We start from the raw sequence: 57671 nt of genomic DNA, 5'->3' as shown, positions 1-57671 counted from the left end.
GTCGCACTTGCATACGCGCAACTCCTGCAAAATTCGGATTCCGTCCAGGGTCGCGCAGCTCTTGAGAACATTCGTAGCGCATCTCAAGCGAAGCCGTTTGCGAGCTTTGCTCAAGCAGTTCTGGGTAGTGTGTCGAGAAACCAGGGATTGCCTGCTGAGATTACTTTCGCAGCTCCGCTCGAGAAAGCACCCAATCGCCGAAGTTGGCTTGGAGTGCTCGCTATAACGCCGCGCGCTATTAATCCTCCGCTGGACATTGAAATTGAGCTACCTGGTGATGGCGCAATAAGTTTTGCAGGCGGTCGGCGTAAGATCCGGATTGAAGGTCCATTCTTTGAAGCGCGTGAGGAGCGCGTCGAACTGGTGATCGACGTTCCCGACATCCGTTCTACGATTATCCGGGCGACGTGCGACTTCCTGACGCTGGAGGAAAAGCGCGTCGTCGCTGAGCTGGAGCTTGCGCTGGAAGTAGCCGGGCTTGAGTCATTCGACAGTGTAAGCGCCGAGCAGGTCGACGCAGCGTTCGCGGGTTTCCCTCAATTTCAGATGCGGGGTCATGACTACGTCCCGCGAGATGATGACGAAAGGCGCATCGAGACGACCCTCTTCGGTCGCGATCGAGCCGGAAGCGTCTGGTTATCAAGCCCGCGACGATCGGGCAAGACGACGATGCTGTTTCGAATTCTCGATGAGTATTCGCATAAAGTCGGCCGTGATAACGGCATTGTGTTCCTGTCTCTCGACAAGGGCTTCCAGTCGGTCAAAGACTTCAATTATTGGGTATGGACCAGAGTTCAATCCAATGACGAGAACGAGGAGCTGCGAAGCCTTATTAGCGATTTCGCTCGGATCGGCGAGCGACTTCCGTTCGACGCTGGTACCGATGTTTTTCTCACAGCGCTGTCAAAGGAAATTATCAGCCGGGCTAGCAGCCTAAGCCGCGTGTTTTATCTATTTGACGAGGTAGACAAGCTCGCGGAAATGCATCTTGCAGAGGGACAAGCGAAGGATGTCGCCATTGAACTCTCATGGCAGTTCAGGCACATCATTGCATCGCAGACGGCTATCGGCATGGTCTTTTGTGGTTCGAATCCGGCACGGACAATTTTTGTCCGCAATGCGGATGCCGCCTTGTACAACAGTATTGCAAATTTCGAGCTCACTCCCTTTGGAATGAATAACGATCTGGAGAAGCGCAGGACGCGGGAGATTGTCGAGCCAGGCGTTCTTCGCGGACGATACAAGTTTCCAGAGAAGACTCTCGCCTTTCTGGTCAAGATCACTGCTGGCATTCCGTACTATATGAAATTAGTCGCCGGAGCCACTTACGCGACTGCGCAACAGACTTACCTTATGCAGTCTGACGTTATCAACGGGCTGAAAGCGCTGTTGGAAAAGTCGACGGGTGTTACCGCGCTTGACAGTCTGGACGACCCCGGCGAAGACGAGCTCCGGGTCCTGTTTTCGCGGAAGGACCGTGACCAGCTACTGGTTCGTGCGGTTCTGTATGCCGCTGCGGATATCAAAAGTCCGGTGTCCGCCGGTCCTTTGATGGTCGGTGATTTGAGATCGGAGCGTTCACCGCTCGTCAGTCGCTATAACCTCTCGCGGGCTGAAATCGCAGCTGGTGTGGAAAGCGCTATTCAGCTTGGCTACTTGAAAAGACTAAAGGACCTGGCGGCCGTCGAATTCAGGATCCCGATGTTAGGTGAGTCAATTCGGGTCCGATCCGGCGCACTTTGGGCGATGATTAATGACAAGCTTGAGCAACTGAACGCGCAATGAACGATATCACCATACCTGCCTCCTCAACGGCGATCGCCCGCCGGATTGTTCAGTCGTGGAGAACCGGAAAGAGCAATTACGTGCTTGTCACTCCTCCGCTGACAGACGCCACCTGCATCATTGATCGGCTTGTCGACGAGCAGTTTTACGAACAGTGTGAATTGGCGCCCGAAGTCCCGGCTGTGGCGAGGTTTCGTGCGGGCCGCATAGACAACGCAAATACTTTTATTTCAGGTGTCGTCGCGCAATGGGACCCGATGGGAGTTGTTCAGCGCGAGGGCAGCGATATCGGTGCGAACTTGCGCAAAGTCGTCCAGTTTTTAAAGCGCTCGGGTCGCACACCAGTATTAGTCATCGAAGCATTTCACCAGGCCGTCCGTACGCTGACGTGGGATGTCGGAACAGCCTTACGCACACTCGAGCATTCTCTTCAGTTGAAGACTGTCGTGGAGTTGCCCGTCAAGCTGAGTACGTTGCGCATGCGATGGGCTGTGCAGAGAGGCGAGCCGACGTTCCTTGCGTCTGATTTTGGACAGGGGCATAGCACGCTTGTGTTGGGAACTTACGAGCCGAGCGAAGTAGCCGCGCTGGTTGCAGAGTATGGATTGACCGATTGGCGCGCGAAGATGGTTACCGAGCTGTGTGGGGGACTGCCTGATCTGACCGGTTGGCTTGCTCGCGAAGCTCAATATTACGACTCGCCAGCGTCGCTTCGCCGGTATGTTGAGCGCGGCGCACCGGACATCTGCGATCGGTTCCTTAAGTGGCTCGACGCACCGGCTGAGGCTGCCTTTACGAGAACGTTGGCAAGGATGCACGAGGGTGGCCCGATGAATAAGGTGTTCGCCACGATCGACAAGCACGAGTGGGCCGACTTTATGCTCGATGAGACCGGCTCGCTCAGATCCAGCATTCTCGGCCTAGCTGCAGTTCAAAAACTTGCTCAACGGGAGAGCGGCGCGAGCGGTTTTGCGAATGAAGCTCGCGGTGTGGGAACGATCACGACGATCTCACCGCTCATCTTTCCGGAGGGCGAGGCACGTCGCCCAATTGCTTTGATGGCCAATGCAAAGCCGGAGACGATCGTCGTGGCCGCGACGTGCTGGGGCGTTCGGTATGGCGGCATCAACTCTTTCAATCTCGAATTCTGCCGTGCGCTTGCCGCACAGGGGAAGAGCAAGCGAAGAGTCATCTGTTTAGTCCCGAGAGATGAGGACATCCTTGAGGAGATGGATGGCGTTGAAGTCATCGCCATACGACGGGATGGCAACGAAGGCTTCTTCCAGTTTGATACGCAACTCGCGCTTAGCGCGCTTAAGGATATCAGTACGGTTCGCTTCGTCGTCGGGCACGACCTTAAGTCGGGTACGTTTGCACAGAGCCTTGCTTCCGCCCTCGAAGTGAAGTCGATAGCGTTCTGTCATATGGCCTATGCCGCTTATTATTCGATGACCAAATCATCGGAGGACGGAGCTAAGAAGGTGGAAGATCAGCGCAAGCTATTTTCGAAGGCAGACGCGATTTTCGCCGTCGGACCGAAGCTCGTGAAGCACGTGAAGGCGCTTATGCGTACGATACCGTCGAAAGCTAATACATTCGAGTATTTGCCAGATCTGCTTTCAATGGCACCAGTGACCTCACCGAGGCCTATTGCATGTATCACGTATATCGGCCGGCTTGGAAGCGGTGCCGAACTGGTCAAGCAGGGTACGCTGGCGGTGACGGCGATTGGTGCGGCGCTAAAGAGGACGAAGTTGCATGATCCGTTGGTACAGGTCATCGGTGGCTCTGACGCGGAGAACGAGACTGATTACAAGGAGTTGGTGAACAGGGAGGCCAATCGACTCGTAAATACGCAGTTCCTCGCGTTCAATAACTCGCGTGAGAAAGCACTGGGCTACATCATGGATAGCAGCTTGGTGGTCATGCCGTCCGTGCATGACGGCTTTGGGCTCGTGGGTTGGGAGGCAATTTCACTCGGTATCCCGTTGATCATCTCAACCAATACTGGCTTGTATGAACACCTAAAGCAGCTCGGCCTTCACAGCTATGTCGGGGCGGTCGATATTCGTGGGAGTATGGCGAAGCCCAACGAAGCAGACGTCAACGCACTGTCAGATAAGATTTTCGCAAAATTATCGGATCCGGCTCAAGCGCATGCGGATGCGGCAATGCTTCTTGCACGGCTTCGAGAGTCCGATCAGATGACAATGGAGCGCTTCGATAGAAATACCGAGCACGTCTTTAAATCTTCTGCTGACGCGAGCTTGTCGGCGTAGGTCGACGCCAGAGGCTTCGTTAGAGCGAGCTTTGCAGGAGTGGCCGCGTGGGCTCGCCAGTCGACGGGCGCGCCAGTGCTGCGCCGGCCCAATGGTCACAGCGAAAGCGGCTACGTGGCGGAACCGTGACGTGTGATGCCGTGGGATTAGGGCGCGGGAATGCTGTAGGCCCTCTCCTCCCCGAACTGGTAGGCGTGCGGAGTCACGGCGCGCGCTACAGTCCACCTAGACTGGCCCAGCGCCCCTCAGTCTCCAAACCTGCTGCCCCCTGCGGGCATCTTTTTTTTCGCGACGTCAATCAGGAATCAGGTAAGGCACTTCCGCCAAAGGCATGCACGGGCTGCTTACGCCGACCACGACTGCCAATTTGACCGACCGAATGGCCGTTGTACCCCTGATTGTGTTGAAAAAGGTCGCCCGTGGTTCGGAATGTTCGGTATCCTGGAAGACATCGATCGACGGGAGTGATTCGTCATGATGGGGCAACTGGGCAGCGGACAGGACAAGCTTTTTTACTCGTTCAACCTTGATAGTCACGTCCCTCGCGAACACCTGTTGAGAGGCATCGATCACTTCCTTAATCTGCGCGATCTACGCCAGCATCTCGCGCCGTTCTACAGTCCGATGGGTCGGCCGCCGATTGATCCGGAGCTCATGATCCGCATGTTGATCGTCGGCTACTGCTTTGGCATCCGGTCCGAACGCAGACTATGTGAAGAGGCGCATCTGAATCTGGCGTATCGATGGTTCTGCCGCCTGGGCCTGGAGGACGCCGTACCCGAATACTTGACATTCTCGAAAAGCCGCCACGGCCGCTTTCGCGACAGCGATGTGTTGCGCCATTTGTTCGAGTCGGTCAGTCTTGTGTCGATGCATGAGCGAGGGGCTCGTAAAGAGCGAAGGCTTCGCGATTGACGCAAGCATCATCAGAGCCGACGCGAGCTCTGCACGCGGTCTTCCGGGTTCTGGGCCCATCGACTGGGGTTGCGTCAAGGGACAAAGCCGTGCAGTGCGCGAATATCTGGAAGCATTGGAAGAAGTGAATCCAGCGGGCACCGAAGCGGCGGAGATGGCAGAGACATCGACCTCTCCAAAGAGGATACCTCTGACGGATCCCGCCGCGAGCTGGACAGCCGCCAAGGGTGGCTTGCCGTTCTTCGCCCACTCGACCAATTATCTGATTGACCTGCATGCAGGGATCATCGTTGACGTCGAGGCGACGCCCGCGAACCGTTCGCACGAAGTGGAATCAACCAGGACGATGATTGACCGCGTTGAGCGGCGGCATGATCTCAAACCTCGACGTCTTGCAGGCGACACCGCGTATGGCTCTGCAGCGATGCTTGCCTGGATGATCGAAGAGAAGGAAATTGCACCACATGTTCCTGGGATAAGACGACGCGCAAGGACAATACATTGTCCAGCAGCGAGAGTTCCACTGGGATGAACTGGCCAATGAATATCGCTGTCCCACCGGACATGCACTGCGCAGTGATCGGCGCAAATTCAGGAATCCGCGCTCACGCGTCACGAAGGCTGACACGATCATCTATCGGGCAAGCCAGCTCGACTGCGAGAGTTGTTCGATGAAGGACCGTTGCTGTCCGAATACACCTTTCCGCAAGATCGCCCGCAGCATCCATGAAGCTGCGCGCGACGAAACGAGGCGTATTGCGAAGACGCCTGAATACAAGCGATCTTGCCGTGAGCGAAAGAAGGTGGAAATGCTCTTTGCCCATCTCAAACGCATCCTGAAACTGGACCGTTTGCGACTACGAGGTCCAAGCGGTGCTCATGATGAGTTCCTGATGGCAGCGACTGCGCAAAACCTGCGAAGAATGGCCAAGCGGTTCACGTCAGGATGCAAGCAGATGGACCAGGCAGTTGCATGACAAGAAATGAGGATCGTTGCCACGCCCAAGTTCACCGCTTCGCCGATCGTCACAACTCGATAACGTCGTGCCAACTCCAACGCCCTGATCCAAAACAAGACTTTTTCAACCGTATCCCTCTTAAAGCTGCCTTCGAAGTCAGGCCGGATCGAAAGACCGCTCCGGGTCGCGAGTACTCATTTGTCGGTCGCGATCTCGGCATGCGCGTAGGAAACACCGAACGACGGAAGAAGAACCTGAAGCTGCCCGATGGGGGGCCACACCTCAACGTCGGCAATGGCCGAATTCCAGTCTCGCAATGCGAGTCAACGAACGTCCGTAGTGCGTTGGAAGCGGTCCTAAATGTCGCGCTGGGTCGACGGGCCGCAGTGGGTAGATCAGCGGCATCCACGGAAATCCGCGATGAACCGAAAAAAAATGCGCCCGGTCCCGGAAGGGATCAGGCGCTTTGAATGGGAGCGAAAAGGAGGCAGACCTTTAGGACCGCGGGGCGACAGCGTTGATGTAGAGGTAACCGGCGTCAGCCCCGATCCGGAGATCGAAGCCTTCGTCGATCACGCGGTCAAAGACCGCATCATTGCGATCGAGATGCTCGACAAAATCATCGCCGCCGAATTCTGCCCGGGCGCGCTCCCACCAGTCGTCGAATTGCACCGTATTGGGATTGCATTCGACGGCCCACGCGATGATGCTGCGTCGGCCGTTTTCCATTTTGCCTTTCTCCGAGAGCATGTAGACGCCGTGATCCTTGACCAGCACGATTCGACATTGCTGCGTGCGGGCTTCGCAGATGACGGGGCGCAGATCCGCTGCAACGAAGTGGATCATGATGAATTTCTCCATGAGGGGATGGGTTAGGAGATGAGGTTCCGGCTATTCCTGACTCACCAGTTGCCGCGCGAGCGCAACTTCGATGCTCTCTCCGCCCTGATTGAGGATGTCGAGACCGGACTCGGGCATGTGGCCGGAGGTGGACTGCGAGACGGCAATCTTCTGTCCCATCAGCTTCAGACACCGCATCTGCGTTGTGCCCTCGTAAGCGAGAAATCGCACGGTGACGTCATGCGTCTGACCGATACGCCAGCTTCGGCGTGCAGCCTGTTGAAGCGTGTAGGTGTTAAAGCCCGACTGAAGAAATGCAATCGTCGGGAATTCAAGAAGATCGAGGCCGGTTTTGACCAACTCGGGGTTTGTGATGATGACTTCGGCGCCACGCTCCAGCTGGTCGGCGACCCAGTCCTCACGCTTTTCCGCAGGCACGCTCGCACGAAGCACGGATGCCCTGACACCGACCGCATCGAGAAGATTCTTCAGTCGCACCGACGTGTCGCGCGTGCCGGTATAGGTCGTATAGACCAGCATGCGCCTGCGGTTCAGCAGTTCGCCCCGCACGAGTCGCAGCAGCGCTTCTTCCTTGGGACCGGGTTGATCGTCGCGCAGCAATGCAGGCACGCTGGCCAGGATCCGCTTCGTGCGAGGGTGACGCACGATTTCAGGACGGAAACAACATTCCGGCCACGCGAGCAGCGCATTGAGCACCACGCCCAGCAGACTCTTGTCGCCGCAGCGTAACGCGGTGCGCAATTCTGATGTCAGTGTCGATTCGAGCGTGCGATAGGCTGCCGCCATTTCTTCAGTCAACGCGACCGGCAGCAGGGATTCGTCGTAGGGAGGGAGGACGTTCTGGCCGATCTGCGAGAGCTTCAGGAAGGCTGTATACGGCACAACGTACCGCATGATGCCCTTGGGGCCGAAGCCCGGACCTTTCACCGTCGAAACGCTCTTTCGGTCGCCTTTCGCCGTCCGGTGCGAGCCTTCGTCGACCTGCTTGTGAATGTCGATGAGCACGCCATGCTCGCGCATGAACGCCATTGTGGCGGCCGCCATTGAGCCGTTGCTGTTGTAGTTAAACCCGTCGTCGATCAACATGGTCGGGTTCAGGCGATAGAGCAGGTGATAGAGGTCGTCGGCGTAGCCGCCCATCAACGTCCCCGTGAGCAGCAACGTTTTCGACGCCTTCCGAGCGAGTACGCCCATTGCCTGGCCCTGGGCGGAGTTTTCGTTCTTGTATTCGTGCCCTTCATCGGCGATGAGCAAACCGAAGTAGCCCTGTGGCAGATACCGTTTAACGAACTCTGAGGCTTGGTAACCGCCTTGTCCGAACGATATTTCCGTGTGAGCGAGCGCGCGCTCCATGCGCTTCGCCTGCCGGTCCGAGAACACGAGTTCGCCGCTGTCGTCCATCAGGTTGATGAACTCGAACACGTTGTCCTGCAGCATGTCCGCGAGCATCGATTCGCCGAAGCGGGAGAGCAGGCGTTCGGCGGTTTTCTCGCCGACGGTCGGCATCTGTAGCAGCGCTCCCTTCACGAGCTCGCGCATCGACCGCGTGCCTTGGCCTTTCGGTGCCAAGGCCCACAGGCGTTCGCCGCAACTGCACGCGCGACGCTTCTCGTTGAGCGCCGGCCGAGCCTGGGTAGGTGTCAGCGGATTGCCGTCTTCGTCGCACACGAACTCGCCGCAGGCAGGGCAGCAGGCAAACACGCGGGTGATTGCGTCAGTCTCCATATCGAGCGTTGCGACGCGGCGCGCGAAGGCAGGCTTCCAGTCGAATCCCATGCGCATGCGCACGCGGCCGAGAATGAAAAACTCGGGTACCGTTGGCCTCGAACGCATGATACGGAGCTGTAGTAGCTTGCGCAGTGTGTCCGGGCCATTGAGGATCCAGACGCGTGCACCCGGCACCGTCGTTCTGATTTCGCGGCGCCACTTGTAGACGAGATGCGGCGGTGCGATGACGAGCGTGCGCGGATAGCCGCAATGGTGGAGAAGGACGGCAACGCCGATGCCCATCAGCGTCTTACCGGTACCCATTTCGGCATTGATGACACCGCCCGGTGCGTGTTGCGTCAACAGTGTCGTGATCGCGTGAATGACTTCCCGTTGCGCCGGGAACGGTTGTCGCGACAGTTCGTCGAGCAGTGCGTCCCATCGTGAGGGGCGTTGCCCATCGTAGATCGACGGGTTTTGTTGGCGGACGGCATCGAGCAGTCCGGCGCCAAAGTTCGAGATGAAGTCCGGCAGGGCGATCACGTCGCCGGCGTTGTCGTCGGCTGTGATGTCGTCATGTTCGGCATCGCCGTCGACGACGGCGGATTGCAAATCTTCCATGATGCGTCTCCAGAAGATGCGGGCCACGTGCCCCCGGGACGGGGCGCAGGTCCCGCAGATTAGGAAAATAAAGAGAGGGCCGCCAGCGCATCCAGGGGCGGCAAGACCGGCGGAGGGGTTAGTCGATTGCGAGCGCGCCGCTGCGGACCAAGCTGGAAATCGCCTCGGTGAAGGAGCCAGGGAGTGCGATCCGGAAAGCGTGGATGCGTCCGACGGGTGAGTAAGGTGTCTCGTCGAGCCTGCTGACCATTTGCGCTCCGAGGCTGGCGAGGACCAGGGAGCGCCAGTGCGGCAGCAGCGGTATCGGACTGAGCTGTTCAATAAGCGACCACACGCGTGCTTCCAGCGACGCTTCGTCGTGCGTGTGGGTTTCTCGGTCAACCAGCAGCCATGCCGAGCCGGTGGCTTTTGACGGTGTCAGCAGCGACTCGTCGTAGATCCACGTATGCACGAGGTTGCCGAAGAGGTTGTCTTTCGGCAGACGACCGCTGTATTTGTCCAGCCGCCGCGGATCGCCGATAGGTACGGTGACGATCGGCTGGCTGCTGTCGGGGTCAAGCAGGGTGATCTGACGGATGCCGCCCTCCTGGACGCCCAGATGTAGCGAGGCGTAAAGCTGCTGAACGGCGCCATCGCGACCGAAGACGGACACGAAGGCGAGCTCGCCATCGGGTGCACGCACGCAGGCATCGATGAAGATGTCCTGCAGTTCCTTGATGGGATATGGCATGGGGTGCTCCAGCGTGAATGCCCGGCGCACCCATCGGGCGCTGACCCGGGTGGGTTAAGGAAGATTCCGGGGCGTCCGCAAGGGAGCCGCCGCCGCGCAGACGAAGGCGCCGGAAAGAAGCGGCTGGGGTACCGCTGAAGGTGTCGCGTCACGGGCGACGACGGGTCTGCTACCGGCCGACCAGCGGGAAAACGTGCACCGCGAAGCGCTTTCCTTGAGCGTCCTGGTGAACGGTCGGGGAAAGCGCCATGGAGACAGGGCGCACAGAGGTGTAGAAGGAACGGCCGCGGTCAGCAGCCAGTCAGCGTTCCGAGCAAGGCGCGAAGTTCACGGACCTTTCCGGCCGTGAGGGTCATCGACACCAAGGCTTCGGGATGCCAGGTCTCGATCGCAGCTGCTTGAGGCAATCGTTCGTCGACGAGTCGTGCGAACGCGAGGAGTTGGTGTGCGGCTGCGTGCAGTCGCACAGCACGGACCGAGACGTCGGCGGCCGGCCATGCCGTGACGCCCGTCGCATCGAAACTGAGGACCTGTCCGTCGAGTTCCTCATAGTCGTCGTAGAGCAGCGGCATGTTCGGCGCGTCATCCCACAACGTACCGGCGTCGAATGCCGCACGCGCGATGGCGCGGGCCGCCTCCGCGCTGGCGGCCCGGATGCCGACGACGACCCGGTGCGCGTGGTCGAGGCTATAGCCGACCAGGTAAGCAGGCAGTGGCTGGTTCGTGGGGCTTGTATCAGTCATGATTCGGGTGTCCTTGCAGGGCGGAACCTGCCCCCTGCGGGGCAAGGCCCCGCGGGGTTGAAGACGTGACCCGCGCTAGCGGATCGTGACAACGCGGCCGAGATTCGGGCCGGGCGTGAAGTCAATGCCCGCGATCGTGGGAACGAACCGGTCGCGCATCAGGATCGTGGTCCGGATCTCGCCCTTGTCCGTTTCCTCGATCTGGACTTCCTGCTCTTTCTGCTTGACGGTGTCGCCGCGGATGAGCAGGCGTGTGCCGTCAACGCCGGTAACCACACCGGTAATCTGGCCGGCGGCAAGTGCGAGAGCGAGGTGCCAGTCGGACAGGTCGCGCAGGGGACGGCGAGGCGTGACCGCCTTTGCTGCGAACATCGCAGCAAACTGCGGCCAGAGCGTGGCGTGCTGCAGGCGTTGCAGTTCGTGCTCGAGCTGCGGCGCATCGATCCGTGTGGACATGAAGGCCTGTTCACCGGCGGCCGATGGAATGCAATACGGTCGTGCGGTCCAGTGCTCGGGCAGTCCCGGTGGCAGTTCACCGTCGCTGATACGTGCGAGGCGTGCGGCCAGTGAGGTGTCGACACCATCTGCGCGACGCTTGACGCCGAAGAGGACGAGCTGTTTGAACGTCTGGTCGGGCGCGAGAAACACTTCGACGTGTGTGAAGTTTCGAGCGATCATCGTGGCGAACTCGCGGTCCATCACGTAGTACGGCACGATCAGCACGAGCACGCCACCGAACGCGAGCCAGGGAACCGCCTTCAGATAGAAGAGCTTCTCCAGACGGTCCGGCTGACGCTCGCCAGTCTGAGCCTTGTCCGATACGACGTCGCCATACGGCGGGTTCAGGAACAGCAGCCCCATGCTGCGGGCGGTGATGAACATGTCGTGGATGTCGGTGTGTGCCACGGTCTCCAGGACATCCTTCGCGTGCCATGCACGCTGGCGGTCATACTCGACGCCAAATGCGCGGATCGCATTAGGGGTTGCGGACTGCCTTCCTAGTGCGTCCTTTAGCTCGTATAGCGCGGCGCCTTCGCCGCAACATGGATCGAGCAACCGTACAGGGCGGTCTGGATCGGCCAGCGCGAGTGCCGGGATGATCCGTCCGAGCGTGACGGCATCCGTCGGGAAGTAGCCGTTTTTCACGAAATTTCGGGCGAGGCGGGGAAAGATCAGGGCCATGTCAATCTCCAACGAATCGTGGCGTGCCGTTCGCCGGAAGGCCCGGCACGCCGCAAGTGGAAGGAATCAGGCTTTGAGCCAGGTCTGGCTGGAGGCCTGGAAGGCGTAACCGAATGCGCGAAGCTGGTCGCGTTGCTGACGGAACACGCCGCGGTCAACGGTTGGGTCGAGCTTCACTGGCTGGCTGGCGACAATCGCATCGGCCAGCTCGGTTCCGAACAGGTCGGGCAGATACAGCTCGCCAGAATCGCCTTCGGTTTGTGCGGGGGACGGCCCTTGGTCAGCATGCGCGGGGGCTGCGGCACTGGGTATGCGTTCCTCGTCGGCCGGATCCGGCTCGGTCGAGGACGGTGCCTGACCGGTCTCGCTGAATGGCTCATCGTTGTCGAGCTGCACATCGGCGAGCCTCGCGCGGATCTCGACGGTGACCTTGCCGTACCACACGTAGCTGTGCGGATAGATCTTGTCGATCAGGAACGTACCGGTATAGGCGCCGGGCTCGAACTGCTCGAGCACCTTGTCCTTGACCTTGAATTCGCCGACAGACGTGGTTAGTTCGCCGACCTGGAACGGGCCGTTGCTGCCCTTGATGGTGCGCACGTCGAGCGTGCCGGAAAGAGAGATCACGATGCCTCCAGAAGGTGAGGCGGGACGCACCCTCTCGGGCATGGCGTCCCGCGGGGTGGGTTGAAGAGATACGGATCGATTCTGTCTGCCAGCGTGACGGGCAGGTAACCGATGAGCGTGCCGGAAGAGGCTGTAGCTTTCACATGAAGCGGCGACGCACGGATCCGCATCGAACGGATCGAGAGCAATGGGTCTTCACCGAAGCGCCACCGGTGCGGCGCTTCAGAAATGACCCGGCAACCGGGCCACACGCCTATGCGGCATTGACGAACCTAGCTAATGGGTTGCCGGGCAGGTTCGCTGGAGCGTCGTTGCTGGACGATGTGATGAAACAGCCGGGGCGGAAAGCGGAACAGCTGACCGCCACTTTCGACGATCCACGTGCGATGCTGCCGGCTGACGACGACGGCCTCGGTGATCGACAGCCCTTTGAGCGTTAGCATGTCGCCGGGCCTCAACACACGCGAGCGCGCCGCATGCCACACGCGGACCTTTTCGCGCCATGGAGGTGAAGCGGGCGGGACCATCTCGAGATACGCGAGCGGGCACGAGTAATAGAACGGCTCCATTTCCTCGCACAGGTCCTTGTAGCCCCAGCCGGCGCAGCCTTTGTCCCAGGCGAGCAGGTCGCAGCCGATGTAACGCAGCGGCGTGTTGCCGGGGCGTTCAATTTCCCAAACCGTCCAGAGCACGTTGCACTGCTACAGTGGCGCAAGCAGCGACGTGCACAGTCATCGTGCTCCTCATTGCGTGTGAGGCATGCAATCAGTTGCGCACGCGTCTGTCCATGACTAAAGAGCCATCCCATGGTGTACCTCGCACAAGTGATTCGAGGCATTGCTCCCAAAGTCGGTGTGATGCCCCGCGCGGAATGCACCGTTGATCTGGTGCAGTTGGAAGAATGAGGTGATGCGGTGCAAGTCTCTGGTCACACGCGCCGTTGTGAGCGAAGGTCGCGACCGATGACGGTACGCACCGAGCTGATAACGAAGACTGTCCAGTCGGCGAAATACCGTCCGTCGAAAACGATCGCTCCCGCGTTCAGCATGAGCTGGATCGGCATCGTGATCCTGCCGCCAGGCGTCTGCCCGTCGCGTCCGGCCACGTGCTCCATGTCGGGGAAGAACCGATAACCCTCGAACGGATCGAGGAATTCGAGCTTGAGGTCGCGGGTCTCGACGGTGTGGCAATAACGCAGCCGGCCGATCAGCGGTCCATCAAACCCTGTAACGAGCGGGGACCCAAGCGGATCGTCGCGTCCGTTGAAGAGCCCGAGGTAGAGGCCGTCGGGAAGATCGACGCTCTGCACCGTATAGCGCGGCAATGTGCGCCCGTCGCGGCACTGAAAAGCCTGCTGCGACGGATCGCCGTCATCATCGGGCTGGTCGGCGGCATGAAGCTGTGATGCCGGTCCCTGCTGGAAGCAGTTCCCGCGTGCCAGTGACCAGTGCCGCATACTCGTATCGGACTTGCTGATGGCAGGGCGGGAAGGGGTGATGGGAGTGCGGATTGACATCGTTGTCTCCGGAAATGTGGCGGAGACGCGCCCTGCGGGCTGCGTTCCGCAAGGCTTGAAGGGGGGCTGGGCGTCATTCCGTCCGCCCGTCAATCGATTGCCGCAAAGATCTGGCGCGCGTCAGGGTGTGACGGGACGAAGGCGAGCAGCCTGTGATAGAGCTCCGTAAAATGCGCGTCTTCTGTCGACCACGCCATGGCGTTCAGTGCGAAGAGGCTGGCAACAATACCGGCGGCGTCACTGCTCATTTCGCCATCGTATCCGTTGCCGTCGCAGGTGATGGGCAGCGGGCCATCCAGACGAGGCGTCATGTAGAACGCGCCGTTGGACAGCTCGACGTAGTCCCAGAATCCGCCGTGGTAGGTCGGGCACAACGACGACATTGCGGCGTAAACAGCGAATTCGGCGCGGATCATATGCTTGCCGAAGTATCGCGGCAGGATTTCCATACGACGGTCCTCGGGCACGAGGGTGGCCACGATGCCGTGCGTTTCAGTGGTCTCGTTCATGACATCCTCCGGAAAAGGAGCGGAGGATGGCTGCCCGGGCGGGGAAGCGCATTCCCCGCGAGGGTTGAACAAAGGAACTACTTGAGAGCGGGGAAGCGAGCTATTCCGGACCCGGCATCATGGCGACGCGGGTACAGCCGTGCAGACAATGGCACCGGAAGAGGGCTGTGAAGGTGTCGCCTGACGCGGCGACAGACGGACCTGCAACTGGCAGGTCGGCAGTGAACACGTTATGCCTCATTGGCCCTCATTGGCGCCGACTGGCAGTGAGGGCCAATGAGGCATAACGCCTGGCAGTTAACCCCTGCCAGGCGCGTGTCTGGGCCGGAACGATCGGTCCGGCGCAAACGGCACGGCGTAGTGGGGCCACCGTGGACCCGTTCGACGATCTGCGGGACGGTACCGGCTTTCCGGAGCGGGCTCGGGGAGTTCCGCCCTGGAAAACCGGCCGTCCGGTCATGCGCGAGAGGAAGCCCCCGCACGAGGCGGGGACCGAGGGGCGCCGGTCATTCGGCGTTGGCGGACGGGCGACGGGCGCTCCCGTTCGCATGACGGCGCAGCGGCGGATAGCGGTTGCTGCGCGCGTTGGTGCGTTCGGCCGCTGCCGCATCGTTGCTTGACGCTCCGATGTCGCGGCTGTTGGCCGGTCCCTCAGCAGAAGGCGTATCGCGGCGATCGCGATCGCGATCGCTCGTCGACGGTTCATGCCCGTTGATGGTCTCCGCGGGAGTGTCGGCGCCTGCTTCAGCGTCGTCGTCTTCGCGGTCGCTTTCGTCACGGTAAACTTCCTGGCCGTCGACCTTGATCCAGAAAAGCTTGAGCAGACGCCCCTTGAGGACAGCGCCGGTCTCGCCCGCGCGGTTGCCGGTACGCTCGAAGGTACGGATGTAATGATCGCCCGCGCGGAAGGAGACGAGGACTTTGACGTCCGGATCATTGACGTCGTTCATCACGGCGCGCACAGCTTCCTTCGCCTTCTCGCCCGAGACGATCAGGTCCAGCGGAAGATACACGACACCATTCTCGACGTTCGGATCGCCGTGAAACGCGGAGATGGCGCAGGCGAGGAAGGGCTTGGCCTTGCTGCGGCCATTGCCTCTGGCCGTAACATCGCGGACACGGGACAGATACCCGAGGCCGCACAGATGAAGGTCGAAATACTTGCGGGGTTCGACAGATTGATTCATGACGATTCTCCAGAACGAAAAGGGGGAATCGCCACGGCCCGTGTCGGGGAATGACAATTCCCCAGACGGGCAAGAAAGGAAAGCTTCCGGTCAAAAGACCTGCGGTGGTCCAGACACTGGGACGAAGCGAACCGCGAAAGGTGTCGCACGAGCGACGGTACTGCGAAGGATGCTGGATGGGCTCCAGCGGGCAACTTCAATCGCGAATCATAGTCGGCGATACCGAAAAATCAAGACGATTTGCTCGATCATTTTGTTCGCTGTTCAAATGAATTTGACGGGATTGAACTTGATCTCCCGATGCGTCACGATGTCTCACAAGCGAAGACTCGGCAGGTCGACGGACAGGCCGGCGCTCTGATTGCGGAAAGTGGGTGGGATTGCACAGCAGGCCAGTCACGCAATGTCACGTGAGCTCATCAAAATCCAGCATGGAAGCGGGAGAAACGCCGAGTGTGGCGGCCAGCACGCAGATGTTATAGAGGGCAATGTTGCGCTGCCCCCTTTCGATGCCACCAACGTACGACCGGGCTAGCCCACTTTCGAGCGCAAGGCGCTCCTGTGACCAGCCGCGCGCCTTGCGAAGCTCGACTAGGCGTTTCCCAAACAGGGCAAGGGGGTCGTACTGCATCGACATCTCGATCGGAAAGATATCGAAGCGTACGTATTTGACCTGTTTGAGGCCACGCTCTATCATGACACGCACTATGAGTGACATTCCTGCATATCGGCCACGATAGTTTTGATATTCGACGTGGGTACGGCTCGCGATGCCGCGGCCGGTGTACCTGCCCGATTGATCCTCTTCTTGTACAGGGAGCGCAGTGAGCCAACCCGTCTCGGATCTCGCACAGTTGCTGGCGTCCATGCAGCCAGAGCTGAATGAAGGCGCCTATGTTTTTTCGTCCGTGCTGGCAGACCGGGATGTGTCGCAGCTCGCTCCCCTGGCGACGTTTCGTGAGCGCGAGGGGCTGACCATCATCATCGATGAACCGACGGCGCTGCGCGAAGGGTTACCTGTTCTTTTCCGGGCAGCCTGGATCACGCTGAACGTCCATTCCGACCTGGAGGCTGTGGGACTCACAGCTGCAGTGGCTGAAGCGCTGACCAGGGCCTGCATCAGTTGCAACGTCGTTGCTGCCGCATTTCACGATCATATTTTTGTGCCCGTGGAGCGCGCGCGGGATGCGCTTGCTCAGTTGACGGACCTCCAGGCGCGGGCAGGACAGGGCGTGCCGGGTTAGCCGAACACCGGTCGGGAATGCTTCCTGCCCGGGTCGGTCAAGTCCGGCTTCCTCGCTGCACCGCCGCGACAAATTCCTGGCGAAACGCGTCAAAGAGCTGATTGATCCGTTCAGCCGTATCGCCGCCGAAAATCCGTGCGCGGCTCGCCATCATGTGCGTCAGTATCAGGGGCGACGGATCGTCCGGCGCAATGACCGCGAGGATCTGATCGCGCACTTCCGGCGTGACGATACCCGCCATGTCGCGGCCGAGGAGGGCCGCGCCGCCGATATCGGGATCGTGCTCGTGCCGTTCGATCAGGTCGAAGGCGTCGTCGGCATACAGCCTCTCGAGATTTCCTGCCTCGCCGTACCATGCCAGCAGGAAAAGCAGATCGGTTGCGTCCTTGCGATCGACCGCGTGACGATCTTTCCAGGCAATGATCTTGAGCATTGCCTGCGCCGGAAGGGAAGCGACAGGCACCACGAGATCGGCATCCATGCGTACCGGCACAGCGACCTGCAGCGCCTGCTCGAAGCCGGCGACGTTCATGCGCATGACCTGATCGGGCGGCCACGCGATTTCGCCGCCATCGTCTGCGATGCCCCCGAACGGTACGATATCGAGCCAGGTTCTGGCGCCGGTCTCAGGGGCCTGGTAGTGCAGCCGGTGGGTTGCACTGCCTCGCTGCTCGAAGTGGCCTGATGTGAGCAGCGCCGTTCTCAGTGTTTCATGGCCGGCCCAGCTTTCGATGGAAATGCCGATGTCAACGTCTGCAGTGGCCCGTGTCGGTTCGATATCGTAGACGTGCGTCAGCACGACGTCGCGTGCGCTCGCCCCACCGACAAACCACTCGATGCTCTTTTCGGAAGCAGCGGCAGCTACTTCACGCAAAAGGGCTACCATTTCGGGTGGAAAAGGGCGATGGGGGCGAGGCTCAAGCGGGGAGATATTGTTCACGCACTAACCGGGCCGTTTCGAGATTGCGCGAGTCGCCACTCGCTACGAGATCAGCGTAGACGAGCAGGGGCGGCGCGATGTTCTGCGGAAGTCCAGCCGCAGGCTGGAGCTGGATCGGGGACCTCAGGAATTCAATGTTGCCGTCGCGATCAGGCCGCAGGCGAGCCTTCGCGATCCACTCCCTCGGGACCTCGCTGGCACAGTATACGGTGAATGTGGCTGGTTTCAGGTATTGCGTGAGGATGGCTGCTGCCGGCTCGCCACCAAACTGGCACCGGCCGGGAAGCTCGGGAACGCTTTTCCACCAGTCGGGGATGTCGGTGCGGAAGTGGCCGAGCTGAAGCGATCCACGCAACAGTGTCGGGTACAACGTGGTCCATTCATCGATGAGCCGGCCTGCGTCGGCGAACTGCATGCCGTGCCCGTCGGGCTGCTCGATGAGGTCGCGCCGGGCCAGCATGCCGTGAATGGCATTCTGGACCGTTCCATGGCTGACGCCGGCAACCTGTGCGATATCGCGGTAGGTTGTTTCCAGCAGCGAAGGGACCGCGAGCAGGGCGAGTGCGACGCGCAGTGTCGATCTGGTCCAGGTGCGGCCGCGTGCCTGCGGGCTGCTCTCCGGGCGTGGGCGTCCAGACACGAGAATGATGCTATCCCCTAGAAGAAGACTGGCGTTGCCGGCCAGGTCGAGCGCATCAACCTGCATGTCGCGGCACGCGTTAATCATGTTAGGGGATAGGTGCGATGTCACGAGCAGGAGCCGGTCACCGTCGCCCGCCGCGGCCTGCGCGCGGACAGCGGCCAAGGTGCCGTAGCGGTCGATCGTCCGTTTGACATGCGCGAGGCGTTTGTAGCGGCGGGTGCCTAGATGGAACTCCAGTACTGCGTCCGCGCCGGACCGGGGTGGCGCCTTGCGCAAGTGGACAGGAACGCCGGTCGCATCGCCGAACGCGGTGGCGGCAGCTTCCAGCAGAGGAAGCAGATCGTGGTCGGCCGGATGCATGGCAAGGTCGCGGTTGTCCAAGTTTATTCATTGTACACGTTCCGTGGACGCATGACATTTTGGATGCGACCGGCCTTGTCCGAAAAATAGGGTTGTCCACGTGACGTGGACGGTCATCATTTTTGGACAAGAGACTATTTCTACTGGGATGGCTCGTCGCGAGGATGGACGCTGCCGGCAGGGGCGCCTTTTACCGCCTGGGTTAGGGTAACCGCCGTTTGCTCGGATGGTCGGGCCAGCCGGAAGTGTGGTTGAACGTCGCCGATCGGACCCACTTCGGTCCTTCGACCCGGCCCAACGCTAACGACGGCTTCCAAGGTAGAACGGCCGTCCGCCCGTAAGCGTACATCGGTGAGTCCTCTGCCAGCGTCGGGGACGATAGGAAACTCCATTGACGTTCGTTCGGGAATGTCCAGCTTACCGCGCCGCGAATTGGCGCTTGCGGATGAAACGGGACCTCTATAACGAGGCAGCGCCCGACGGACACAATAGTTGTTGGTTTATGAAGGAGTTCCACGACGACGTGCTTCAGCCAAATCTGGCAACAACCTGTCACGAGCCCCTCAATGCAGGACGAGGCCGGCTCGACTGATAAGGCGTGAGAATGCTCGATCGAGCTTCGATTTCATTTACCATTAGTCCGACCATCGGCCGGGTCGTTTCTTTCGGATTGACGGAAAACCTGAACTACATTCACAAACATGTCCACTTCCAGCCCCGATCCCTCCCTCGCGCACGGTGGCGGCAATGCCACTGCGGCAGGCGTCTCTTTCCAGGCCGGTGTCGCAAGTTATTTCGGCGCGGCCCTGCTCGGGGAAAAACCGATTGATCGCCTCTCCGATCTGGCACGGACCGTTCCCTTTTCCATCCGCGTCGAGACCGAGGCACCCGTCGACGACATCCTGGTTGAAACCACTGCGGGTGGCTTTATCTTCATCCAAGCGAAAACGTCCATCGACTTGGCAAGCGGTCTGGCAAGCCCGTTCGGAAAAACCGTCGACCAGTTCGTTCGCCAGTGGATGGCATGCGAGTCGGGAACCGCCAACCGACGTTGGGACCGCCCACTTTCGCGCGACACCGACCGGCTTGTACTAGCGGTAGGACCGCAGTCGTCTGGCATTGTCACGCACGATCTTGCGCTCGCCTTGCGTGCCTGGCGCGCGGGAGGCAGTGCGCCGCTGCCCGCGAATCAACAACAGGCATTCGATCGCTTCAAAGACTTGCTCAGCCTCGCGTGGCAGCAGATTTCCGGGGTGCGCCCGGATGAGAGCCGGCTCGCGGCGCTCACAGCCCTTGTTGACGTGCTGGTCTTTGATTTCAGCGGCGCGGATCGCACGCTCGTTATCGAGTCCATGCGTGACGTCGTTCAGACGGCCGACGACGCAGCAGCATCGTTCTCGGCGCTTCAGGCGTGTTTTACGCGGCTCATGTCCAACCGGCTTGGTGTGGATGCCACTGGGCTGAGAGATCGTATTTCTGGTTCGATACGTCTCGACTCGCCACCCAGCTATCGTGCCGATGTTGTTCAGCTCCAGAAGTATAGTGATGAGACGCGCACTCACCTCGAGCATTTCGAGGAGACCAGCATCAGCGGTAATAGCATCAGGATTGCGCGGAATTGCACGGAATCCGTTCTCAGAGCGGCCACGGAATCGATTCTGCTAGTGGGCGATCCGGGGGCTGGCAAAAGCGCCGTCATCAGTGCTGCTGCGGCACGCTTGAGGAGTGAAGGCAAGCAAGTGATCGAGCTGGCAGTGGACCGGCTGCCGGTTGAGTCTGCCGAAGGGTTACAGCAGCAGCTTGGTTTGGCTCATCGGGTTCTGGACGTGCTCGAGAACTGGCCCAGCAGCGAGCCGGCGTTTCTATTTATCGACGCATTGGACGCAACTCGCGGCGGACGAAGCGAAGGCGTTTTTCGCTGGCTGATTGCTGAAGTCCTGAAAATGCCAAGCAGGCGCTGGTGCGTCGTGGCCTCGATTCGAAGTTTCGACCTGCGCATGGGGCAGCAGCTGGCGGAACTGTTTTCCGGAAGGCCGCCCGATAGTAACTATGCCGACAGGGCATTCGGCGCGGTGAAGCACATTCATATCCCTCCATGGGAGAACGGTGAGCTGGAGGAACTGCTCCAGCGCGCCGGGCCGATCGCAGATGCCGTTCGCGCAGGCGGCGCTCGACTGTTCGATCTCGCCCGCACACCCTTCAACACGCGGCTGCTCGCTGATCTTTTGAGTGGGGGGCTAAGCCCCGATACCTTTAGCGCGGTGAGCACTCAATCCCAGCTTCTCGATCTGTACTGGGCGCATCGCGTCAGGAGACATGGGCTGCCTGCAGAGGTGTGCCTGCGGCACGTCATTGAGCAAATGGTGGAGCGCAGGTCGCTCCAGGTCGATCGCTTGCAGGTGGCGTCAAACAGCGCCGTAGCGCTTGAAAGCCTTCTTCACGAAAGCGTGGTCATGGCCGTGTCGGGCGAGCGGTATATCGCATTTCGGCATCACATCCTGTTCGACTTTGCGGCGAGCCGGGTATATCTCGACCTCCTGCACCCTCAAAATTTGGCGAGCGTGCTGGGTGGGGAGCGAGCCCTTGGACTCATGCTTGGGCCCGCACTCATCTTCGCGCTAAACGATCTCTGGCTGAATTCGAATGCTACCCGGGATGAGTTCTGGCGCGCCATTCTGGCCTGTGTTGGCAGGCCTGATATGGATCCGGTTGTCCGGAGCATCGCGGCACGTGTCGCCTGCGCACTGCCTGAAAATCGCGAGGATGTTTGTGGTTTGCTCGAGTCGCTTGGCGGGACGGTGGAAGAAAGGGAGCAGGCCAAGATCGCGCTGACGCACGTGATCGGGTCACTCGCGGTCCATGCCGAAGATGCAGCCGACATTGCCCTTGACCCGTGGAGCTATCTCGCCGCTGAACTTGGCGGCATTGTCGAGCGGGTCGCCTGGCCGCTTCGCACGCTGCTTTTCCTCTTGACCGGGCGAAACCTGACGCCGGACCAGCGGGCACAGCTCGGCTCGGCATCCCGGGCCTTGCTGCGCCATGGCCTATCCAGTGTCGAGGAACTTGTGACAGCGGCCATCGGGTTCGTTGGCGATACTTATGGGAGCGATCCGGCCGCTTCGCGACAATTGCTCGGTTCCCTGTTTTTACCCGGCCGCTTTGACGCCCATGGCGATGACGACATCCCCTGGCTTACTCGCAAACTTGACGCCATCCTGGCAGTCGATCCGGAGTTTGTCCTTGAAATCTACGAAAAGACGTTCTCGCGCGGCATCGTCGATGACAGTAAGACGTCGATCGGGCAAAGCAAAATCCTTCCGCTGACAACCAATCGCCGGCAGGCTTTTCAGATGGCCTACTGGAGTCTTAAAGAGTTTTTCATCAAATTCCTTCATGCCGATCCTGGCTTGGGAACAAAGGCCTATGTTAAAGCGCTGCACGGCTACGTCCTTCGCGAGCATCCGCTGCGCGACACGCAGCCCAGACACGTGACTGGCCTATCCGGCAGAACCTGCGCACTGCAGGAGGACTGGAGTCATATCTGGGCGTCGAATCCCGATGATCAGCATGCCGACAATGCCATCCAGATCGCACAAAAGTTCTCACGCTGGTTATGTGATGCCAGTTCGGAGGCAGCGACTGCTGCGACCGAGGTGATCGTCGCGGAAAACGAGATGGCGATTGTCTGGGCTCGCCTGTTCATGGTGGCCGCCGAACGTAGCGACGTTCTTGGAACCATCCTCTGGCCGATTGCCACGAGCTATCCCTTCCTTCGGGCAAGCGATACACGCAAGGACGTCATTGATTTCATTGCTGCCATGTATCCCAGTCTGTCTCTGGAGGACCGCGCCTCGTTCGAGGCAAGGACCCTGGCGTACGACTTCGCAGATGCCAGCGAGCCGGGAGCCGCCCGTGAATACGTTCTGAAGCGGCTGTTCGCAACGATTGGCTCGAGTCGTCTGCAGACCTTGGAAGCGAAAGCGTTCGCGACCGTCTCCGATCCCGAACAAACCCTCGACTACGAAAACCGGCGCCCCGCGAGATACGAAGTCGGTTTTTCTGCGCTCGACGAGTTTTGGTGGCTGCGAGAGCAGGGGGTTGATCCGACCGCGCCCGGGAATGCTGAGCTTCTTGAGCGCGCCACCACCTTCAAGAAGGAGTTGAGCGAGCAAAACCGGACGCAGGCTTTTCCGACGCCCGGCGAAAGCGTGGCCAGATTGACGGGCTTTCTCTCTGAGGTCGATGGGCGACCGGACGCTCACCCGCTGGTGAAGTCCTATGTGACGGGCGTGGTGGCAGATGGCCTTGAAGTGATCGTATCGATGTTCGAAAGCGAACTCGCAGGCGATGCGCGGCTTGTTGACATTCTTGCCGCAATGACCGTGAGGTTCGCCCGCCATGTTTCTCCAGAAATAGCCCCTAACACTGAAGAGAGCTTCGAGAATTCCGCCGCGTGGGGTTCGCCCGCACCCCGAGTCTCGGCAGGTGTTGCCGCCATGAGCTTAGCCGGTGTTGGGGAGTTTGCCGTCCATCAACTGCGTCACGTCATCGAACAGTTGCTGAAGGATCCGCATCCCGCCGTTCGAATGGCTGTCGCCACCCGGATCAATACGCTCTGGTTCACAGATCGCACTTTGATGTGGCAACTGGCTGATCGTGTTGTGGACGAGGAGAACAATGGAAGCGTCCTGTCGTTTTTCGCGAACACCGTTCTTGCGCGGCTGCTTCATAGCGATCCCGAGAGAATTGAAGCACTGGTGATCAGGCTTGGTAATAAACCGTGCGGCGAAGTGGCGCGACAGAAATTGCGTGTTGAGATCGGCGGTCTGATCGCGATTCTCTGGATCTCGCATCAGCGGCCGTCTGCAAAGGCAATCATTGAGGCATGGCTGCAACGCGTTGTCGAAAGCGATGAAGAACTGGACCACGCGATCACTACACTGCGGGGAGGGCTGATCCTCGGCTACGAAAGCGGGAACGGTGCAGACATCCAGGTTCGGCACCGGTCGATTGAACTGGCTAACTGGGTATCCGCAACAACGGCGGCGAACCTGACGGCCTTTTTTGCGAATCCCACCAGTGGCACGCCGGAGCAGGCAAGGGCAACGGTATCCGCCAAGCTTTTGAGCCACCTCCTCAACCAGATCTATTTCTCGTCGGGCGCCTTCCGTAATGGCGGGTCCGCCAACGGCGAAGATGGGGGGCTTGTCGCCCTCGAAAGTAGGCGTGAGTTTCTAACGGAGATCACACCGGTCCTCCAACGCGTGACTGACGTCGGAGGTCCGGAAACGATCTACTACCTCATCGAACTGCTCGACTTCATGATGGACGCCGATCCGGAGGCGGTCTTCGACATGGTCGCGCGGGCGCTGCTCGGTGCGGGCCATAAGCAGGGGTATCAGTTTGAATCGTTGGGAGCTGACCAGGTTGTGAAGCTGATTGGACGTTTTCTCGCTGACCATCGCGTACTCTTCGATCAGCCGTCCCGCAGGCAGACACTCGTGAAATGCCTGGACGTGTTCATCGAGGTAGGCTGGCCGTCAGCGCGCAGACTACTTTACCGCTTGCCGGAGCTGCTGCAATGACTCCCGATAAGCTCGCGGAGTTCAAACGCGCAATTCAAGTGCTGGTCGCCGAGGCTCAACGGAACGAGGCGCCAGATTACCCAGCGGGATTCGCTGGCGAGATGAGCGCTCCGACGCTTGAGCACAATGTCAGGAAGGTCTTCCTCAACCGGCTGCTGATCGCGCTAGGGTGGAACCTTGAAACCACTGTCGCGGAAGAGGCACGCGTCAAGGGGGACACGACGCTTTTCTTGGACTATCTGGGTGTGCATCTGGACACAAGGATTCCACTCCTGATTTTTGAGGCCAAGTCATGGGAGAAGCCTTTCGTTTCCGCGTCGTCGGCCCTCGGCGGGCGGCAATCTCCGGAAGATCTGATCGCCCTAGCCCTGAACTATATAAAGTCGGGGAATGGTGCTACGCCGGTGACGGGCGAGTGGATCGAGTGGCTTTCAAAGCTCCGGGACTACGTTCGCACTCTGAGGGACCAGAGCAACCACGTGGTGAGCCGCGTTGCCATCAGCTCCGGTCAATGGCTCGTCATTTTCACGGAACCCGCCGCAGCATTTCTGGATGCGGCGGATGTGAATTCCGCGAATATCTTGGTTTTTCAGACGGATAGTTTCGTTCGCGAGTCCGTCCATATCTTTGGACAGCTCTCGTATGGCCAACTGGTTACCGACATTCCGTCCCCGTTGCGCGCGACTCAGCTAAGCGGCTACATCTCGGCGAACGCGGTTAGAAGGGTGTTCCGGGCTTTGTGGACTCGGTGGGAAGCGTCGGGCTCCGCAGGTGTGCTCGATACGTTTCCTCAACTGATCGTGTATCCGGCGGCGATCCTCGAAAGATCCGACGGCGCTCTCCTGCAGGTGGCGGAAGGGCGTTCCGCACGCCAGTTTGTCCCGGCCGACGCAACCACGCTGAAGGGGCACCTCGATGCGGTTAGGCAGAGTTCAGACAGCTTGCTGGAAGCCATCTTTGAACAATTGGAGAGGCGGTTCGAAGTTTCAGACCTGGCGGCCTTTCCAGGCTTTCCTGTTACTCCGCTGCGTGGCTCACGGGTCGGACTTGTCCCAGAGCCGCTACAACGACGCGTACAGTTTGTCAGACCGTGGCCAGACAGGGCGGATGAGTTTTTGCTCGTAACCGGCGCTTCCTCTCATTTCCTGCTGGAGGGGCCGACGGTTGATCCTTGTATGGGGCACAATTGGGCGTCGTGTCAGGAGGCCGGGGTAGAAGTAGGCCGCGCGCCCGTCATTTTTTCGAGCGTGGACCCTAAGGCCTTCTACATATCAGGCGCAAATCATCACTGTGCGCATCGTGGCATTCATGATAGGCGGCAGGGTAGCTGTTACGTTGCCGCGTTTGAGTCATTTCTATGTTGCCGAGCGTGCATTTTTCAGCAGATCTGTTGGCCAGATGGGGCAGGGCCTGCGTTGCCCTGCGGCTTATCCAATTAAACACATTCCGAGGATCAGCAAAGCTCCAGAAAGCGCGGTGACTGAATATTTCATCGATTGCAAATGCCGTCAGTGACGTTAGGCGACAGCATCATGTCCCGCTGTGTGATGAATGTGATGCGTTGACCGGGCTCCAGCTTCAGGGTCGGCTGAATGTTCATGTTGCGCTGGAGAATGGTCTGGGTCGTTTGCGACAGGGACTGTGCTGCCGCTTCCGACAGATCGGTCGACGCGCCTCCGTTGATGTTGATCGTGGTGCCGCTCTGTTGACTCTGGTTGTGGCCGATCCAGGCGGCGACGCCGGCGATCAGGAAGGTCGACCCGAAAATTTTGAAGAAGTGGTTGTTGACCTCGGCGGTGACGCCCGCTTCGCCGTCGGGATCGTTGCCCGTGAGCCCGTCGAGACGCATGGTCGCGTGCCGGAAGATCATCCGGGTGGCAGCCATGAGCATCAGATCCTGTCCGATCGCGACATCGTTGTTTGTCCGACCGAGAATCCGCGTGCCCTTCGGGATCAGCTTGCAGCTTCCGTCGATGCTGTCATAAATGTCGCGGTCAACCATCGCGCGGAAGGTACCGGGCATGTCGCTTTTCGCGCCCTGCAGGATCACCGTGGGAATCGGTGTGCCGCCCATCACCATGTACGGCGAATCGATGGGGACCGGAACCAGCGGCTTCGCATCGTCAGTCGCGTCGCCCTGCTGTCTGACCCAGTCGGCGTTGCGCCGGTCGGTGGCGCTCGATACATTGGCGGGCGAGAGACCTGACAAGGTCGTCTCCGAGGAACCACCACCCGGTGATGGGCTGCCTGGCGCTGCCTGCAAGCCGGAAAGGTGCGCCAGGCTGCCCGCGATGTGGTCGGGCGACAGCCCATTCTCTGCGGACGGGTAGCCGTTGCCTCCACCCGTATCCTCGTAAGCGACGAGCGACTGGCTCTGCATGGCGTCGATCTGCCGTTGCAGCGCGAGTCGATCGGCGTCGTGATCGGGGGTGCCTGGACCAGACGTCCGGTAGTTTCGGGGCAGCGGGCCGGCATCGTCTCCGGGCACGCCCTTGGGGATGCCGTCGAGCGGTGTGCCGCCGAGCGGGGCGCTGGCTGCCGATGCGGCATCGCCCGCGCGTGCCAGCGCCAGGTTCCGCTGGTCTTCGAGGCGCTTGCGGATGGCATCCGGTGAGGCCTTCGGCTGCCGCGCATCCGCCTCAATCTGCTCGCGCTCGCGCCGCTCGGCCGCGGTCTCGTGCGGATGGGACAGCGCGTGCACCAGGACGATCGCGAGCAGTGCGGAGCACAGCGCGATGAGCAGCGTTTTCGCGAGGTTCCGGCGGATGCGTGTGAGCCTGGCTGGCTCAGGCGTGAGCGGGGTGCCGCTTTTTTCCGGGGCGGCCATGTTCACGGTTTCCCGTAGATGTTCTTCATGCGGGCCGAGTCACAGCCGAACAGTCCGCAGCCTTTGCCCCGACCGTTAAAGACCCGCACTTCCTCTTTGCCGCGTTTGAGCAGCAGGCCGTATGGGGCGATTTGCTGCACCTCGAACAGGTCGTTGCCGACCGGCACGAAGCTGGCGATCTCAGCATGGCCCTTATCGTCCATCAGCAGGATCGCGGGCAGTTCGGCGTGGTGGGAAAACTGCAGATACGTGAACCTTCCATCGTCAAAAACGGTCACTGGCGTGAACGGTGCATCTCCCTCCAGGCGATAGTCGAAGTTCGCCTGGTCGAGTGCGATGCGCGGGCCGCCTGAGCGCGCATCGCCAGGCGCCCCCGCCTGCGCGCCTCCGTTCGCCTGTTCGCCCGTGCTTTGCGCAGGAGCGTTACCCGGGTACTCGATGCCGAAGGGCGAGACCTGTCCCGCTGTCATTTGCGCATCGGTATCGAGGTAGTGCCACGAGATGCGATGATAGACCGTCCCATTGTCCGATGAGCGCAGGTCCAGTTCGTAGCGCCGGCGCGACGTGATGATCGTCGCGGCATTGTCGAGCCCGGGCAGGCGCGCCTCGATGAACACATCGCGCTTGGTGAGCGCCGTATGCTCGAGCCAGCGCTTGCCCGTATCGGACAGGTAGACGCCGGTGACTTCCTCGTCGGGGCCGAACACCAGGTGCGTTTCCTCGTTGGTGCGCACAAGTACGGGATAGAGGTAGTCCGGATCATAGTCGTAGACGACGAGCGACGAATCGTCGGGCGCCGGATATGGACCGTTAATGTGCGCACGGGACGCGAGCGCGTGTCGGGCGCGGGGTCGCGGCGTCGGCGTGCGAACGGCATTCTCCGCGGGCTGCGTCGGGACTGTCGTCACCATACTTGCGGGCAGTGGCGCAGACGGCGCAGGCGATGGTGCCGCGTCCTGGGCCCGGGCCGTCGCGGCGCACATCGCAAGGAGCACCGTGACGCACGCGGTCGAAAGAAGAAGCTTCATTGCGTGGCTCCGGGATTGACGCCCAGATAGGGCGTGAGGCTGAAGTGGGTGATGCGGAGTCCGATCGGGTTGTCCTTTTCCTCGCCGGGTTTCAGCGTCTCGGGTGCGAGCAGGAAACTGACCGTGAGCAGCATCTGTTTCGGGCGGGACGGCTTGCCGTTCACGCTCTCGATCAACGTGAAGATCAGGTAGGCGACCTGTCCATCGGGTGAGAACGAGGTGGAGTTCTCGATGAATTCGCGGGTGAGGCCGGGCGTCTGCACGACGCGCTGCGCGACCGGATCGGTCGCGGTAATGTACGTTTCCAGCTCTTGCGTGGCGGCGCCCGACGTCCAGCCGAATGCGGCCGGGATCTGGCGCGTGAGCGTGTCCTGGCTGTCCGCTTCGATCGTGAAGGCGCGCGACGCCCATTTCACGAGGAAATAGCGCTTGTTCGCCGCGGTGACCGAGTAGGTTTCGGCGTACCGGTCGGAGACCCATACGGCGCCACTCTTCTCGTCGTGTTCGACAAAATACGGACGCGGGCCGCTTTGCGCGCTCTGCACGATCAGTGCAGCGCATTCACCGGCAGCGATCAGCGCGAACGCGGCGGCCACCTTGATTGCGAGCCGCTTTTCCCAGAGGGGGCGCTGGAAGGCTGCAAACCAGGCTGTTACCGCTTCGGTAGTATGCGGTGGCGACGGAAGGTCGGCGGCGGGCGTCTGGGTGCCGGAAGACGAGCGGGAGGGCAAGTGTTTGCGCATGGCTCAACCCTTCCGGCAGCAGCATGCGCTCGGTGCTACACTGAGACCCAATTCACCTGCTGCAAGGGTGCAGCTATGGCAAAGCTCAAGATCCTCCTCCTGTACTTCGTATTGCCGATCCTGCTGTTCGCGACCTTCGTCCTGTTCCAGGTCGGCGCGCAGCATTTCGGCGTGGCGATGATGCTTGCGGGTGCGGTCGTGTTCATTCTTTGGGCGTGGATGAGCACCACTCCAAGGGAAAGAGAGGAGTGGCTGCGCGCAGACGCGGACCGTCAACGTCGACTGGACGAAGAGCGGAACGCGTACTACGTGACTCAACAAAGCGCAAAGCATCGCCATCATTGAATTTCACCTTAACGATTTAGGGGTGATATTTCGGCCGATTAATCCCTTGCCGAATCCGCCGGCCCCACCTCCGCCACTGCCTGATACAACCGCGCGGGCGATTTCGGGCACCTGCCACATCATGAAAGCCCCCACACCGCAGACGAGTGCGAGCGCCAGCATCGCGAGGTAGTTTGTCGCGTAGTACGCGTCGCTGTTCGTGCCGCTCTGCGTCGCGCTTTGTTGCACGAGACTCTGGATGCCCGGCAACACGCCGCTATAGACGATCGCCATCATCAGCCACGCGACGACTTTGAATAGTCCCGCGGAAATTGTGAAGCGAAGCCAGCCATCGAAGAGAAAATCGCCGGCCGGCAGCACGTACCAGGGGATGAGTACGGGTCCGAGGCAGAAGGCGATGTCGAGCAGAAACGAACCAAATTGCACAACGACCACGAAGATCATCGTCATGAGCGTGATCGCAACGATCGCAAGCGCTTTGGCAAGGAACGTGAGCAGGACGAGCGGTAGGTTCTTGATGAGGGTCCAGATTGAGTTCAGGCCTGCCGAATTCGCCCCCGCATCGCTTGTGGTCCCGCATACCTGATGTTCCGTGTTCGGGATTACGACGCCGTCAGGTGTGACGTCCGGCACCTGCTCGCAGACCTGGGCCGCCTCGGTGCGTACGCCCTGCATGATGGTCGAGGCGGCGTTGACCAACGCTCGCAGCAGGTCACCGGGGTCGCCTTCGCCACCGGACACGCGCGAGGCCATGGTCTGCATGTTGTCGACGAAGTAGCTATGCACCGTGGTCGACCAGGCCGTGAGCATCACGAGGATGACGGCGCATTTGATCAGGTGGCGGAACATGTTCGCGAAGAAGCCGGGGAAGTCCCCTTCGAGCAGCCACAGGAACACGTGCCATGTCGCCATGACAAGGCCCAGCGCGGCAAGCAGGTCAATGCCGTCGGAGAGGAAGAGCGTCTGCAGGCTCGTGCCCTTCGCCTGCATCGCGGCGAAGAGGGCGTTGAGCACGGAGATGACGTCGTTCATGACCTGGTCCAGTTGGCAATGGGACGCCGCTACCGCAGACCGCCGGCAAGGCGCAACAGCCCGAGCAGCAGGGCGAGCGGCAGTGCGATCCAGGCCGCCGCAAAAACCTGCGGATTTTCCGCATGCACCACCAGCAGCCCGACGAGCAGCGACAGCCGGACGCTGCGGGTAATGCGCCGGTCGAACGTCCAGCCCGGATCGCGCTGATCGAACGGAATGACACTGCGAAGCCGGTATTCGCGGATGGCGTGCAGCACCACACGTAGCTCGGCGGGTGTTGTACACAGGTGGCGGATCAGCCAGCGCAACAGCACGGCCGCACCTCCTACTGGTCCTGCAGCAGATCGAAGTCGGGCGCGCCCTGTGTCGTCTGCTGCTCCTGCTGGTTAACCTGGCCGAGCCCCGCGGCGCGCGCGGCGGCGAGCCTGGCCGCGTTACCCTGGGCCTGCGACTGTGCGATGTGGTCCTGCATCTGCTGCGCGACCTGCCGCTGCATGAGCGCATGCAGATCGACCATCTCGCCTGCGAGCACGTTCGACTGCTGGTTCAGCATCTGCAGGCCCTGCACGGCGCCCGTGACGTTCGGAATCTGCGACTGGATCTGCTGCAGGTTCCGCGCGCGGTCGGCGAGCGTGTCGAGGTTCTGCATGTCCTGCGTTAGTTGCTGCTGGTAGATGCCGCCGCGCGCCGAGGCCAGCGACGAATAAGCCGACAGCCACAGGGCAGGCGACATGCCCGTCGTATTCATCTCGGTGAGGCTGCGGCCGAACAGGCTGCTCGTGGCGCTCGCCGCCTGCTCGAGCTGTGTGATGGCGGTGGAGAGAGACTGGAAGTTCGTGATCTGCGTGCGGTAGGGGGCGAGTGTCTGGTCGATCAGCGACGCCGGAACCTGCTTCAGGTTCTGGGCCATCGTGACGTACTGCTGCAGGCGGGTGATCTGCGCCTGAACGTTCTGCTCCACCATCTGCGCCTGCTGGGCGACCGACGAAACGAGCTCGGCGTGGTTCAGCAACTGCGTGATTTCTGTCGCGCCGCCCGTCATCCCGCCGCCAGCGCGAACAGTGTCCGTGTGAAAGACCAGGACCAGGACCAGGGCGAGGGCTGCGGCCATGCCGGCTCGACGAAGTACGGGCTCACGCATGATGGGCCTCCGGTTCGGCCAATGCCGTCGTGTCCATGCTGGACTGTGCCATGGCCTCCTCGATGTACCGTGCCTTCCAGTCCGGATGGCCGGAATGCAGGTGCCGGTCGAACATCAGCTGCGCGCTCAACTCCGACCGGAGGATGGCGATTGATGCCGGATCGAGCGGCACCGAAATTCGGCGCGATACACCGCCCTGTTCGGTAATGAAGTAGTCCCGCTTCGCGATGAGCTGCTGGATCGTGCGGATCTGTCCGTCGGAAAGACCGAAGTCGCGCTGATAGGCGGTTTTCGCGGACGGCGTGAAATTGTCGACCGGCACGAATACGCGTACGAGCACGTTGTCCCGGATCTGCGGCCAGATTTTCGAGGTCGAGACCTGTTCGGGTGACTGCGCATCCATCCAGACGCAGCCGAGCTTCTTGCGCATCGTGACGATCCAGTTGCCGATCTGCGCGGCGAACGCATCGTCATCCAACAGGTTCCAGATCTCGGGAAGCATCACGAGTGTGGGGCCGATGACGCCCCTGGCACGCCGCTGTTCCATCGAATCCTGGATGCGGTACGTCACATATGACAGGAACGGCCGCGCGATCACAGGGTTCGCGAGAATCCGGTCGGTTGCCATCGACACCCATCGCGTGTCGTCGAAACTGTCGTTAAGGTTGTCGAAGTAATGCGCGTGTACGGCGGCGCCCACCCAAAGGGCCAGCTCGTCGGTAAGCGGCCCCGCGGGTAGCGACGCGTGGACGGTGCGCAGTCGCCACAGTCGTCGGTCGGCGCGGCTGCGCGTCGCGGCAAGCGCCTTCTCGAGTTCGCGGCGGTCGCCCGCCGTCACGCGATAGGTGCCGCGCTGCTGCGCCAGCATCGCGATCCATTCGGCGAGGAACTCGATGTGGCGCGGGTCCGCGAGCAACATGAGCGGGTTCATTTGCGCGTGCTCGTCCGCCGAAGCGCCGGCTGCGCCATGATCGAACTGCAGGTACCGGCCGCCCTGCAGGATGGTCGGGATGCGCATCGACAGGTCCTTGTCGAATCCGTACAGCCAGGCGTTCGGGTACTTGCGAAAGAGCGTCGCGCACAGCAGCATGAAGATCGTCTTGCCGAATCCGGTGCGGCCACAGACCAGCATGTGCCCGACATCGGCCAGGAAGGCGGTGAACCAGTAGGGCGTGCCGAACTCGGTCGGAAACGCGGCGAGCGCCGGGCAGCGCGTGCCGGTTTCCTTCGTCAGGTGCGCGTTGATCGGGTGCCCTTCGGAGACACCGCGCAGCGGCAGCAGGCGGGCAAGCGCCGCGGTATCGATGAACGACCAGCGCGCGCATTCGCGCCACATGCCGGGGATGCTCGTCGCGAAGGCCGAGAACGCGTGAAGCGTTTCGCGCACGGGCGCGAAGTGCGCGGCTCGCAGCGCTTCCTCGACGGCGCGGTGGGTCATGACCACCTGCGCCCACGCGGCTTCGACGGCCGTGCTGTCATCGAACGGCGCCGTTTCGAAAACGGGCGAGAAGGAAAGCGCGGACAGGTTGTAATACCCGTACATCTCCTCGGCCATCTCGACCTTGCCCACGCGTCGGTTCGCGTCGTCTGCGGCGGCGGAGCGAGACTGGTTCTGTCGGGCGCCTGACGTGTCGCCACCGCGCAGCGTAGCGGCGAGCAGTGAACGCGTGTCGAGCCGGCGGCTCTCATGATAGCGGCGCACGCTGTCGATGAAACGCATCGCGGCGGTGGGCGTGGCGAGACGGAAGCAGTGGCTGACCGTGAGTTCCCCGGGCACCTTCAGCAGGCCGTCCAGGCTCGTGGGCAACACGGTGTCTGGCCAGAAGTCGCGGCGGGCAGGAATACCCGCCGCAATAGCGAAGCGCTGGTGGCCATGCGAATAGAAGTGCAGGTAGTCGTGACCTGGCCGGACCTCCGTATCGCACATCGCGAGGTCGAGTGCGGGGATGTCCGGTATGGGCACGGCCGATACGCGATCGCTCGGCGGGGAGCAGCACGCGTGCATGAACGCACCAAGTGCCGGACCACTCAGGCGTCGGCAGGCCAGGCGCGGGTTGCTCGCGATGAAGCCGAACAGGATGTTCTCGAAGGTCTCGACGACGGCAGCCAGCTCTGACGCCGTATACGCGAACAGGTACTGGTCGGAGAACGTGCCGCGCACGGCCTGCATCAGCGACTCTGCGATCGACAGCCCGTCATGTGTCATGCCATGCGTGATCTTGCCGGCGAACCGGTCGATGCCGACGTCCGGGGCCAGCGTGAACGTCACGAAATGACGGTTCGTGTAATTGGCGTCGCGCTCGAACGTTTCGCGCCGGGCATCGTCGACCCGTTGCGCCACCGGGTCTGGCATCGGTGCGGTGAGATAGCGCGCGCTGCGGCGGCGGTGAATCGTCCACCACATCGTGACGGGCCGGCGGGCGATGTCACGCAGTGACGTGATCAGGTTCTCCATCAGTTCGAGGACATGGCCGGTCGACAACGCGTCCGCGTCCGGTCCTGAGAACTCATAGCTCGCCATCACCGACGAGTCCTTGTTGACGATGAGCGTGTCGCTGAAGCGAAAGAGCCACGGCACCATCTCGGCGGTGGAACGGCGATCGCCATCGGTGCGTTGCGCGACCTGTGCGAGCGACTCGGCGTCAAACGGCGAGCGGGTGGGCTTTAGCACGGCATCCCCCGGGCGAAGCCTTTCGGGCGGGCATTGATCTTCTGGCGCAGCAGTTGACGCGGCTCGTAGTAGTCGCCCTGCCGGCTGTATTTCGCATAGCAGCGGATCTGGTCGGGATCGCGCCGCACGGCGAGCCACAATACGGGATGCGTGACCAGCACCGCGAGCAGTACCCAGCCGTTGCGCAGGCCTGCGGCGAACGTGATGACGATGGCACCCTGTGCGATGCACCATTTGCGGTCGATGCCGAGCAGCAGGAACTGTTCGAGCATGGTCTTTCGAACGCGCGCGGCAAGTGGGTCAGGTGGATCCGGCGGATCGACGGAGCCGACGGATGCGTCACGTGCGTCGGGACGATGCGTATCCATGCCGAACCTCGTCAGATGGTGCCCGTGCAGGCAGCGCCGTGGTTGAACACCTGAGCCCACAGCAGCGGCATGTTCAGGATCGCGAGCGTGCCGAGCACGCCGCGCAGCACATGCGTCTTGATGTTGCTGCGACCATCGTCGAGCAGCCACAGCACGATCGAGCCGACGAGCGCCGAGAGCGACACGACCTCGAGCAGCTCGTTATCGAGCACGTCCTGGTACACAGTGCATAGCCCGCCGTTCCAGATCCCCGCGTGCGCGATGGTCGGAATTAAAGCGAGCCAGAAGGCCGTGAAGAACAGGCGCAGTGCACGGTGATGACGGGTGACAACGGTTCGCCACGCGTCGCGCAGATCCACACAACGGTCGCGAAGCGCGGTGATGAAGAGTCGGGCGGCACGGAGCCACCGGCCCCGTTGACGTGATTCATGCATGGGCCAGCTCCTCGTGGGAGGCGAAGCGGGAAAAGAGGCACCGGGTCTGATAGCGGCCGTCCGCTGCACGGAGCACCTCGCGGATTTCGACCGGGCCGCGCACCGCGCCCTGGCGTTCTGCGTGCACGAAGAACCGGAACGTGGAGGCGATCTTCTGGCGTAGGTCGTCAATCGACAGGAGCCGTCCTTCGTCGCTCATGCGGATGAGCGACTCCAGCCGCGCGGGGGCGGTGTCGGACGAGTCGGCATGGAACGAGACGATCGAGCCGGGGTGCCCGGTGTTGAGTGCTTCCATCAGGTCGAAGGCTTCGGCACCACGGACCTCGCCGACGATGATGCGGTCAGGGCGCACGCGCAGCGAAAAGCGGACAAGGTCGCGGATGGTGATGCCGAGATTGGTCTCGAACGCGACGTAATTGGGCGCATGCACCTGCAGTTCGGCCGTGTCCTCGATCGTGATGACGCGGTCCTCCTGCGGCATGGCATCGATCATCGCGTTGAGCATCGTGGTCTTGCCGGATGAGGTGCCACCGGAGAATGCGACGTTGATCCGCTCGCGCATGACCCATTCAAAGAACTCGCGCAGCGCGGCGCCGCCCGATGCGAGACGGCCCAGTAGCGCGGTATTGTGGCGGCGCGCGGCGGGCGACTTCGTATCTGGCAGCACGTCGAATGCCCCGCTGCGCTCATAATCGGCGAGTCCAATGCGGCGGCGCGTGTGCTTGCGGATCGACATCATGTCGCCATGGACGGCCACAGGATGCCGGGCGGCGGCAATGCGCAGACCCGGCAGTCGGGCATCGAGCAGCGGCGTCTGCTCCTTGGCATTAATGTTCGCGAGAATCGTGATGGCGCGATCCAGCGCGTCCGGATCCAGGTCGCAGCCGGGGACATACGTTACTTTCCCGTTGCGCTCGACGAAGATCGCATCGGCGCGGTTGATCATGATCTCCTGCACGTCCGGATCGGCCAGCATCGGTTGAAGCGGGCCGAGGTAGTCGTTCAGTACCTCGATCGCGTATTCGTACGTGAGCCGGCTCATCGCGCAGCTCCCCATGTAGCGCCCCACGTGATCGGCTGGGACAGCTTCGCGATCAACCCCGGGTCCTGCACCGCGAGCGGAGTAGCCTGCGCGGACGGCAGGGGCGGGGCCGTGTTGAGTGCGCGATAGACGCGGCGCGCGTAAGCAACGCGCTTCACGTATGTGCCGGCGTTATAGGCGCCCACGGCATCCCACGTGAGGCCGAGATGGCGGAGGTTCTGCGACAGGACCCACGCGCCGACGTAGGCGTTGGTGCAGCGGTCATGGAGGTCCGCCCGCGAGATCCCGAAGCGCGAGAGGGTAGCGAGCCACCGGCTGTTGATCTGCATGAGGCCGATGTCGGTCGTGCCGTCTGCGTTCAGGTGGACGACATTCGCGTGCTGTCCGGATTCGATGGTGGCAATCGCGCGAACGAGCCGTGCGTTCACGTGATGAAACCGCGCGGCGTCGTCGATGCAGTCGGCCCGGGTAGTAGCGGCCGAGCCGCTGAGCACGACACTAGCAAGAATGATCCCTACACGCTTCACCTTGACCTCGTCTGTTCATGGGTGTGATCCAGTGACCACGACCTGGCCGCGCCAGCCATCAGAGAAAAAGGACCTGCCGGGCGCGGGGAGCACTCCGGCAGGCCAACAGCGCGCGTCGGCCCAGGGGGAAGGACCGACGGGTTCACTGTAGGCAGCGAAGACGCGCGACTGGGCCGGATGCCTGCCCGTATTCGCAGTGGGGCGAGCAGGTTTTTTGGGGGGCCGCATATCGGCCCGTTTCGCGTGGGGCCACCCGTCCAGCTCAATGCAAAGGCGTCTGCAGAAGGCCGCAAAGGCAAGGGAAACAAAGGACGGCTCAAAGGGAAGGGCCCAATCCAAAGGCCGCGGGTGATGCTGGGATGAGTCGCATCACCCGCTCAAAGGCGCAAATGGCGAAGGGCAAAAATGGGTTTTGGAGCAAGGGCGAAAAACGCCACGGCCTTTGCCGCAGAAGGCCGGGAAAGGAAACGCGGCGGCGCGTAATCAGGGCCATCTGTCCAGTCAGCATGACTGCGCGGCGCGGCACGTTCTCGTGCAGCCATTTGCGGCAGGCGCTGCGGGCCAGTGCGTACGGTTGAACCATGCGACACGTTGAGTCGCCTGCCTCATGACCGAGGCGAATCCCGTTCTGCTGGAAACCCCACATGGCTTTTGTCAATGCCCTTAACTGGTTGAAGTTGCCACGATCGTCGATGGTGCAGACGATGCCGCCGGTGCCGCCGGCTGCACCGCCCGCGCCGCCTGCCAGGCACAGCGTGCCGCCTTCGCCAAAGTATCTGCCGGTACTGGGATACCGTGAGCTGATTCAGCGAACGGGTGTGGAGGGGACAGTCCACCGTATCGCCAGCAGTCTCGGCCTGTCGCCTGAGAGCGAGCAGCGCGACCTCGAACCGTTGCTGCAGCGACTCGCGGAATTCGTACAGCTTCTGCCCGCGTCTGAGTCGCATCATCACGCGCAACCGGGTGGGCTGCTGATCCACCTGCTCGAGGTGGCGCGCTATGCGCTGCATTTCCGTGAGGGGTACCGGCTGCCGCTCGGGGCGAGTCCCGAAGACCAGACGCAGCATCACGCGCGGTGCAGTTATGGGGTTCTGGTCGGGGCGTTGCTGCACGACATCGGCAAGCCGCTCGCGGACCTGAAAGTCGAACTGGCCATCGGGCATGACGTCCGTCTCTGGGTGCCGATGGCCGGCAGCATGAACGAGCAGGGTGGCGCGTGGTACTGCGTGGATTTCCCCGCGCCCGGCGAGCGCGATTACGGTGCTCATTCGCGTCTCGCCATCGTGCTGCTGCAGCGCCTCGTGCCACCGGCGTCGTTGAGTTGGCTGGCCCAATATCCGCCCGTGCTGCAGGAACTGGCTGCATACCTGTCCGGAGAGGCCAGTTCGAAAGACAGCGCGCTCGCGAAGATCGTGGGTGACGCGGATCGCCGCTCGGTCGCGGAAAATCTGCTGGCCGGCCCCCGTACGCGGTTCGCCTCGGCACGCGCGGTGCCGCTGATCGAGCGGCTGATGGAGGGGCTGCGACGGCTTCTGGCCGAGGGCGGTATGCCGCTCAACCGCCCCGGCGCGACCGGCTATTGCGACGGCGAATCGCTCTGGTGCGTGGCGAAAACGCTGGCCGAGGCCGTCAGGGCTTGCCTCGCTTCGCATGAGCAGCAACAGAGCGGCGCGGCAGGGATTCCGGCGGACAATAACCGGCTCTTCGACACCTGGCAGGAATACGGTGCGCTTGTGCCCACGCCGCAAGGCGGTGCCATCTGGACGATCGCAGTCGCGATAGGCGCATGGAAGCAAACCTTCACGGTTTTGCGTTTTCCGCTTGATCGGCTCTACGCCGAATCTGCTCACTACCCGCGCGCGCTGCCTGCGGGCTCGGTTCAGACCATCGAAGTGGGCGCCGGGGGGACACCGGCGTCTGAATGTGTCGACCGCGCCGATGACGGTGTCTTGGCCGCGAGCGCAGAGCGTGACCGGGAAGGGCCGTCCCCAGTCGGAGACCCGGTGACGGCGGCGGTAGATCAAAGCGTCGACGCGCCAGACGCCGCGGCGTCAACAGCGCGCCAAGAACCGGATCGGCGGGCTCCGCATAAAGCGGACAATGACTCGCCTGCGTCGCGGGAGTGGGCCGCTTCTGATGCCGGTGCTTCGACCATGAACGACGGCGAGCCGGCGTATCTGCCGGACGCAGAGAGCGCTGCCGCGCTCAATGACGAAGTGGTCGTGGCGCACGGCAAGGGCAACGACGATGCACCCATACCGGATCAGGTGAGTGCGCCGGTTCGCCCGCGCGAGAAGGGGCGGGTGCCGTCGCGATCCATTGCCGCTCGGGCGGGTGCCCGGCTGCTGCGGCCGAATGCGGAACGATTCATGGCCTGGGTGCAGGAGGGAGTGGCTACGGGCGGGTTGCCGTACAACGAATCGATGGCCCGTGTGCATTTTGTGCCGGAAGGCATGCTGCTTGTGACGCCGGCGATCTTCCGGGATTTCGCGCAGGCGCATCCCGACGCGATCGAGCAGACGCCCACCGAAGATGGACGGACCCCGGAGCCGTGGAAGCAGGTCCAGCGCGATTTCCAGAAATCCGGCTATCCGGTGACAGCCGATGCCGGCGGCGCAGGCCGGTCCTATCTGCTCCACTACACCATCAAGGGAGCCGGCGGTCGGCAGCTATCTGTGATGCTCGTTCCCGAGCCAGAGCGGTTCTTCAATCCGGTGCCACCGCCGAACGTGATGATCCAGTCGAAGCAGAAGGCGGTCGCAACGGAAGAGGCGGATTTGCCTCAGTCGTCTGAGGTGTGATCGGGGGCATCGGGACAACGGCGATGGCGTATCCGGTCGAGAACTTCTTTCGCAGGCCCGTTGAACTGCTGTCCTCCGTGGCTGCGCTCGCAGCGACCGGCATCCTCTGGTCCCACGCGGCGCTCTTCCTTATCACGCCCGCCACGGGTGGCGTCACGACCCTTGCGCTCCTGTCACTGGCCTGCGTTCGCGGGCGACAGGCATGGCGGCTGATCCGTTTCCAGCGCAATCTCCGACGCCTACCGCAGTATGTGATCCCTGCAAGCGTTATCCCGTGCTCCAGCAAGGAGGTATTTCTCGGGCGGGGCTTTCGCTGGAGCGTCATGCACACGCAGCGCCTGTATCAGGCCCGTTTTCCCGAAAACCGCCGGCTGCTTGCCCGCAATGACCTGTACGACCGGGCGCGGGATCATGAGCGCCGGTCTCCCGACAGCTGGATCGCGCGTGTGACCTGTCGCGAGGCCTGGTGGAATCCGGCCGCGCCGTTGCCGCCAGTCGGAGGGGACCCCGCGCTGCATGGCGTCGAGCCGGACGAGCGCGACATCTGGTTCGACATCGGCGAGCGCGTCGGGCACATGGCGGTGCTTGGCACGACGCGCGTGGGCAAGACCCGGCTGTGCGAGGTGCTGGTTGCCCAGGACATCCGTCGCGGCGACATTGTGATCGTGTTCGATCCGAAGGGCGACGTTGACCTGCTGCTGCGCATGTACGCCGAGGCGAAACGTTGCGGGCGCGAGAACGAGTTCACGTTCTTCCATCTGGGCTATCCCGACAGGTCAGCGCGCTACAGTCCAATCGGCACCTATTCGCGGATCACGGAGGTAGCGACGCGCATCGCCGGCAACCTGCCGAAGGAGGGCCAGTCGGCCGCGTTCCGGGACTTCGTCTGGCGCTTCGTGAATGTGATGGCGCGGGCGATGAGTGCGCTCGGCATCCGACCGACCTACGAGATGATCTATCAGAACGCGGTGAACATCGATGGTCTGGCGTTACGGTACTTCCGCTTCTGGCTTGATCGCGATCACTCAGGTTGGGAAGAGGGGCTGGAGCCGCTCGACAAGGAGGAGGCGAAGCAGGCGATGCGTCTGCAGCGCAACCAGGAAGTCCTGCAGGTGGCGAACTTGATCAGGCAGCAGGGATGGACCGATCCGATCGCCAATGGCCTGCTTTCGGTCATTAGCAACGAGCGCTCGTACTTCGACAAGCTGGTCTCGTCGCTCTATCCGCTCCTGGAAAAGCTCACCACAGGCCGGACATCGGAACTGCTGTCACCCGACTATAACGACCCTCATGATCCGCGTCCTGTGTTCGACTGGAACCGAGTGATGGACCGCGGCGGGATTGTCTATGTCGGCCTAGATGCTTTGTCGGACTTCGAGGTGGCTGGTGTGGTCGGCAACGCAATGTTCGCGGATCTGACGTCGACAGCCGGTCGAATCTACAAGTACGGTCACGGCTACGGACAGAGCACGGGAGGCGCTAAGCGGCGCGTCTCGATCCACGCGGACGAGTTCAACGAACTGGTCGGCGACGAGTTCGTGCCGATGGTCAACAAGGCGGGCGGTGCCGGTTATCAGGTTACGGCCTACACGCAGACGAGCGCTGACCTAGAAGCGAAGATCGGCTCGCGCGCGAAGGCCGAACAGATCTTCGGCAACTTCAATACGCTCGTGATGCTGCGCGTGAAATACGTGACGACCGCGAAGATCCTGACCGACCAGCTTCCGATGATCGACGTGAAATCGCTCACGCTCGCCTCATCGGCGACGGACGCAGTGCGGCGCGGCGAGGGTGTGCATTTCACGGCCCAGACACACGACCAGATTTCGGTGCGACAGGTGCCGATGCTGCAGGCGTCCGACCTGACGCAGTTGCCGAAGGGTCAGGCGTTCGCCCTCATTGAGGGCGGCCAGCTTGTGAAGGTGCGCCTGCCATTGCTCGAGGCACATGACCCCATCATTCTCCCTGGACTGGACGACGTGGTGGCGGACATGCGGTCCCGCTATACGTCGTACGTCAACGCCGTGTCGCCATTCGACGATGCGGGCGGCGTGTCGCCCGATGCCATTGGTGGCGCGGTGGGCAGCTTCATGCCGTTCGATGCGAATGAGGAGGCGGTGGCCTCGACCTCTGGTCCTTGGGCCGTGGAAGGCAAGGGCGCCGGGTTCTGACGATAGAGGCGGGCATGGTCGCGAAAACTCGGGACGGCAATGCCGATGGTGTTAAGTCGTTTTTCTGGGCTGTCGACCTGGCAATCCACGTCTCGCTCTGGCTGCTGCTCGCCAGTGTTCTCGCGGTGCTGGCCGATCTCGCTGCGGCCCACTTGTTGTGTCGCGACGATCCCGTGAGCGGGATACAGCAGCTCCTGCGCTATTACCTGAACGAGACCTCCGATCCCGAACTGGCTGCGCGGGCGGCGGACACTGCGTACTGGGGCTGGTTTGGCTGGACCGGTATTGATGCGTCGGCGAGGGCTTGGGAGCCGGGCGTCCTGCCGTCGCATGGTCTCGGCTCTTACCTGCGGCCGGCGTTTTCGGGGGCGACGCGCGAGGCGCTCGTGGTGGCGATGTACGGTGTCAAGCTCTTCGGCGTTCGCATCGCGATGCTCGTGATGACGGTTCCGCAGTTCGTGCTCGCGATTGCAGTTGCCGTGGCCGACGGTCTGGTCGCGCGACACGTAAGGCGCGCGCAGGGCGGGCACGAGTCGGCGACCCGTTACCATCACGCGAAGCGCTTCCTGACGTTTGGCTTGATCCCGTTGACAGCGGTCGTCTGGCTCGTTGCGCCAGTACGGCTACCGGTCTGGCTGCTTTTCTGGCCAGTGTCGGTCATGATCGCGATCGCGGTATGGAACATGGCGAAGTACTTCAAGAAGTACATGTAGATCACAATTTGTCGCCGTATACTTCGGTCATGAAAAGGCACGAAAGAAAAGTCATCCAACGACGTGTGGTTGTTCGACGGTCGCCCGTGCATGGTCGTGGGGTGTTTGCATTGCAGGCACTCGAAGCCGGCGAACGGTTGCTGGAGTATAAGGGCGACGTTATCACCTGGAGGACCGCCATCAGGCAGCACCGGAACAACGGTGCTTCGGGCCACACATATTACTTCGGCCTGTCTGACGGACGCGTGATTGACGGCGGGCGTCGGGGAAACAGCGCGCGCTGGTTGAATCACTCATGCAGCGCGAACTGCGAGGCGGTCGAGATCGAAGACCGCGTCTTCATTCATGCGTCGTCGGCAATTGCACCCGGCGAGGAACTCTTCCTGGATTACCAACTGGCCGTCGACGATCCGATGGACGAAGAAGCCAAGCTCAGCTATGCCTGCCGGTGCAGTTCGACGGGATGCCGGGGTACGATGCTGGCCGCGCCTGTGCGGTGATGGTGCCAGTGGAGAATCAGCGGCCCGATGGTAGCGCTGACGCCGACCTCTCTCGCGCGGCTGTGCGGTTCGCGAGCCACGCTTCCAGTTCGGATTCGCGCCAGCCGGTCGCACGTTCTCCGATGCGTATGGGGCGCGGGAACTCCCCACGGCTGATCATTGCATAAATCGTGGCGCGGCAGAGGCCAATTTTCTTTACAACATCCTTCATGCGCATTACCTGATCCATGGCGCATATCCTCCTGCTTTTTGTTCAGCTTTGATTATCCCCCCGTCGTTTCAGCCTTCAATGGACACTCGTCAGAACGATCATGAGGTGTCGTGAGGCGACGTGAAGATTCGCCACCGACGCTAAAACTAAGTGACTGTCACCGTTACTCTTGGTTACAATAATCCGCCTTGAGCACGCTTGCGGCTGCGCCGGTTGACCTGATTCTGAGGTCGTGGTCTCTGGCAACTCCGTCACAGGGCCAGCACTTCACTCCAGTATCGCGGGTGAGCAGAATGCCGTGAGCTTGCTCACGGCGGATTCGATGAAATCCCGCTGGCTGCCGTGTATCAATCAGTCCGGCGATTTCGAATCTTAAGGCTCAGGTCGCGGCGGGAAGAGAGACCTACGGGGGAAACAGCATGGACATCAATCTCGTCAAGATCGGGAACTTCCGCAAGCTGCAGAAGGTCAGGGCCGATCTTGCGGAGAACACGACCGTCTTCGTTGGCGCCAACAACAGTGGAAAGACTTCCGCGATGGTCGCGCTCCGCCACTTCCTCGTTGGACGCATTGATTTTTCGATCAATGACTTCACCCTATCAAATTGGGCCAAACTCGACGCGCTCGGGCAACAATGGGAGGCTTCGGAGGGCGAAGAGGCTGATCAGCCATTCGACTGGAATGCAGTTCTCCCTCACCTGGACGTTCGGCTCGATGAGCCGGAGAGGGAACTTCACTACGTTCGCGCACCGCGCAGGCTCAGCACGGGCACATCGAGCGGGGTCCGCCGTTTGGGGCCAAGAGCCCAACATTCCAGACTGAAGATCGCGGAAGACGTTGGAGACCATCAGTGAGTACAGGAAATTTGAAGCTCAGCGCGATCCGCATTTCGTTACTTGCCGGTGAACCCGCGATGGCGCGGAAGTCTTGCAGCAATATCGCGGCCTGTCTTTGCGACAACGGCCCGATAGAGCAAAACACCGATTGTTTGCTTCATAGCCTCAAGTAGCCGAAAGCAGGAAGAAATAGCATGAGCCAGGATTCAGGGCCGTCGGCGTTACGCGACGCACTCTTTGAACATGAGATTTTCACTGCGGGCGCGCTTCAGCTCCCGCATGTACACGTGAACGCTATCGGGCAACATGAAGCGACGTGGGATTTCACCCAGACTGAACTCGAGGAGGAGCTCGCCCGCATGCGGTCACTGAGGTGGATCGACTGTAACTCTATTGGCTATTGGTATGCGACAGAGATCGGCCAGATTGCACGCGAGCAGCGTTGGCAGGCGCCAGGACGCCGGCACCCCGCCTTGGGGGATGCCCGTTCAACCGTCGAGGACCTTATTCTCGCCCTCCTGCACAGCGAAGCGGCCGAGCCATCGGAATTGCTAACCGGCACGCTCCGACTGCCCGAGCGCGTTCTGGCCGTCTATCTTGCCCACATCGACCCGGCGCTGCGGGAGCAGGCCGTCGACGCGCTTCTCGCCGCAGACCTAGTTGCGCGAGGCCCCGACATGGACAATCCGGGGGAAAGCGCTCTCTTCAGCACGCGAGAGGGCGACAAAGCGTACGCTCGCGCTGTCGTGCCGCGCCTCGGTCTGTGTCCGCCGGCGACTCTTCTGTCGCGCGATCACGTGGAAGGCCTGCCGTTTCACGAGCTCGGGCTCGAGTCGCTAGCCGCCGAGAATTTGGCCTTTCGCTGGGAGGAGGCGCAGCGCTGCATGCGTGCATGTGCGTGGCTCGCGTCAGCCGTGCTGTACGGCTCGATGCTCGAACTCCTCCTCGGCGACTGGTTGTCCCGTGACGAGGCGAGGGCAAGGTCGGCAAGGCGAGCGCCCAAGCACCCGCAGACTGGCATAGTCCCGCCCCTTTGGGAAATGGTCAGCCGAGAAGTTGATCGACGTCGCCGCCGAGTTCGGCCTGCTCGGCAACGGCATCGAAAGGTACGCTCAGGGCCTTCGCGGTAGGCGCAATCTGATCCATCCTGCCAAGCACATCCAGGAGCGAAGCGAACTCGACACGCACGCGGCGCAAATCGCGCAGCTAACGGTGCGGGCGGTGGTCGAGGCGCTGGCTCGTGCGACTCGTGAAGTTGCGACCCGGCCGGATTGCTGTGACTGACAAAACTCGATAGGAAAAGCGCCGCAGCCTTTCGATTGAAGGCAAGCACTCGAGCTCCTCAAACGTGCGAGATCTACCGTTCCGACCGCGCTCGCAATCGAGGACATTTGAACTTGACCGTACACGCCCGTATAAGCGGAATTGCTAAAATCGTTGGAACAACTGGTTCTGTTGCTGCGTGAGCATCGCGCTCTCCGCCGCTCGGCCCCACGCCCATGCGTACGGCCTTCGGCGGCCGGGTCAAGGCGGTCCAGAGGAATGGATCTAACGATTGTCTCGTATAGATGCTGAAAATCAAGACTTGGAGAGACCGAGGATGTGCTCGAAGTTAACGTTGAAGCCGAAAGCCAATAAAGGATTTTTGGGCCGATTTAACCTCGCAAGTAAGCAATTGAAGACGGCTGACAGAGCACGGGGAACCCCCGCGTTGCGTGCAGGCACCGACGCACAGGGCACTCGGCTGCTCATCAAAACCTGGCCTCGGATCGCCGGTGCGGAAGACTCGGACCTTCGCGAAATCTGGCATCACGAGATTCGCCAACTCAACCGCATACTTGGAACAAGAGGAGTCGGTGACATCATCGCCGAGTTGGAGGAATCACATGTTGATGAGCAGGGCTACCATTTGGCCATTCGCTCCGAACAGCGCGAACCCCTCGCGACCCTGCTAGCAAGAAACGGTAGCCTCAGGCATGCTATTCGAAACAACGTCAATGGCCGACATCTACTATGGGGAAACTTGCTGCGCTTGGCCAAGGCCTTGGACCTGCTGCATTTACAAGGGTTATTGCACAGAAATTTGAACACTTGGGCGGTACTGACGGCGGACTCCATTGAGCCTGACTTTCAACTGACCGGGTTTGAGTGGTCCATGCGTATCGTGGGCATGGACTCGTCGGCAAAGCATCTCACGCGTAGCGCGGAGAGCAATCTCTATTCATTTATTCGTGACTGGTACGGCCTCGGGGAGCTGGCAGTCCAGCTCTTTGGGATCAATCCAAAACGTCTCGCGAATATTTCTATCGCAAGTCATGAAGTTGCTGAAAATTTAACCGCCGCAGAAGCAAGGCTGATTCGACAACTCATGCAAATTTTGCCATGCGAACGCTTGGACGGTAACACGGTCATTACCGGTATCGAAAAAATTCTACTTTCGCTGCAGGCGGCTATTCAGAAAGAAGACCTTGTTTACCATCTTGTTCTTCCTTTGGTTAGGAATTCTGCCGTTGTGGATGCAATCCGTGAAGCGTCGGATTACGAAATAGAAGCCGACGACGAAAACGCTCAGGATCAATTCGTCGAGAGTGATTTGGCTAATCCGACGATTCTTTTGTTGTCCGAAGATCGACTGGCCATTCGGGGGGGATTGTTAACCTATTACTTGGAAGACTTTAAAAGAACCCGCGACTTGATTCCGTCGGACTGGGAAGTCGCCTACTGTGCTTCTGTGGGTATAACGAGAAACTCCAGCGCCAACCCACTTAATTCGCTGTCCGTTGTCGGAAACGCCATTCAGCTAACTGCGCTTTCCAAGAGTTCAACAATGTTCCGAAGCCGTCCTCGCGGAACGTCCTGGAAGACTCTGCGAGCTCAACTTAAACCTATCCGAGAAAACGATAGACGGGAATCGCGGCTGTACAAGGCTTTGGCATTAGCGCAGATGGTAGATTACGCGTTCGCCGCAAGTGATGTGTTTCCAGTTAAGCTGATAAATCATACAGAAATCGACAACGATGAAGGTCGATATAGGATTCAAGTTGAAGCTCGCGCCGATGAAGATAAGACTCGACTTTCCGACGCGCTTGAGTTAAGGGATCCGCCGGCGACGCGCTTGCGCGAAATGCTGATTGGCGATAGGTCCGCGGATGATAGACAAACAAACTGGTGGTTGAGCCCAAGTCCCACAATCGGAGAGCGCAATACGCGACCGAGCGAATGGCAATTCTTGCGTGAAGAAGGCGCGCAAAATGGTGCCCCTCAATACATTTTTTCGGGTGATAGCCTCCCTGCGCTGAACGAAAATCTATTTCTTATCCCAAGCGACTCGGCGGGGAGAGATTCCCAACTTGAGCGACGAATCAAGAGTTTGGCCGCGTTAAGTGAACATAGAGAGTTGACTCGGATGCTTATCGACCCTCGTCGAAGGGTGCTCGATAGCAACGAAACACCAATCAAGGACGCTGGCTACGAGGATCTCGACACATCTAAACAGGCCGCGCTCGCCAAGATCGTGGAGACGTTGCCCCTTTTTATGCTGCAAGGGCCGCCGGGTGTTGGTAAAACGCGGTTAATCCGCGAACTTGTCCGGCAGAGACTGGCGTCCGATAAGACCACTCGCATGCTGTTATCGGCGCAGAGCAACCATGCGGTCGACCACCTTCTTCACGAGATCGTCAACGCCTTGGGAGCGGATGTGCTTGAAGACTCCGTTGTAATCCGGTGCGCAACCCCCGATCGTAAAGACGCTCAAAGCAAATATCACGTTACCAATCAAGCGAAGCAACTTCTTACCCACCTCCGTGGCAGCAGACTATGCCGTGAGGCGTCTCCAGTTCTGAAAACGAAGGTCGATGCCCTTTGCACGACTTTCGAACTCGACGGCACCGCCGGATCGCAAGCAGCACCACCGAATGCCCGGCGCGCGTTGGAGAACCTGATGCTCCAGTCGGCGAATTTACTTTTCGCAACCGCAAACTCAGGTGACATCCAAACGCTGATTGATGACCGTTCTCAATTCGACTGGACTGTCGTGGAAGAAGCGGGCAAGGCAACCGGTGGTGAGTTGATTGCACCCATGATCCTCTCGCCACGCCGCTTGATGATCGGGGACCATAAGCAGCTCCCCCCGTTTGGTGAAGAGCGCACACTATCGCTCCTGAATAGACCTTTAGCGGTTAAGCGGGCGCTCGAATTGGTAGACCCAATGGTAGGGCTCACATTGCGCGGCAGCATCGTTGATGAGGTCTTTAACGAACTCAGAGCGGAAGGAGGTGAGACTGGCCATAACGAACTGGTGAAACTGTGCGAGGATTCCGCTAGCCTTTTCTCGTTATTCAGCTCAAACGTTCAGAAGGAATACGTCAGGCTAGAGAAGAACCCCAAAGGCCGACCTATCGCCGCCGCACTCACTAACCAGCACCGCATGCATCCCGACATTGCGGAGGTTGTGTCCCACGCTTTCTATGACGACAAACTTCACACCGACGAAGCCACTGCCAATCGATTTAGGCTGCATCCCAACACAATCGGATGGGGTGCGTTGCATGCGCTACCGGAGACGCCAATTATTTGGATTGATACCCCATGGGTGCAGGACACGAGGCATATGAGGAAAGGGGAAGCACTTCCCCGGTTCAAAAATGACCTTGAGTTGCGTGTCAGCAAAAAGATCCTCGAACTCTCGGAGCCCCGGTCTGACCCATTGCCGACGCTTGCCGTGCTTTCACCGTACAGCCGTCAGGTGCGAGCTTTGGCGGATACCTTGGAACAGGGTATCGCGCGCTCACCTCTATCGAAATTCAACTTGCCACCTGGACACAAGAGTTACTGCAACACGGTCGACTCCTTTCAAGGCAGTGAGGCCGACTTCGTGATCGTTTCTCTGGTGCGGAACAACGGATTCGGAGGAATTCGGGCCGCGCTCGGCTTTCTCGCAGACGAGCGAAGAATGAACGTGTTACTGAGCAGGGCCCGCTATCGCATGGTTATTATCGGTAGTCTCGACTTCCTACGAAGCATCGCTCGCAATGCCCAAGATGGCAAAGAAGATATCGGATTTATTGACCGTGTGTTGGAATTCTTCGACGGTAGAAGGCAACGAGAAGGAATCTCAGTTATTTCTGCAGACGCGTTGGGAGTCAAGTAATGAAGTCGACCAAGGTCTTTCTTCCGGTTCTCAAAGGAAAGATATCATTCGTGGTAGACAAGGGGCGTCATTGGAGCATAGTGGAGCACTTGCTACTTGATGCATTAGTCAAACGCGAATGGTCTACCAATGGACTCGCGGAGCACGGCAGACTGCCACGCCGAGTCGTGATTGAAGCACTCGTTCGATTGATGCGTGCCGGCTGGGTCGAATTGAGCGTGGCGGCTGAAGTCAATTTCCGAGCAACCGAGATCGGAAAAGTCGCCGTTTCCCACTCCGAACTACCTAAACTCCCGGATCTTCAGAAACGTCCCACCAATTACGTCCTTGATATGGTTTGCGGGGAAATCTTTAGAAATAAGGATTTGATGAGGCAGTCGGAACAAGAAATTCGTAAGTCTTTGGAAGGGCAATCAAGTGTCTGGGTGAAGCCACTGTCCTGGCACAGTCAAGTGGAAGTCAATGAAGCGCTGCAGGTTCTTTTGGATCCCGATGAGACCTTCGTCAGCGGCCAACCAGGAGGCATCTATCGGCGTTGGGTCACAGTAGTGGTCCGCGGAGGCCGTATTGTCTCTGGCTTGCCGGAGACGCGATCGTTGGACAAGCTACGTCAAGTCGTGCTGGACGCCGCCGAAGAAGCAGACAGCAAATCGGATTTCACATTCGAACCGAACTATGCGTACGAGCTTGAACGGATGCAGCCGCCAGAAGCCGCAGTGCACAGCATCGACTTCAAACTTCAGGATCTGGTGTTGGGCGGTAAAGCGCATCAGGAGACTCTGCTTCGCTTGCTCGAAACGGCAAAAACTCACGTATTTATCCATTCAACCTTCATAAGCGCCTCGCGTGTGCTGGATCTGCTTCCGGCGATCAACAAGGCAGTCGAAAGAGGCGTTCATATCCGTATATTCTGGGGGCAGAACGAAGATCCGGATGACCTCGCCTCGACCAGGAGTGCGATTGCCGAGTTGCGCAAAAACCTTCAAATTCAGGCCTTGGCGGAGCGCTTAACCTTCCAGTCGTCTTCCACGGGCTCGCATTCCAAGCTGCTTTTGGCCGACGCGGGTCCCTCAGGTGAATATGTTGCCGTCGTGGGGTCCTGCAACTGGCTCACAAGCGGATTCGCGTCTTATGAGGCATCGGTGGTCTTGCGCGATCCCAAGATCGTGGACGAAGTGGTGCGCTGCTTTGGGCGTCTGGTTTGCATGCACGACGGACTCTGGTCGGAATTGGCTGGAGATTTCGTGCTCATTTCGCAACGCTTGCAATCGGCTCAGACCGCTACGCCGATCGGAGAAGGCAGCATCATTGCAGGCGCACAGCACAACGAGTTAGTTTTGCGTGCTAGGGATGACGCGAAGAAGTTCATTATTCTCGCAAGCCATCGTTTGGGCGTAGCAGCAGGCCCTGGCATCCTAGCGCCTCTGCAGCGCGCCGCGGCCGAAAGTGCACAGCTTTCGGTCGAGGTTTTTTATTGCCGCAGGACCGCACCTGTTCGAGGCTCTGACGAGCGACGGTTGACACAGGAAGCGACTTCGTTGGGTGTGTCCTTGAAGCCTGTCCATTCGCCGAGAGTTCACGCAAAACTACTCGTGTGGGATGATGATAACGCCGTGATCACGTCATTAAACTGGCTTTCGGCAGACCAAACTCATAGCAGCAACTTGGGAGAGATCGGGGTGCACCTGCGAGTGCCGGGTGTTGGCCAACATATCGCCGAACATTTACGCGCCGAAATTGCTTCAGCTGCCGAACGATAGCCTCATAATTTATCGGTCGCGATGGTACATCCGAACGACTGTATGGCGTAGTGCGGCCATTATTCACCCCAAGGGAAAGCAATGGCTAGCACCACTGCTAAGTCCGACTTTTGGCGAAACCGGCAACGTGAAACAAATGCGGGGCATAAGAAATGGGTGACCCAATATCGACCGACGACTCATCCGCATTCTCAGGGGGTGTATCAGGAGTCAGCACGGCTTCCAGCGGGCCTGCCGGTGCCCACTTCGAAGGTCAGGTGGCGGCGTTCTACCTCCTTGCGATGCTCAGCGGCGCGCCGCCACGGGGTCTGCCCGGCACCACGACTGAGCGCGTCGCGTTGCAGCAAGCCAATGCCGGTTTTCCGCTCGACGATGTCATCATCCACGCACTCGATGCCTCCGGGAGCGCAGCAACGCTCGAAATTCAGGTCAAGCGCACAATTACGTTCGCTGCCAGCGACGCCGTATTCCGGAAGGTCGTTGGGCAAATCGTCGCGACTTCGCGCCGGCCGGGCTTTTGGTCTCAGCGCGTCGAGATGGCCATAGCGACGAGTAGGGGATCACGCAAGATCGATGGCCCTTATCAGGATGTGCTTGCACTCGCGCGGCAGACAGGTGACGGACACACATTCGCTGCGCAGATCAAACTCGCAGGCGCCGCAAACGATGACATGCGCACGCTCGTCAAGACGTTCCAGAGTCATTTGAAGGATGAAGGGGCGCCGTATGATGACGTCACAATCTGGCAGCTTTTGCGCCGCCTTCAAATTCTCACTTTCGACTTTGCGGCACCAGGTTCTGTGTCCAAGGAGCTGGCGCGCGAGCGTGTAGTCCGTACGTTGCACGCAGACGATGCAGCGCGCGCCGATGCTCTATGGGGCAACCTCATCGAATTGGCCATCAACGTGGGCAAGAACGGTGGAGATAGAACCAGGGGTACCCTGCTGGAATCGTTAGTGCCACTCGGGTTCCGATTTGTCGGAGACCGTCGGCACGCAAAAGCCCGCGTCGCCCTTGCGGAAGATGCACGCCTGGCTCTTGCGGACATTGGCAACAAGGTCGGCAAGGTAGTGCTAACAAGGCATGAACGGGTTGCGGCGGTGCACGAGGCGTTTGACCGTGGACACTATGTGGAGATTCGCGGAGACGCAGGCGTCGGCAAGTCAGGTGTTCTACGTCAGATTGCAGAGTCGCTGCAGAATGAGGCGCAGATTATGGTTCTCAGCCCGGGGCGATGTGTCCCGCGAGGCTGGTCCGCGATGCGCGCACAGCTTGACTTTGAGGGCACACTTCGCGATTTGCTGGTCGAACTGGCAAACGATGGGGGCGTTGTTGTTTTTCTGGATAATCTCGATTCCTTCAACGAAGAAGAACGTCGCACGGTCATCGATATCATCCGGGAAGCCGCACGGGTTCCAGGCGTGGCGGTTCTCGCAACCGCAAGACCCGATTTCGGCGTCGACGAGCCGAGCTGGCTACCCAGTGATGCTCTGGATCAACTGACGCGGGCTGAGCCGGTGGCAATCGACGAGTTGAGCAAAGCCGAAATCGGGCAACTCATAGCCAGCGAACCAGCGCTGGCTCCGCTCCTCAGTGACAATCACCCCGCGCGACAGGTCACCAGAAACCTGTTCCGGCTCGCGCGGCTCGCAAGTCGGCCTTTGACGGAACCGCTGCCTCGTACCGAGATCGACATGGCCGAGCAGTGGTGGAGCACCGCAGATGGCAAGCGAGACAGTGGTTGGCGTGACCGTTCGCGGCTACTCCATGACATGGCCCGGCAGGCTTTATCACACCGCGATGCTCTTGATGTCCGTTCGTTAGCCGCTTCGCCAATCGACGCATTGGTCGATAGTGGTACCCTGCGCAATCTCGGAGCCGACCAGGTAGCCTTCCGTCACGACGTGCTATGCGAATGGGCGATTGCAAATGCACTCCGGGCGGATATTTCGCTAATCGACACATTGAACCTCGAGCGGCCTGCATCAGCGACGCTCGCACGGGGAGTCGAACTCGCTGCCAGAATGGCGATTGAGCGGGACACGGATGGCACTGCGTGGCATGCTCTTCTTGAACGCTTGAGTCGTGGATCCGCCCACAAATCATGGCGGCGCGCAGTGCTCCTCGCGCTCGTGCGTTCAGAAGCCGCCGGCGCGATACTGCTGCGGGCTCAAACAGTGTTGCTTGGCGATCACGCCCGGCTACTTCGTGAGCTTGTCCGAACGGTCCTGGCCGTCGAAGTCGTTCCAGCGTCAAAAGTGTTTGCTGCCGCTGGTATCGATCCTGCTCTCATCCCGGCCGGCCTCAACGTACCGCGCGGGCGCGTGTGGGTTGATCTGGTCCTATGGCTTCTGAGCCTGGGCAATGCGATTCCCGGCAAAGCTATCCCCGAGGTTGTGGACCTGTACACAGGCTTCTCTGCCGGTACACTTGGTGCGACGGCTATTACGCCGCTAATCACGCGACAGCTCTATGTCTGGCTCAGGCAGATGGAGCCGCTGAACACTCCGACCAACCCAGATGCTGGCTCCATATCCGGTGGGCAATTTGAACCAGGGCAGGCGCAATCCCTGCGGGACGATTTGCGCATGGGATTCGTCATGTTCGCACGGACAACGCCGGAACTCGCGGCCGAGTACCTGCAGGCGGTTGCGCAGACCGAACATAACGAAAGGCTTGTGCGAAGCATCCTGAAGATCCATGGCTCTCTGGCGCAAGCCGCGCCAACCGATTTGGCCAAACTGACCGCGCAGGCGTTGATCAGCAAACAGCGACGCCGTGATCGTTACTCGGGTCGCGAACGCGAAGAGCCCTTTACGTTTCTCGACCACGAATTTTTACCCGCTTCCCCTGCGCAAGGCCCGTTTCTCGAACTGCTGGTGAACTCAGCGCAAGACGGTCTTATGCTCGTCCGCAATCTGGTGAGCCACGCAGTGGCGCATGGAAGCAGGGGCCGTGACGCAGGTACAGACGTGATCAACATTGCGCTTCCCGATGGTCTACGAACTTTTCCGTGGACACAGACCTACCTGTGGTCGCGGAACGGCCGCTCCAATTGCGTGACCTCAGCGCTGATGGCGCTCGAAGCCTGGGCGCATCTTCGCCTTGACGCTGGCGAGCCTTTCGAGTCCGTCCTTACAGACGTGCTGGGCCCGCCAGGGTCGTGTGCCGCCTACCTGCTTGTCGCAACGGATCTCATAATTTCGCACTGGCCGAAATCCGCCGGGGTGGCCGCAGCGTTTCTCTCATGCCCGGAGTTGTTGTGCCTTGATCACACGCGACTGGTGCATGACCAGATCGGGACGTCGGATTTTCTTGCCATGGGCGGGTCTGGCGCCGAGCCGCGCGGCAGGGCAAGTGCGGCCGAACTCCAGCAGAAGGTCTCGAGGCGCAACAGTCTCGACAGTCTGATCGGGAATTACGCTCTGACGGTCATACCCGATCAATTGACCAAACTGACGTTGCTATTGCGGGGGGCGGCGCAGCGGCTTGGACCCGCTGGCCCTCAAGCCAACCTCGGTGATCCGGAGTTCATGGTTCTGCATGCGCTGAACCTTGCCGATCCATCTAACTGGCACGAAGGCGAGGTGACGCTAGCAGATGGCTCCACGGTGAGAGGACGCCAGTATGTATCACCGGACGCAGAGCAGCGCCACCTGGTGGTGTTGAGAGGTGCTGCGGAGGAGGAGTGCTCGGACTTCGCCATGCAGACCGCGATCAGCATGGCAATCGACAATCCCTCGCGCCTCTCGCTGGAGCAGCGATTGACTGCGGTCGCTTGGGCGAGCCGTGTGGTTCCGAAGGCATCAGAGCAAACGGGAGACGATAGCGAAGATGCCTCGCATCGTGCGCGACAGGAGGCGGTACTTGTTGCAGCCATGATGGTCATGCGCGACGGGGACGACAGTTTGCGGGCCGAGTATGGCGCGTGGGCACGCGATCAGCTCGAACAGGCGTTCAAGTCCGGCGATGACGACCCTGTGCTTCAGATCCGGAGCGGCCTTCGTTTCAATCCGATTGCCATAGCCTACGTCGGATTGATACATGCGCTGCGGCACAGCAATTCGCCGGATCATGTCCGTGCGTTGCTGGAGGTCGCTGCCTGCCCGCGTCATGCCGCCGCTCACGGGTTGGGCGCGGCGGTGACGGTACTGGAGTCGGCTGACGAAAGATTGTTGCGCGCACTGCTGCGATGCGCGCTCCATTCATGCGTTGTGCCCGACCGCCGCTGGGACCTGTCTGACGAAGAAATTGCTGCGCTTGCTGCGCGACGCAACGCGTCAGCCAAGAGCACCGTTGACGCGGAAATGAAGTGGCTGGCCGGAGTTGAATCTGAACCGGCCTGGCCTGCCTTTCCGCCCGAACGGGTGCGTCCGAGGTACGGAATTCGATTGCGCGATGAACATCTTGAAGAAGATGACGATAAAGCGGTACCTGATAGGGATGAAATTTCGCACGAAGAGCACGTGAATCATCAGGCAGCTGCGCTCTGGCTACGGCAGGTGCGCGGGATCGGCAATGCCAATTCACATCGGTGGCTGCGCGATATCGCCAGGGCCTATATGCCATGGACGATTCGAGCTAATGGCGGCGAGCTGGATCGCGGCGAAGAAGCAGAGAATGAACCTTCGGATTGGAACAATGTGTTCTTCGACCTGGTCGCGCGATGCGTAGTCGGATTGACGTTCGCCGAGGCGGATGATCTGATCGTCAAGCCGATTACAGGTCTGCCAGACAGAAATTTTTTCGACGTTCTTGCAGACTTCCTGCGCAGCCTTGACGCAGTTTCTTTCGGTGGCGACGATTTGCAGGAGTCTGTCGCTGTAGGTGTCCGGTCGGCGCTTGCAGATCGGATGATGGCAAGTAGTGGATGGAGGCGCCTGAGCGGAAAGATGGATGCTTCCATTGAGATCCATATCGGACCGGCAATTGCCACGTTATTCTTTAACGATCACCACTTCGTTCAGAGCACAAAATGCTATCTCCATGAGAAGGGTATCGATCGCGTCGCTTCATATTTCCCGGTACTTGATCTGCTAGTTCAGTCTGCGCCCTCGCCGTTTGTTGCGCTTGTACTGCTGAATCTGCTGGGAGTTTCGCCGCGAACGGACCAACTTGGGTTACTTGTTCGCGCTGCCAAAGTTTGGCTTGGTGCATATCCTGATTCCCGGTCGTTCTGGAACGATCATGGTTTCGGCAAACGATGGTGCCAGATTGCAGAGCGGATCTATGCCGTGGACGCCCAGTCTTTCGCGGGCAATGCTGCAGTTCATGCTGATATTGAGAGCATCGTGGCAGAGATGATTAGCCTTGGCGTGCCGGAGGCGAGTCGGCTGGAAGTGTTCCTGAGTGGCGGACAGCGGTAGATTCGTTCCGCCGATGTGGGCACTCATCGCTTTCAGGGCGAGTCGGAAATGGGTGGCCTTACATCCTCCTCTCTTTAGCTGCGCAGGCTTCCTGATTCCTGACGCCGCGAAGCCGGATGCGTACCTTGGTGTATTAAAACAGAATGGAGAGCACGTGATGTTCACTGAAGAACACAAACACGCGGTGGAGTTTCATCACGATGAACTGGGCAGCTTAGGCGAGGGGAAGTTGTCGTTTGGATGTGGTCGGCAAGTAAGCGGTCAATTGCCGCTTACGAGTCCGATTCCTCATTCGGATACCGCGTATTCACTTGGCGTGGTGCACGCAATAGCCGACAACGGGAAAACATATACCCTTCACGGGTGCAAAGCGTACGGCCTTACGATCTATGCCGACTACCTAATAGCCGGGAAGGTCTCTGATCCCCAGTTCCAGAGCGTGAGCATCCGCTACTGCGACATATCCGAATGGTTTCTCCAGTGGCGCCGCATCAAGGGAAACGTCGGCGAAGAGCTGACTTGGATCGAATTGCCACAGCAAATATCTGTGATGTTCATGGAGGGTCGGCGGGAATTTAACCTGACCACAGAATACGAGGGCGATGTTACATCAAGTGGTGAAGATCACGTGATTCACGAACACATCGAGTTCGCGCTCATGCAGACAGGCGGCACCCTCACGCTGGATGATGCGCGGAACAAGGCAATGGAAATTGCCTGCCTGCTTTCAATCTTGATTGCCCACCCGGTGTCGATCGTGAACATGCACGTAGAGATTGCTGACACGAAGCGATTCCATCGGCTGTATTTCCCCACGTTCCAGCCGGTCCCCCGAGATACGTCAGACAGCGAATTCGTGCACAGCTGCTTTACGCAGAAGCATTTACTCGATGGGCATTGGCAGGTAATCATTCAAAATTACTATCGTTCTCCACATCGCGCGATACGGTGGACCCGCCTGGCCGGGATGCAGCGATACGATGGTTTCTGGGAGTACAAGGTACTCGGCTATATCAGCCTGCTCGACAGCTATGTTAGCCATCACGCGGGTCGGGGCGGCGGGTCACTGACACCGCCCAGTCAGGAGAAAATGAGCAGGATTCGGGACGAGCTTGGCCGTTTGAGTTCTAGGCTCGATCAAGTGGCGAGCGACAAGATACTTGATGTGATTAGCCAGACATTTTCGTTTAGCAGGGAGCCGCGGTTTCCCGAGAAGTACCAGGCAGCAATTGCTGCTACAGACGGAGATATCGTGAAGATAGTCAATATTCGGGAGCGAGACTTCCGGTTGATCAAGAGAGTTCGCGACAAGGTTGCTCACGGAGAAGATATTGGGCTCGAAGATGGTGACCTTGACCAGATAGGCACGCTCGTCAGCCGCATCGAGCTGTTGTTAACTTACTGGGCGTATCTCGATTTCGGTCTGTCGAAAGCTGAGTTCCTTGAGGGGCTGAGTAACCCCAGGTGCCGTCTTCGCCGGTACGCGCAGATCGACGAGAAACACCTCGCACGGGTAGCCAGGACAGCAGAATTCTTCGAGGTGCCGTCAGCGACATTTCGCGCACTATCGTCACGGAAGGGCTTGGGTGCTTTCGCCTGCTTTCTGGAGGGCC

41 protein-coding genes and 1 pseudogene (2 of these 42 running past the window's edge) are annotated in these 57671 nt (G+C 60.3%); 17 read left to right on the top strand and 25 right to left on the bottom strand.

Annotated elements, in window-relative coordinates:
• The 3 genes and pseudogenes from BJG93_RS22915 to BJG93_RS22905 all read left to right on the top strand — a co-directional run.
• A protein-coding gene (locus tag BJG93_RS22915) for an ATP-binding protein (protein WP_027196516.1) crosses the window boundary here: on the top strand, positions 1-1785 show its end. 4083 nt of this gene lie to the left of the window's left edge; the window shows 1785 of its 5868 coding nt (coding positions 4084-5868); the start codon falls outside the window, past its left edge; it ends in the stop codon at positions 1783-1785.
• The gene (locus BJG93_RS22910) at positions 1782-4064 is read left to right on the top strand and encodes a glycosyltransferase family 4 protein (RefSeq protein WP_027196515.1); all 2283 of its coding nucleotides are present in this window, start codon (positions 1782-1784) and stop codon (positions 4062-4064) included. The genes BJG93_RS22915 and BJG93_RS22910 overlap by 4 nt, the downstream gene beginning before the upstream one ends.
• A 474-nt stretch (positions 4065-4538) precedes the next feature.
• Positions 4539-5956 (top strand): annotated as a pseudogene (locus BJG93_RS22905) (transposase).
• 477 nt (positions 5957-6433) lie between these two features.
• Here the strand turns inward: BJG93_RS22905 and BJG93_RS22900 are convergent.
• The 11 genes from BJG93_RS22900 to BJG93_RS22850 all read right to left on the bottom strand — a co-directional run bounded on the left by BJG93_RS22900 (position 6434) and on the right by BJG93_RS22850 (position 16252).
• On the bottom strand, positions 6434-6784 hold the full coding sequence (locus tag BJG93_RS22900; RefSeq protein ID WP_027196513.1) for a DUF3085 domain-containing protein: 351 nt from the start codon (positions 6782-6784) through the stop codon (positions 6434-6436).
• A gap of 45 nt (positions 6785-6829) precedes the next feature.
• Complete coding sequence (locus BJG93_RS22895) at positions 6830-9127, bottom strand: SNF2-related protein (protein WP_027196512.1); 2298 nt, start codon at positions 9125-9127, stop codon at positions 6830-6832.
• Between the two features lie 118 nt (positions 9128-9245).
• A complete protein-coding gene (locus BJG93_RS22890; RefSeq protein ID WP_027196511.1) occupies positions 9246-9857 on the bottom strand; it encodes a hypothetical protein in 612 nt (203 codons plus the stop codon).
• A 290-nt stretch (positions 9858-10147) separates the two neighbouring features.
• Positions 10148-10600: a hypothetical protein gene (locus BJG93_RS22885; protein WP_027196510.1), complete on the bottom strand. Its 453-nt coding sequence runs from the start codon at positions 10598-10600 to the stop codon at positions 10148-10150.
• Positions 10601-10675: 75 nt separating this feature from the next.
• Positions 10676-11782 (bottom strand): DUF6094 domain-containing protein, encoded by a 1107-nt coding sequence (locus BJG93_RS22880; RefSeq protein WP_027196509.1) that lies wholly within the window; start codon positions 11780-11782, stop codon positions 10676-10678.
• Between the two features lie 66 nt (positions 11783-11848).
• Entirely contained in the window at positions 11849-12451 is a 603-nt protein-coding gene (locus BJG93_RS22875) for a DUF3275 family protein (RefSeq protein WP_456095373.1), read from the bottom strand.
• Between the two features lie 230 nt (positions 12452-12681).
• Positions 12682-13101: a hypothetical protein gene (locus BJG93_RS22870; RefSeq protein WP_231337481.1), complete on the bottom strand. Its 420-nt coding sequence runs from the start codon at positions 13099-13101 to the stop codon at positions 12682-12684.
• Positions 13102-13337: 236 nt separating this feature from the next.
• Positions 13338-13925, bottom strand: a complete 588-nt coding sequence (locus tag BJG93_RS22865) for a hypothetical protein (protein ID WP_027196507.1) — start codon at positions 13923-13925, stop codon at positions 13338-13340.
• An 89-nt stretch (positions 13926-14014) separates the two neighbouring features.
• The gene (locus BJG93_RS22860) at positions 14015-14434 is read right to left on the bottom strand and encodes an antirestriction protein (protein ID WP_027196506.1); all 420 of its coding nucleotides are present in this window, start codon (positions 14432-14434) and stop codon (positions 14015-14017) included.
• A 506-nt stretch (positions 14435-14940) separates the two neighbouring features.
• Positions 14941-15621, bottom strand: a complete 681-nt coding sequence (locus BJG93_RS22855) for a DUF3577 domain-containing protein (RefSeq protein ID WP_034478408.1) — start codon at positions 15619-15621, stop codon at positions 14941-14943.
• A 406-nt stretch (positions 15622-16027) separates the two neighbouring features.
• A complete protein-coding gene (locus BJG93_RS22850; RefSeq protein ID WP_027196504.1) occupies positions 16028-16252 on the bottom strand; it encodes a helix-turn-helix domain-containing protein in 225 nt (74 codons plus the stop codon).
• A gap of 193 nt (positions 16253-16445) precedes the next feature.
• Between BJG93_RS22850 and BJG93_RS22845 the strand changes: the two genes are divergently transcribed.
• On the top strand, positions 16446-16865 hold the full coding sequence (locus tag BJG93_RS22845) for an ACT domain-containing protein (protein WP_027196503.1): 420 nt from the start codon (positions 16446-16448) through the stop codon (positions 16863-16865).
• Positions 16866-16902: 37 nt separating this feature from the next.
• Here the strand turns inward: BJG93_RS22845 and BJG93_RS22840 are convergent, their stop codons facing one another.
• The gene (locus BJG93_RS22840; protein WP_051374319.1) at positions 16903-17751 is read right to left on the bottom strand and encodes a nucleotidyl transferase AbiEii/AbiGii toxin family protein; all 849 of its coding nucleotides are present in this window, start codon (positions 17749-17751) and stop codon (positions 16903-16905) included.
• A gap of 31 nt (positions 17752-17782) precedes the next feature.
• A complete protein-coding gene (locus BJG93_RS22835; protein WP_027196501.1) occupies positions 17783-18808 on the bottom strand; it encodes a type IV toxin-antitoxin system AbiEi family antitoxin in 1026 nt (341 codons plus the stop codon).
• 701 nt (positions 18809-19509) lie between these two features.
• Here BJG93_RS22835 and BJG93_RS22830 point away from each other — a divergent pair.
• Together BJG93_RS22830 and BJG93_RS22825 are read left to right on the top strand one after the other, a co-directional pair.
• Positions 19510-24393, top strand: coding sequence for an AAA family ATPase (locus tag BJG93_RS22830; protein WP_027196500.1), 4884 nt, complete (start codon positions 19510-19512; stop codon positions 24391-24393).
• The gene (locus BJG93_RS22825) at positions 24390-25832 is read left to right on the top strand and encodes a hypothetical protein (RefSeq protein WP_027196499.1); all 1443 of its coding nucleotides are present in this window, start codon (positions 24390-24392) and stop codon (positions 25830-25832) included. Before BJG93_RS22830 ends, BJG93_RS22825 begins: the two co-directional genes overlap by 4 nt.
• Positions 25833-25882: 50 nt before the next feature.
• On the opposite strand, the gene BJG93_RS22820 is transcribed toward BJG93_RS22825, so the two are convergent.
• The 3 genes from BJG93_RS22820 to BJG93_RS22810 are packed head-to-tail and all read right to left on the bottom strand — an operon-like array spanning position 25883 to position 28991.
• The gene (locus BJG93_RS22820) at positions 25883-27220 is read right to left on the bottom strand and encodes a TrbI/VirB10 family protein (protein ID WP_027196498.1); all 1338 of its coding nucleotides are present in this window, start codon (positions 27218-27220) and stop codon (positions 25883-25885) included.
• A 2-nt stretch (positions 27221-27222) separates the two neighbouring features.
• Positions 27223-28248, bottom strand: coding sequence for a TrbG/VirB9 family P-type conjugative transfer protein (locus tag BJG93_RS22815; RefSeq protein ID WP_027196497.1), 1026 nt, complete (start codon positions 28246-28248; stop codon positions 27223-27225).
• Entirely contained in the window at positions 28245-28991 is a 747-nt protein-coding gene (locus BJG93_RS22810) for a VirB8/TrbF family protein (RefSeq protein ID WP_027196496.1), read from the bottom strand. Before BJG93_RS22810 ends, BJG93_RS22815 begins: the two co-directional genes overlap by 4 nt.
• Positions 28992-29066: 75 nt before the next feature.
• On the opposite strand from BJG93_RS22810, the gene BJG93_RS22805 reads away from it, so the two are divergent.
• Positions 29067-29336 carry a hypothetical protein gene (locus tag BJG93_RS22805; RefSeq protein WP_027196495.1) on the top strand — a complete coding sequence of 90 codons (270 nt, stop codon included), beginning with the start codon at positions 29067-29069 and terminating at the stop codon, positions 29334-29336.
• A 3-nt stretch (positions 29337-29339) separates the two neighbouring features.
• Here the strand turns inward: BJG93_RS22805 and BJG93_RS22800 are convergent, their stop codons facing one another.
• From BJG93_RS22800 to BJG93_RS22765, 8 genes are read right to left on the bottom strand one after another with little or no spacing between them, the layout of a single operon-like run.
• Complete coding sequence (locus BJG93_RS22800; RefSeq protein ID WP_027196494.1) at positions 29340-30368, bottom strand: type IV secretion system protein; 1029 nt, start codon at positions 30366-30368, stop codon at positions 29340-29342.
• A gap of 29 nt (positions 30369-30397) precedes the next feature.
• On the bottom strand, positions 30398-30682 hold the full coding sequence (locus BJG93_RS22795) for a hypothetical protein (RefSeq protein WP_027196493.1): 285 nt from the start codon (positions 30680-30682) through the stop codon (positions 30398-30400).
• An 11-nt stretch (positions 30683-30693) separates the two neighbouring features.
• Positions 30694-31509, bottom strand: coding sequence for a conjugal transfer protein TrbJ (locus BJG93_RS22790; RefSeq protein ID WP_231337479.1), 816 nt, complete (start codon positions 31507-31509; stop codon positions 30694-30696).
• On the bottom strand, positions 31502-34180 hold the full coding sequence (locus BJG93_RS22785; RefSeq protein ID WP_027196491.1) for a VirB4 family type IV secretion system protein: 2679 nt from the start codon (positions 34178-34180) through the stop codon (positions 31502-31504). The genes BJG93_RS22790 and BJG93_RS22785 overlap by 8 nt, the downstream gene beginning before the upstream one ends.
• The gene (locus BJG93_RS22780; protein WP_231337478.1) at positions 34174-34548 is read right to left on the bottom strand and encodes a VirB3 family type IV secretion system protein; all 375 of its coding nucleotides are present in this window, start codon (positions 34546-34548) and stop codon (positions 34174-34176) included. The genes BJG93_RS22785 and BJG93_RS22780 overlap by 7 nt, the downstream gene beginning before the upstream one ends.
• Before the next feature lie 11 nt (positions 34549-34559).
• Positions 34560-34982: a hypothetical protein gene (locus tag BJG93_RS22775; RefSeq protein ID WP_027196490.1), complete on the bottom strand. Its 423-nt coding sequence runs from the start codon at positions 34980-34982 to the stop codon at positions 34560-34562.
• Positions 34975-36024 carry a CpaF family protein gene (locus BJG93_RS22770; RefSeq protein ID WP_027196489.1) on the bottom strand — a complete coding sequence of 350 codons (1050 nt, stop codon included), beginning with the start codon at positions 36022-36024 and terminating at the stop codon, positions 34975-34977. Before BJG93_RS22770 ends, BJG93_RS22775 begins: the two co-directional genes overlap by 8 nt.
• Positions 36021-36551, bottom strand: a complete 531-nt coding sequence (locus BJG93_RS22765; RefSeq protein WP_027196488.1) for a lytic transglycosylase domain-containing protein — start codon at positions 36549-36551, stop codon at positions 36021-36023. The genes BJG93_RS22770 and BJG93_RS22765 overlap by 4 nt, the downstream gene beginning before the upstream one ends.
• Before the next feature lie 644 nt (positions 36552-37195).
• On the opposite strand from BJG93_RS22765, the gene mobH reads away from it, so the two are divergent.
• From mobH to BJG93_RS22745, 4 genes are read left to right on the top strand one after another with little or no spacing between them, the layout of a single operon-like run.
• The gene (gene mobH, locus BJG93_RS22760; RefSeq protein ID WP_027196487.1) at positions 37196-39352 is read left to right on the top strand and encodes a MobH family relaxase; all 2157 of its coding nucleotides are present in this window, start codon (positions 37196-37198) and stop codon (positions 39350-39352) included.
• 23 nt (positions 39353-39375) lie between these two features.
• Positions 39376-41523, top strand: coding sequence for a type IV conjugative transfer system coupling protein TraD (gene traD / locus BJG93_RS22755; protein WP_027196486.1), 2148 nt, complete (start codon positions 39376-39378; stop codon positions 41521-41523).
• A 14-nt stretch (positions 41524-41537) separates the two neighbouring features.
• Positions 41538-42236: a DUF4400 domain-containing protein gene (locus tag BJG93_RS22750; RefSeq protein ID WP_027196485.1), complete on the top strand. Its 699-nt coding sequence runs from the start codon at positions 41538-41540 to the stop codon at positions 42234-42236.
• Positions 42237-42265: 29 nt separating this feature from the next.
• Positions 42266-42736: an SET domain-containing protein gene (locus BJG93_RS22745; protein WP_034478773.1), complete on the top strand. Its 471-nt coding sequence runs from the start codon at positions 42266-42268 to the stop codon at positions 42734-42736.
• Positions 42737-42752: 16 nt separating this feature from the next.
• On the opposite strand, the gene BJG93_RS22740 is transcribed toward BJG93_RS22745, so the two are convergent.
• Positions 42753-42947 (bottom strand): helix-turn-helix transcriptional regulator, encoded by a 195-nt coding sequence (locus BJG93_RS22740; protein WP_231337591.1) that lies wholly within the window; start codon positions 42945-42947, stop codon positions 42753-42755.
• 419 nt (positions 42948-43366) lie between these two features.
• Here BJG93_RS22740 and BJG93_RS22735 point away from each other — a divergent pair, with 419 nt between their 5' ends.
• From BJG93_RS22735 to BJG93_RS22710, 6 genes are all read left to right on the top strand, one after another.
• Positions 43367-43801 (top strand): AAA family ATPase, encoded by a 435-nt coding sequence (locus tag BJG93_RS22735; RefSeq protein WP_027196482.1) that lies wholly within the window; start codon positions 43367-43369, stop codon positions 43799-43801.
• A gap of 176 nt (positions 43802-43977) precedes the next feature.
• Complete coding sequence (locus BJG93_RS22730) at positions 43978-44913, top strand: hypothetical protein (protein ID WP_027196481.1); 936 nt, start codon at positions 43978-43980, stop codon at positions 44911-44913.
• A gap of 488 nt (positions 44914-45401) precedes the next feature.
• Positions 45402-48932, top strand: coding sequence for an AAA domain-containing protein (locus BJG93_RS22725; protein ID WP_162162783.1), 3531 nt, complete (start codon positions 45402-45404; stop codon positions 48930-48932).
• The gene (locus BJG93_RS22720; protein WP_027196479.1) at positions 48932-50692 is read left to right on the top strand and encodes a phospholipase D-like domain-containing protein; all 1761 of its coding nucleotides are present in this window, start codon (positions 48932-48934) and stop codon (positions 50690-50692) included. The genes BJG93_RS22725 and BJG93_RS22720 overlap by 1 nt, the downstream gene beginning before the upstream one ends.
• A gap of 338 nt (positions 50693-51030) precedes the next feature.
• Positions 51031-56058: an NACHT domain-containing protein gene (locus BJG93_RS22715; protein ID WP_231337590.1), complete on the top strand. Its 5028-nt coding sequence runs from the start codon at positions 51031-51033 to the stop codon at positions 56056-56058.
• Positions 56059-56215: 157 nt separating this feature from the next.
• On the top strand, positions 56216-57671 hold the 5' portion of the coding sequence (locus BJG93_RS22710) for an ApeA N-terminal domain 1-containing protein (protein ID WP_154671772.1). It continues 215 nt past the right edge of the window; only the first 1456 of its 1671 coding nucleotides appear in the window; it begins with the start codon at positions 56216-56218; its stop codon lies beyond the right edge, outside the window.

It is taken from the genome of Paraburkholderia sprentiae WSM5005 (assembly GCF_001865575.2).
Taxonomy (GTDB): Bacteria; Pseudomonadota; Gammaproteobacteria; order Burkholderiales; family Burkholderiaceae; genus Paraburkholderia; species Paraburkholderia sprentiae.
Note: the sequence above shows the minus strand (reverse complement) of the source record. Positions and strands in the feature narration are given on the sequence as shown.

Coding starts and splice junctions, on each gene's coding strand:
- BJG93_RS22865 (WP_027196507.1), bottom strand. CDS start 13,925: ATGTCAATCCGCACTCCCATCACCCCTTCCCGCCCTGCCATCAGCAAG.
- BJG93_RS22830 (WP_027196500.1), top strand. CDS start 19,510: ATGTCCACTTCCAGCCCCGATCCCTCCCTCGCGCACGGTGGCGGCAAT.
- BJG93_RS22910 (WP_027196515.1), top strand. CDS start 1,782: ATGAACGATATCACCATACCTGCCTCCTCAACGGCGATCGCCCGCCGG.
- BJG93_RS22735 (WP_027196482.1), top strand. CDS start 43,367: ATGGACATCAATCTCGTCAAGATCGGGAACTTCCGCAAGCTGCAGAAG.
- BJG93_RS22720 (WP_027196479.1), top strand. CDS start 48,932: ATGAAGTCGACCAAGGTCTTTCTTCCGGTTCTCAAAGGAAAGATATCA.
- BJG93_RS22900 (WP_027196513.1), bottom strand. CDS start 6,784: ATGATCCACTTCGTTGCAGCGGATCTGCGCCCCGTCATCTGCGAAGCC.
- BJG93_RS22790 (WP_231337479.1), bottom strand. CDS start 31,509: ATGCGTGAGCCCGTACTTCGTCGAGCCGGCATGGCCGCAGCCCTCGCC.
- BJG93_RS22775 (WP_027196490.1), bottom strand. CDS start 34,982: ATGCATGAATCACGTCAACGGGGCCGGTGGCTCCGTGCCGCCCGACTC.
- BJG93_RS22820 (WP_027196498.1), bottom strand. CDS start 27,220: ATGGCCGCCCCGGAAAAAAGCGGCACCCCGCTCACGCCTGAGCCAGCC.
- BJG93_RS22835 (WP_027196501.1), bottom strand. CDS start 18,808: ATGCATCCGGCCGACCACGATCTGCTTCCTCTGCTGGAAGCTGCCGCC.
- BJG93_RS22740 (WP_231337591.1), bottom strand. CDS start 42,947: ATGAAGGATGTTGTAAAGAAAATTGGCCTCTGCCGCGCCACGATTTAT.
- BJG93_RS22860 (WP_027196506.1), bottom strand. CDS start 14,434: ATGAACGAGACCACTGAAACGCACGGCATCGTGGCCACCCTCGTGCCC.
- traD (WP_027196486.1), top strand. CDS start 39,376: ATGGCGTATCCGGTCGAGAACTTCTTTCGCAGGCCCGTTGAACTGCTG.
- BJG93_RS22825 (WP_027196499.1), top strand. CDS start 24,390: ATGACTCCCGATAAGCTCGCGGAGTTCAAACGCGCAATTCAAGTGCTG.
- BJG93_RS22855 (WP_034478408.1), bottom strand. CDS start 15,621: ATGAATCAATCTGTCGAACCCCGCAAGTATTTCGACCTTCATCTGTGC.
- BJG93_RS22880 (WP_027196509.1), bottom strand. CDS start 11,782: ATGGCCCTGATCTTTCCCCGCCTCGCCCGAAATTTCGTGAAAAACGGC.
- BJG93_RS22800 (WP_027196494.1), bottom strand. CDS start 30,368: ATGAACGACGTCATCTCCGTGCTCAACGCCCTCTTCGCCGCGATGCAG.
- BJG93_RS22780 (WP_231337478.1), bottom strand. CDS start 34,548: ATGGATACGCATCGTCCCGACGCACGTGACGCATCCGTCGGCTCCGTC.
- BJG93_RS22875 (WP_456095373.1), bottom strand. CDS start 12,451: ATGCCCGAGAGGGTGCGTCCCGCCTCACCTTCTGGAGGCATCGTGATC.
- BJG93_RS22850 (WP_027196504.1), bottom strand. CDS start 16,252: ATGCAGTACGACCCCCTTGCCCTGTTTGGGAAACGCCTAGTCGAGCTT.
- BJG93_RS22750 (WP_027196485.1), top strand. CDS start 41,538: ATGGTCGCGAAAACTCGGGACGGCAATGCCGATGGTGTTAAGTCGTTT.
- BJG93_RS22890 (WP_027196511.1), bottom strand. CDS start 9,857: ATGCCATATCCCATCAAGGAACTGCAGGACATCTTCATCGATGCCTGC.
- mobH (WP_027196487.1), top strand. CDS start 37,196: ATGGCTTTTGTCAATGCCCTTAACTGGTTGAAGTTGCCACGATCGTCG.
- BJG93_RS22745 (WP_034478773.1), top strand. CDS start 42,266: ATGAAAAGGCACGAAAGAAAAGTCATCCAACGACGTGTGGTTGTTCGA.
- BJG93_RS22770 (WP_027196489.1), bottom strand. CDS start 36,024: ATGAGCCGGCTCACGTACGAATACGCGATCGAGGTACTGAACGACTAC.
- BJG93_RS22885 (WP_027196510.1), bottom strand. CDS start 10,600: ATGACTGATACAAGCCCCACGAACCAGCCACTGCCTGCTTACCTGGTC.
- BJG93_RS22895 (WP_027196512.1), bottom strand. CDS start 9,127: ATGGAAGATTTGCAATCCGCCGTCGTCGACGGCGATGCCGAACATGAC.
- BJG93_RS22730 (WP_027196481.1), top strand. CDS start 43,978: ATGAGCCAGGATTCAGGGCCGTCGGCGTTACGCGACGCACTCTTTGAA.
- BJG93_RS22815 (WP_027196497.1), bottom strand. CDS start 28,248: ATGAAGCTTCTTCTTTCGACCGCGTGCGTCACGGTGCTCCTTGCGATG.
- BJG93_RS22810 (WP_027196496.1), bottom strand. CDS start 28,991: ATGCGCAAACACTTGCCCTCCCGCTCGTCTTCCGGCACCCAGACGCCC.
- BJG93_RS22840 (WP_051374319.1), bottom strand. CDS start 17,751: ATGGTAGCCCTTTTGCGTGAAGTAGCTGCCGCTGCTTCCGAAAAGAGC.
- BJG93_RS22805 (WP_027196495.1), top strand. CDS start 29,067: ATGGCAAAGCTCAAGATCCTCCTCCTGTACTTCGTATTGCCGATCCTG.